This is a genomic window from Mesorhizobium sp. B1-1-6 (assembly GCF_006443035.1).
Taxonomy (GTDB): Bacteria; Pseudomonadota; Alphaproteobacteria; order Rhizobiales; family Rhizobiaceae; genus Mesorhizobium.
In genome coordinates, this window is sequence record NZ_VFWR01000002.1 from 278,570 (window position 1) to 333,628 (window position 55,059).

The 55,059-nt window shown below is 64.6% G+C and carries 60 protein-coding genes (2 of these 60 only partly in view); 39 read left to right on the forward strand and 21 right to left on the reverse strand.

All coding sequences use genetic code 11. From position 1 onward, the window contains the following. Positions 1–442: the 3' portion of a ribosome maturation factor RimM gene (gene rimM, locus FJ979_RS04960; protein WP_140492758.1), read on the forward strand. It extends 158 nt beyond the left edge of the window; the window shows 442 of its 600 coding nt (coding positions 159–600); its start codon lies off the left edge, out of view; it ends in the stop codon at positions 440–442. Beyond that, a complete protein-coding gene (gene trmD / locus FJ979_RS04965; RefSeq protein WP_140492755.1) occupies positions 439–1,140 on the forward strand; it encodes a tRNA (guanosine(37)-N1)-methyltransferase TrmD in 702 nt (233 codons plus the stop codon). The genes rimM and trmD overlap by 4 nt, the downstream gene beginning before the upstream one ends. Here trmD and FJ979_RS04970 read toward each other — a convergent pair. After that, positions 1,122–1,874 carry a sulfite exporter TauE/SafE family protein gene (locus tag FJ979_RS04970; protein ID WP_140518089.1) on the reverse strand — a complete coding sequence of 251 codons (753 nt, stop codon included), beginning with the start codon at positions 1,872–1,874 and terminating at the stop codon, positions 1,122–1,124. The two genes, trmD and FJ979_RS04970, sit on opposite strands and share 19 nt — an antisense overlap. A 305-nt stretch (positions 1,875–2,179) precedes the next feature. Here FJ979_RS04970 and rplS point away from each other — a divergent pair, with 305 nt between their 5' ends. The 7 genes from rplS (at position 2,180) to leuC (ending at position 8,261) form a co-directional block, all read left to right on the forward strand. Further along, positions 2,180–2,719 (forward strand): 50S ribosomal protein L19, encoded by a 540-nt coding sequence (gene rplS / locus FJ979_RS04975; RefSeq protein WP_140518090.1) that lies wholly within the window; start codon positions 2,180–2,182, stop codon positions 2,717–2,719. 152 nt (positions 2,720–2,871) lie between these two features. Beyond that, positions 2,872–3,291 (forward strand): organic hydroperoxide resistance protein, encoded by a 420-nt coding sequence (locus FJ979_RS04980; protein ID WP_140492746.1) that lies wholly within the window; start codon positions 2,872–2,874, stop codon positions 3,289–3,291. Continuing rightward, complete coding sequence (locus tag FJ979_RS04985; RefSeq protein ID WP_140518092.1) at positions 3,288–3,797, forward strand: MarR family transcriptional regulator; 510 nt, start codon at positions 3,288–3,290, stop codon at positions 3,795–3,797. The genes FJ979_RS04980 and FJ979_RS04985 overlap by 4 nt, the downstream gene beginning before the upstream one ends. Positions 3,798–3,974: 177 nt before the next feature. Beyond that, a complete protein-coding gene (locus FJ979_RS04990; protein ID WP_140492740.1) occupies positions 3,975–4,772 on the forward strand; it encodes a transporter substrate-binding domain-containing protein in 798 nt (265 codons plus the stop codon). Between the two features lie 260 nt (positions 4,773–5,032). Then, entirely contained in the window at positions 5,033–5,845 is an 813-nt protein-coding gene (locus tag FJ979_RS05000) for an amino acid ABC transporter permease (RefSeq protein WP_140492737.1), read from the forward strand. 56 nt (positions 5,846–5,901) lie between these two features. Then, positions 5,902–6,537, forward strand: a complete 636-nt coding sequence (locus FJ979_RS05005) for a class I SAM-dependent methyltransferase (protein ID WP_140518095.1) — start codon at positions 5,902–5,904, stop codon at positions 6,535–6,537. 314 nt (positions 6,538–6,851) lie between these two features. Further along, positions 6,852–8,261 (forward strand): 3-isopropylmalate dehydratase large subunit, encoded by a 1,410-nt coding sequence (gene leuC, locus FJ979_RS05015; RefSeq protein WP_140518096.1) that lies wholly within the window; start codon positions 6,852–6,854, stop codon positions 8,259–8,261. Positions 8,262–8,348: 87 nt separating this feature from the next. Here the strand turns inward: leuC and FJ979_RS05020 are convergent, their stop codons facing one another. Continuing rightward, positions 8,349–8,663 carry a hypothetical protein gene (locus tag FJ979_RS05020; RefSeq protein WP_140492726.1) on the reverse strand — a complete coding sequence of 105 codons (315 nt, stop codon included), beginning with the start codon at positions 8,661–8,663 and terminating at the stop codon, positions 8,349–8,351. A 160-nt stretch (positions 8,664–8,823) separates the two neighbouring features. Here FJ979_RS05020 and FJ979_RS05025 point away from each other — a divergent pair, with 160 nt between their 5' ends. Beyond that, positions 8,824–10,020 (forward strand): GGDEF domain-containing protein, encoded by a 1,197-nt coding sequence (locus FJ979_RS05025; RefSeq protein ID WP_140518097.1) that lies wholly within the window; start codon positions 8,824–8,826, stop codon positions 10,018–10,020. Between the two features lie 187 nt (positions 10,021–10,207). Then, positions 10,208–11,410, forward strand: a complete 1,203-nt coding sequence (locus FJ979_RS05030; RefSeq protein WP_140518098.1) for a GGDEF domain-containing protein — start codon at positions 10,208–10,210, stop codon at positions 11,408–11,410. Here FJ979_RS05030 and FJ979_RS05035 read toward each other — a convergent pair. After that, entirely contained in the window at positions 11,394–11,756 is a 363-nt protein-coding gene (locus FJ979_RS05035) for a hypothetical protein (protein ID WP_140580167.1), read from the reverse strand. The two genes, FJ979_RS05030 and FJ979_RS05035, sit on opposite strands and share 17 nt — an antisense overlap. A 442-nt stretch (positions 11,757–12,198) precedes the next feature. Here FJ979_RS05035 and sdhC point away from each other — a divergent pair, with 442 nt between their 5' ends. The 5 genes from sdhC (at position 12,199) to FJ979_RS05060 (ending at position 16,407) form a co-directional block, all read left to right on the forward strand. Next, the gene (gene sdhC, locus FJ979_RS05040) at positions 12,199–12,618 is read left to right on the forward strand and encodes a succinate dehydrogenase, cytochrome b556 subunit (RefSeq protein ID WP_140580168.1); all 420 of its coding nucleotides are present in this window, start codon (positions 12,199–12,201) and stop codon (positions 12,616–12,618) included. Positions 12,619–12,620: 2 nt separating this feature from the next. Further along, positions 12,621–13,016, forward strand: coding sequence for a succinate dehydrogenase, hydrophobic membrane anchor protein (gene sdhD / locus FJ979_RS05045; protein WP_140518101.1), 396 nt, complete (start codon positions 12,621–12,623; stop codon positions 13,014–13,016). Positions 13,017–13,020: 4 nt separating this feature from the next. Further along, positions 13,021–14,856 (forward strand): succinate dehydrogenase flavoprotein subunit, encoded by a 1,836-nt coding sequence (gene sdhA, locus FJ979_RS05050; RefSeq protein WP_140524668.1) that lies wholly within the window; start codon positions 13,021–13,023, stop codon positions 14,854–14,856. A 39-nt stretch (positions 14,857–14,895) separates the two neighbouring features. Continuing rightward, a complete protein-coding gene (locus FJ979_RS05055) occupies positions 14,896–15,675 on the forward strand; it encodes a succinate dehydrogenase iron-sulfur subunit (protein ID WP_140518103.1) in 780 nt (259 codons plus the stop codon). Between the two features lie 105 nt (positions 15,676–15,780). Continuing rightward, positions 15,781–16,407 (forward strand): DUF480 domain-containing protein, encoded by a 627-nt coding sequence (locus FJ979_RS05060; RefSeq protein WP_140559263.1) that lies wholly within the window; start codon positions 15,781–15,783, stop codon positions 16,405–16,407. A 48-nt stretch (positions 16,408–16,455) separates the two neighbouring features. Here the strand turns inward: FJ979_RS05060 and FJ979_RS05065 are convergent, their stop codons facing one another. After that, positions 16,456–16,881 carry an OsmC family protein gene (locus FJ979_RS05065; protein ID WP_140492697.1) on the reverse strand — a complete coding sequence of 142 codons (426 nt, stop codon included), beginning with the start codon at positions 16,879–16,881 and terminating at the stop codon, positions 16,456–16,458. A 213-nt stretch (positions 16,882–17,094) separates the two neighbouring features. Here FJ979_RS05065 and FJ979_RS05070 point away from each other — a divergent pair, with 213 nt between their 5' ends. Further along, positions 17,095–17,322 carry a hypothetical protein gene (locus tag FJ979_RS05070; RefSeq protein ID WP_140492694.1) on the forward strand — a complete coding sequence of 76 codons (228 nt, stop codon included), beginning with the start codon at positions 17,095–17,097 and terminating at the stop codon, positions 17,320–17,322. After that, positions 17,319–17,675, forward strand: coding sequence for a YciI family protein (locus FJ979_RS05075; RefSeq protein ID WP_140492691.1), 357 nt, complete (start codon positions 17,319–17,321; stop codon positions 17,673–17,675). The genes FJ979_RS05070 and FJ979_RS05075 overlap by 4 nt, the downstream gene beginning before the upstream one ends. Before the next feature lie 13 nt (positions 17,676–17,688). Here the strand turns inward: FJ979_RS05075 and FJ979_RS05080 are convergent, their stop codons facing one another. Then, positions 17,689–18,948, reverse strand: coding sequence for a ubiquinone biosynthesis hydroxylase (locus tag FJ979_RS05080; protein WP_140580169.1), 1,260 nt, complete (start codon positions 18,946–18,948; stop codon positions 17,689–17,691). 99 nt (positions 18,949–19,047) lie between these two features. Between FJ979_RS05080 and tesB the strand changes: the two genes are divergently transcribed. The 7 genes from tesB to FJ979_RS05115 all read left to right on the forward strand — a co-directional run bounded on the left by tesB (position 19,048) and on the right by FJ979_RS05115 (position 27,094). Further along, positions 19,048–19,908 carry an acyl-CoA thioesterase II gene (tesB, locus tag FJ979_RS05085; protein ID WP_140524665.1) on the forward strand — a complete coding sequence of 287 codons (861 nt, stop codon included), beginning with the start codon at positions 19,048–19,050 and terminating at the stop codon, positions 19,906–19,908. A gap of 249 nt (positions 19,909–20,157) precedes the next feature. After that, positions 20,158–20,496, forward strand: coding sequence for a P-II family nitrogen regulator (locus FJ979_RS05090; RefSeq protein ID WP_013528889.1), 339 nt, complete (start codon positions 20,158–20,160; stop codon positions 20,494–20,496). Between the two features lie 32 nt (positions 20,497–20,528). Continuing rightward, on the forward strand, positions 20,529–21,881 hold the full coding sequence (locus FJ979_RS05095) for an ammonium transporter (protein WP_140492683.1): 1,353 nt from the start codon (positions 20,529–20,531) through the stop codon (positions 21,879–21,881). Positions 21,882–22,185: 304 nt separating this feature from the next. Continuing rightward, positions 22,186–22,461, forward strand: a complete 276-nt coding sequence (locus FJ979_RS05100) for a hypothetical protein (RefSeq protein ID WP_140492681.1) — start codon at positions 22,186–22,188, stop codon at positions 22,459–22,461. 213 nt (positions 22,462–22,674) lie between these two features. Then, the gene (locus FJ979_RS05105; RefSeq protein WP_140580170.1) at positions 22,675–25,341 is read left to right on the forward strand and encodes a DNA translocase FtsK; all 2,667 of its coding nucleotides are present in this window, start codon (positions 22,675–22,677) and stop codon (positions 25,339–25,341) included. 135 nt (positions 25,342–25,476) lie between these two features. Continuing rightward, positions 25,477–26,157, forward strand: coding sequence for an outer membrane lipoprotein carrier protein LolA (locus tag FJ979_RS05110; protein ID WP_140513951.1), 681 nt, complete (start codon positions 25,477–25,479; stop codon positions 26,155–26,157). 130 nt (positions 26,158–26,287) lie between these two features. Continuing rightward, positions 26,288–27,094: an exodeoxyribonuclease III gene (locus tag FJ979_RS05115; protein ID WP_140492674.1), complete on the forward strand. Its 807-nt coding sequence runs from the start codon at positions 26,288–26,290 to the stop codon at positions 27,092–27,094. Positions 27,095–27,216: 122 nt separating this feature from the next. Here the strand turns inward: FJ979_RS05115 and FJ979_RS05125 are convergent, their stop codons facing one another. Both FJ979_RS05125 and FJ979_RS05130 read right to left on the reverse strand, forming a co-directional pair. Further along, positions 27,217–27,672, reverse strand: coding sequence for a cyclic nucleotide-binding domain-containing protein (locus FJ979_RS05125; protein ID WP_140492671.1), 456 nt, complete (start codon positions 27,670–27,672; stop codon positions 27,217–27,219). A gap of 121 nt (positions 27,673–27,793) precedes the next feature. After that, a complete protein-coding gene (locus FJ979_RS05130) occupies positions 27,794–28,477 on the reverse strand; it encodes a response regulator transcription factor (RefSeq protein WP_091576052.1) in 684 nt (227 codons plus the stop codon). Positions 28,478–28,642: 165 nt separating this feature from the next. Here FJ979_RS05130 and FJ979_RS05135 point away from each other — a divergent pair, with 165 nt between their 5' ends. Next, positions 28,643–29,158: a L,D-transpeptidase gene (locus tag FJ979_RS05135; protein ID WP_224656206.1), complete on the forward strand. Its 516-nt coding sequence runs from the start codon at positions 28,643–28,645 to the stop codon at positions 29,156–29,158. A gap of 94 nt (positions 29,159–29,252) precedes the next feature. Here the strand turns inward: FJ979_RS05135 and FJ979_RS05140 are convergent, their stop codons facing one another. Next, entirely contained in the window at positions 29,253–29,489 is a 237-nt protein-coding gene (locus tag FJ979_RS05140) for a hypothetical protein (RefSeq protein ID WP_140563946.1), read from the reverse strand. A 165-nt stretch (positions 29,490–29,654) separates the two neighbouring features. On the opposite strand from FJ979_RS05140, the gene gcvA reads away from it, so the two are divergent. Further along, a complete protein-coding gene (gene gcvA / locus FJ979_RS05145; RefSeq protein ID WP_140492662.1) occupies positions 29,655–30,587 on the forward strand; it encodes a transcriptional regulator GcvA in 933 nt (310 codons plus the stop codon). A gap of 9 nt (positions 30,588–30,596) precedes the next feature. Here the strand turns inward: gcvA and FJ979_RS05150 are convergent, their stop codons facing one another. The 6 genes from FJ979_RS05150 to tsaD are packed head-to-tail and all read right to left on the reverse strand — an operon-like array spanning position 30,597 to position 34,626. After that, positions 30,597–31,013: a DUF1761 domain-containing protein gene (locus tag FJ979_RS05150; RefSeq protein ID WP_140580171.1), complete on the reverse strand. Its 417-nt coding sequence runs from the start codon at positions 31,011–31,013 to the stop codon at positions 30,597–30,599. Between the two features lie 51 nt (positions 31,014–31,064). Continuing rightward, entirely contained in the window at positions 31,065–31,736 is a 672-nt protein-coding gene (locus FJ979_RS05155) for a methyltransferase (protein ID WP_140524658.1), read from the reverse strand. After that, on the reverse strand, positions 31,733–32,158 hold the full coding sequence (locus FJ979_RS05160; protein WP_140492656.1) for an EVE domain-containing protein: 426 nt from the start codon (positions 32,156–32,158) through the stop codon (positions 31,733–31,735). Before FJ979_RS05160 ends, FJ979_RS05155 begins: the two co-directional genes overlap by 4 nt. Before the next feature lie 28 nt (positions 32,159–32,186). After that, the gene (locus FJ979_RS05165) at positions 32,187–32,483 is read right to left on the reverse strand and encodes a YciI-like protein (RefSeq protein WP_140492651.1); all 297 of its coding nucleotides are present in this window, start codon (positions 32,481–32,483) and stop codon (positions 32,187–32,189) included. Between the two features lie 23 nt (positions 32,484–32,506). Next, positions 32,507–33,544, reverse strand: coding sequence for an NAD(P)H-dependent glycerol-3-phosphate dehydrogenase (locus FJ979_RS05170; RefSeq protein ID WP_224680341.1), 1,038 nt, complete (start codon positions 33,542–33,544; stop codon positions 32,507–32,509). Then, positions 33,541–34,626, reverse strand: a complete 1,086-nt coding sequence (gene tsaD, locus FJ979_RS05175; protein ID WP_181167607.1) for a tRNA (adenosine(37)-N6)-threonylcarbamoyltransferase complex transferase subunit TsaD — start codon at positions 34,624–34,626, stop codon at positions 33,541–33,543. Before tsaD ends, FJ979_RS05170 begins: the two co-directional genes overlap by 4 nt. Positions 34,627–34,730: 104 nt before the next feature. Here tsaD and hemC point away from each other — a divergent pair, with 104 nt between their 5' ends. From hemC to FJ979_RS05205, 6 genes are all read left to right on the forward strand, one after another. Continuing rightward, the gene (hemC, locus tag FJ979_RS05180; RefSeq protein ID WP_140580172.1) at positions 34,731–35,657 is read left to right on the forward strand and encodes a hydroxymethylbilane synthase; all 927 of its coding nucleotides are present in this window, start codon (positions 34,731–34,733) and stop codon (positions 35,655–35,657) included. Between the two features lie 2 nt (positions 35,658–35,659). After that, entirely contained in the window at positions 35,660–36,376 is a 717-nt protein-coding gene (locus FJ979_RS05185) for a uroporphyrinogen-III synthase (RefSeq protein ID WP_140547247.1), read from the forward strand. An 89-nt stretch (positions 36,377–36,465) separates the two neighbouring features. Further along, positions 36,466–37,947 (forward strand): mitofilin family membrane protein, encoded by a 1,482-nt coding sequence (locus FJ979_RS05190; RefSeq protein ID WP_140563942.1) that lies wholly within the window; start codon positions 36,466–36,468, stop codon positions 37,945–37,947. 10 nt (positions 37,948–37,957) lie between these two features. Next, complete coding sequence (locus FJ979_RS05195; protein WP_140580173.1) at positions 37,958–39,559, forward strand: heme biosynthesis protein HemY; 1,602 nt, start codon at positions 37,958–37,960, stop codon at positions 39,557–39,559. Between the two features lie 36 nt (positions 39,560–39,595). Beyond that, positions 39,596–40,075: a TerB family tellurite resistance protein gene (locus FJ979_RS05200; RefSeq protein ID WP_140563940.1), complete on the forward strand. Its 480-nt coding sequence runs from the start codon at positions 39,596–39,598 to the stop codon at positions 40,073–40,075. A gap of 21 nt (positions 40,076–40,096) precedes the next feature. Then, entirely contained in the window at positions 40,097–40,825 is a 729-nt protein-coding gene (locus FJ979_RS05205; RefSeq protein WP_140563939.1) for a glutamine amidotransferase, read from the forward strand. A 21-nt stretch (positions 40,826–40,846) separates the two neighbouring features. Here FJ979_RS05205 and FJ979_RS05210 read toward each other — a convergent pair whose 3' ends face one another. Together FJ979_RS05210 and FJ979_RS05215 are read right to left on the reverse strand one after the other, a co-directional pair. Beyond that, entirely contained in the window at positions 40,847–41,077 is a 231-nt protein-coding gene (locus FJ979_RS05210) for a hypothetical protein (RefSeq protein ID WP_140492627.1), read from the reverse strand. A gap of 85 nt (positions 41,078–41,162) precedes the next feature. Then, positions 41,163–42,401, reverse strand: coding sequence for an MFS transporter (locus FJ979_RS05215; RefSeq protein WP_140580174.1), 1,239 nt, complete (start codon positions 42,399–42,401; stop codon positions 41,163–41,165). An 893-nt stretch (positions 42,402–43,294) separates the two neighbouring features. On the opposite strand from FJ979_RS05215, the gene FJ979_RS05220 reads away from it, so the two are divergent. Together FJ979_RS05220 and FJ979_RS05225 are read left to right on the forward strand one after the other, a co-directional pair. Then, positions 43,295–43,720: a hypothetical protein gene (locus tag FJ979_RS05220; RefSeq protein ID WP_140554826.1), complete on the forward strand. Its 426-nt coding sequence runs from the start codon at positions 43,295–43,297 to the stop codon at positions 43,718–43,720. Positions 43,721–43,754: 34 nt separating this feature from the next. Continuing rightward, a complete protein-coding gene (locus FJ979_RS05225; RefSeq protein WP_140492618.1) occupies positions 43,755–44,162 on the forward strand; it encodes a lysozyme inhibitor LprI family protein in 408 nt (135 codons plus the stop codon). 179 nt (positions 44,163–44,341) lie between these two features. Here FJ979_RS05225 and FJ979_RS05230 read toward each other — a convergent pair whose 3' ends face one another. From FJ979_RS05230 to FJ979_RS05250, 5 genes are all read right to left on the reverse strand, one after another. Then, on the reverse strand, positions 44,342–44,803 hold the full coding sequence (locus tag FJ979_RS05230; RefSeq protein WP_140492615.1) for a MucR family transcriptional regulator: 462 nt from the start codon (positions 44,801–44,803) through the stop codon (positions 44,342–44,344). Between the two features lie 216 nt (positions 44,804–45,019). Next, positions 45,020–45,724, reverse strand: coding sequence for an ROK family protein (locus FJ979_RS05235; RefSeq protein ID WP_140580175.1), 705 nt, complete (start codon positions 45,722–45,724; stop codon positions 45,020–45,022). A gap of 16 nt (positions 45,725–45,740) precedes the next feature. Further along, positions 45,741–47,117, reverse strand: a complete 1,377-nt coding sequence (gene zwf / locus FJ979_RS05240; RefSeq protein ID WP_140580176.1) for a glucose-6-phosphate dehydrogenase — start codon at positions 47,115–47,117, stop codon at positions 45,741–45,743. Positions 47,118–47,139: 22 nt separating this feature from the next. Beyond that, complete coding sequence (gnd, locus tag FJ979_RS05245; protein WP_140580177.1) at positions 47,140–48,156, reverse strand: phosphogluconate dehydrogenase (NAD(+)-dependent, decarboxylating); 1,017 nt, start codon at positions 48,154–48,156, stop codon at positions 47,140–47,142. Positions 48,157–48,198: 42 nt separating this feature from the next. Beyond that, on the reverse strand, positions 48,199–50,616 hold the full coding sequence (locus tag FJ979_RS05250; RefSeq protein ID WP_140580178.1) for a glucan 1,4-alpha-glucosidase: 2,418 nt from the start codon (positions 50,614–50,616) through the stop codon (positions 48,199–48,201). A gap of 208 nt (positions 50,617–50,824) precedes the next feature. On the opposite strand from FJ979_RS05250, the gene FJ979_RS05255 reads away from it, so the two are divergent. The 4 genes in view from FJ979_RS05255 to FJ979_RS05270 are tightly spaced (at most 49 nt apart) and all read left to right on the forward strand, a layout consistent with a single transcriptional unit that may run on beyond the window. Further along, positions 50,825–51,838, forward strand: coding sequence for an ABC transporter substrate-binding protein (locus tag FJ979_RS05255; protein WP_140492600.1), 1,014 nt, complete (start codon positions 50,825–50,827; stop codon positions 51,836–51,838). Between the two features lie 49 nt (positions 51,839–51,887). Continuing rightward, on the forward strand, positions 51,888–53,351 hold the full coding sequence (locus FJ979_RS05260; protein WP_140580179.1) for a sugar ABC transporter ATP-binding protein: 1,464 nt from the start codon (positions 51,888–51,890) through the stop codon (positions 53,349–53,351). 1 nt (position 53,352) lies between these two features. Continuing rightward, the gene (locus tag FJ979_RS05265; protein WP_140580180.1) at positions 53,353–54,327 is read left to right on the forward strand and encodes an ABC transporter permease; all 975 of its coding nucleotides are present in this window, start codon (positions 53,353–53,355) and stop codon (positions 54,325–54,327) included. Positions 54,328–54,330: 3 nt separating this feature from the next. Further along, on the forward strand, positions 54,331–55,059 hold the 5' portion of the coding sequence (locus FJ979_RS05270) for an ABC transporter permease (protein ID WP_140580181.1). Its footprint extends 219 nt past the window's final position; 729 of the gene's 948 nt are visible here — the first part of the coding sequence; the start codon lies at positions 54,331–54,333; its stop codon lies off the right edge, out of view.

Consider the following 55,059-nt stretch of genomic DNA (forward strand, 5'->3'; position numbering starts at 1 on the left):
CATAAGGCCCGCCAACACCGTGGTCGTGGTGCGCTTCAAGGGTGTCAGTGACCGCAACGCGGCCGAGGCGCTGGCGGGCACGGAGCTGTTCGTCGATCGCTCCATGCTGCCCGATGACGGCGAGGAGGACGAATTCTATCATGCCGACCTGATCGGTCTGGAGGTTCGGGACGATACGGGAGCCGTCCTTGGCAAGGTCGTCGCCGTGCACAATTTCGGCGGCGGCGACATCCTCGATGTGACGCTGGCCGGACGCAAGGGCGTGTTGATCCCGTTCACGCAGGCCGCTGTGCCCGAAGTGTCCATCGCCGAGGGTTTTGTGCGCGTCAACCAGGCGGCGGCCGGACTGGTCGAGGACGAGGACGGCGAAGCGCCGCGCGAGGAAGGCTTCGACCCGAAGGGCAGGCCGCGCGGCCCGAGGGACGCCGGGGGCAACCGGTGAGCTTCTCCGCCTCCGTGCTTACGCTCTACCCGGAAATGTTTCCGGGTCTGCTTGGCCTGTCGCTGGCCGGGCGGGCGCTGGAGGCGGGTACATGGTCGCTGCAAGCAATCCAGATCCGCGACTTTGCAACCGACCGCCACCGCACTGTCGACGACACGCCGGCCGGCGGCGGCGCCGGCATGGTGATGCGCGCCGATGTCTTGGCCAGGGCGATCGACCATGCCTCGCCCGAAGGCGATTTGCGGCCACGGCTGCTGATGAGCCCGCGTGGAAAGCCGCTGACGCAGGCGCGCGTGCGCGAACTGGCCGCCGGGCCGGGCGCCGTCATCCTGTGCGGCCGCTTCGAAGGCATCGACCAGCGGGTGATCGACGCGCGAGGATTGGAGGAAGTCTCGGTCGGAGACTTCATTCTGTCCGGTGGCGAGCCGGCGGCGCTTGTGCTGCTCGACGCGGTCGTGCGGCTGCTGCCCGGCGTTATGGGCAATGCGGTGTCGGGTGAAGAAGAGAGCTTTGAAAACGGCCTGCTCGAACACCCGCACTACACGCGGCCGCAGGATTTCGAGGGCCGGCCTATTCCCGAGGTGCTGACCTCGGGCAACCACGGCAAGATCGCGGCGTGGCGGCGGGCACAGTCGGAGAAGCTGACGCGGGAACGGCGGCCGGACTTGCTCGGCTCTCCTCAGCCCTTGGCGAAATAGTAGAAAGCCAGGAACAGCCCGACCGCGACGACGAAGCCACGCACCACGTTCTGCGGCACGCGCTTGGCGATCCACACGCCGGCATAGCCGCCCAACGCGCCGCCGGGGATCATGATGATCGCTTGCGGCCAGGCGACGACGCCACCCGAGACGAAGACGACGATGGCGACCGCTGCGATGACCATGGCCAGCATGTTTTTCAGCGCGTTCAGGCGGTGGTAGTCGCCGGCCTGGGTCAGGCCGAGCGTCGCCAGCATCATCACGCCCATGCCGGCCCCGAAGAAGCCGCCATAGATGGCCGTGACGAACTGCGCCAGCGAGCCGGCCAACGAGCCCACAGAAGCCTCATGCCCCGGCTTGGGTGCGGGCTTCAGCCACGGCCCGGCGGCGAACAGCGCCGTCGCGGCCAGCAGCAGCCACGGCACCAGGACGCGAAATGACGGATTGTCCAGCGCCAGCAGGATGAGTGCGCCGGCCAGTGCGCCGAGCGCCGATATCAGGCAGAGCAGCAGGGCGCCACGCCAGAAATGGCGGATGTCGTCCCGGTAGGCCAGCGTCGAGGTGATGTAGCCGGGGAATTGCGTCACCGAGGAGGTCGCGTTGGCGACGATCGGCGGCAGGCCGACCAAGGTCATGGCACCGAAGGTGATGAAGGTGCCGCCGCCCGCGACCGCATTGGCGGCGCCGGAAAGAAAACCCGCCATGAATAGCAGGACCGCGTCGAAAAAGGACATGAGGATGCCGCCGGAGAACTATGGTTGCCCCGCCTTAGGCAGCTTGAAGGGCCCTTGCAACCCGGTAGTGGACAGATACGATGGTGCACGCGAGCAAAAAAGACGCGGCCAAGACGTGACAAAGCGTCGAAATAGCTGTATGTGCCCGCCGAACCGGGAGAAATCTGCCGGACCCGTCAACAATGGCGGTGTAGTCGCCCCTGCCCGATGTTTTCGAACAAAGGGCATAGCCGAGCGGTCATTGGAACTGCAAGGCGAGCGCCGGGCGCTCTGACTGTCGGAAGAACAAGAAGTGGATTATTGAGATGGATCTCATCCGTCAGATCGAGGCCGAACAGGCCGCCAAGATCGAAGCAAAGCGCAAGCTTCCCGAATTCCAGCCCGGCGACACCGTGCGCGTCCAGGTCCGCGTGACCGAAGGCACCCGCACCCGCGTCCAGGCATATGAAGGCGTCGTCATCGCCCGTGCCGGTTCGGGCTTCCAGGAAAATTTCACCGTCCGCAAGATCTCCTACGGCGAAGGCGTCGAGCGCGTGTTCCCGGTGTTTTCGCCAATGGTCGAAGGCGTCGAGATCGTGCGTCGCGGCAAGGTGCGTCGTGCCAAGCTCTATTACCTGCGCGACCGTCGCGGCAAGTCGGCCCGTATTTCGGAGAACACCGGCGTGCGCGCCCGCAAGCTCAACGATGAGGAGCGCGATGCGCTGAACGCCGAGAAGGCGCGCATCGAGGCCGAGAAGGTTGCCGCCGCGCAGGCGCTGGCCGCCGAGACGGCCGCCAAGGAAGCCGCCGAGAAGAAGGCCGCCGACGAAGCCGCCAAGGCTGCGGAAGCCGCTGCCGCCGAATAAGGCTTTCGACAGACATTTCTGAAAGGCGGCTTCGGCCGCCTTTTTTCGTTTCGGAGCCCGCCCTTTGCCACATGCGGGCTTCCAAAGCGGGATTGACTTCTATAGTACGGTACACTAATTAATCGTGTACAAACTAATTTTGGAGACTTGATATGACCGCCCTCTATTCGACCCAGGCTCGTGCCGTCGGCGGCCGCGCCGGCCACGTCCAGACCGATGACGGCCTGCTCAGCCTCGACCTCGCAATGCCGAAGGAGCTTGGCGGCAAGGGTGGTGCCACCAATCCCGAACAGCTTTTCGCCGCCGGCTATGCCGCTTGCTTCGAAAGCGCCATGCGGTTTCTCGCCGGCAAGCAGAAACTCCCGCTGCGCGATGCCTCGGTGACGGCCACTGTCAGCCTCCATCCCAACGGCCAGGGCGGTTTCCTGCTCGGCGTTTCCCTGGCGGCCGAGACGAAAGGTCTTGATCAGGCGGCCGCCGAAGCGCTTGTATCGGCAGCGCACCAGATCTGCCCCTACTCCAACGCAACCAGGGGCAATATCGAGGTGGCGATTTCGGCAAAGGCGACATGACGGCGAAAACCAAAGACACGGCCAACCAGGTCCCGGCGGGTGATGCTGGGACAAGCGCGGTCCCAAGGCTCAGCGACCAGCTCTGCTTCGCGCTCTATTCGGCGAGCGGATTGATGACGAAGCTCTACCGGCCGTTGCTCGATCCGCTTGGCCTGACCTATCCGCAATATCTGGCCATGCTGGCGCTGTGGGAGCGCGCGCCGAGCACGGTGGGCGAGCTCGGCGAGGCGCTGGGCCTCGATTCGGCGACGCTGACGCCGCTGCTCAAGCGGCTCGAGGCCGGCGGCCTGGTTACGCGCCGGCGCGATCCTGCCGACGAGCGCCGCGTGCTGGTCGAGCCGACAGCCAAGGGCCAAGCCTTGCGCGAGCGCGCCAGGGACATCCCCGCCGCCATGCTCTGCAGCATGCCGCTCGACCCAGCCGAGTTGAAGTCGCTGCATGGCACGCTGACCCGCTTCGTCGCCGGGCTGCGCGAGGCCGATGCCGGAGCGCCGCAGCGCGGCTGATCGGCCACGGCAAGGATCGTTCCCCAGAATCCCGGCCGAAAGTATCTATTTGCGTTTTTCGCCGGCCGTGGCGCAGCGGAGCGTCTTGCATGGCGCTTGCGGAGAGCTAAAGTCGGCGCCGGATTCCTTTGCAAGCCCGGCCCGTGTCCGGGCGCTTTCACTTCCGGGGAGTGTGTCATGACAAAATCGAAACTGCTGCTGGCCGGCCTGCTTGCCGTCATGCTTGCGCCCGTTGCCGCCTTCGCCCAGGCGCTGCCCGATCTCGGCGGCAAGAAAGTGGTGGTGGTGACGGAAAACGCCTATCCGCCGCTACAGTTCATCGATGCCAAGACCGGAAAACAGATCGGCTGGGAATATGACGCGATGAACGAGATCGCCAAGCGGCTGAATTTCACCGTCGAGTACCAGAACACGTCCTGGGACGCGATGATCCAGGCGGTTTCCGACAACCAGTACAACATCGGCATGACCGGCATCACCATCAAGGACGACCGCAAGCAGAAGGTGGATTTCTCCGACCCCTATATGCGCTCGGAACAGTTCATGTTGGTGCGCGGCGACGAGAGCCGCTTCACCGACGCCAAGACCTTCGGCGCCTTCAAGGACGGGCTGATCGGCGCGCAGGCCGGCACGACACCCTTCTACACCGCTGTCTACAGCGTGCTGGACGGCAATGAGCAGAACCCGCGCATAAAGCTGTTCGAGACGTTCGGTGCCACCGTGCAGGCGCTGAAGACTGGCGACGTCGATGTGGTGCTCACGGACGGCACTGCGGGCAAGGGCTATGTCGACGCTTCCGAGGGCAAGCTGAAGCTGATCGGCGGCCCGCTCGGCACCGAGGATTTCGGCTTCATCTTTCCCAAGGGCTCCGACCTGGTGAAGCCTGTCAACGCCGCGATCGCCGCGCTCAAGGCCGACGGCACGTTCGATGCGCTGAACAAGAAATGGTTTCTTGATTACAAGATGGGGCAGTAGTTCGTCTTGATGCGGGCGGTGCGCGTGCGGGAACTCGCGCTGAGTTTGCGCTTGAACGCCCCCCTCTGCCCTGCCGGGCATCTCCCCCTCAAGGGGGGAGATTGGCAGCTTGGCCTTCGTCCCACATGCAGCATCGATGAAGATTGGCGAAGGTCGATGAGACATCTGATCTCCCCCCTTGAGGGGGAGATGTCCGGCAGGACAGAGGGGGGCGCCTTGGCGCCTGCCTTGCGCACTATGCACCTCGCCGGCCACGCCTGATGGCCCCCCCACCATCCTCCGTCAAACCTGAATTCCCCTGGTGGCTGGCCGCCGCCCTTGTCCTTGCCTTGGCCGCCGCGCTCGCCATCGCCGCCAGCGATCTTTATGCCCAGGTCTTCGCCACTGTCGCCAAGGGCATCGGCGTCACCGTCTTCGTCACCATTGTCGCCTTCGCGCTGGCCTCGATCATCGGCCTCGGCATCGCGCTGATGGGATTGTCGGGTTCGCAGTGGCTGCGGCAGATCGCGCGTTTCTATGTCGAGATCATCCGTGGCGTACCGATCCTGGTGCTTTTGTTCTGGATCGCGTTTGCCGGCGCACCGGCTTTCGTCGCAGCCTGGAACGCGCTGACCGCGCCGCTGCAGAGCACCGGCTATCTCGGCGAGTTGCAGGTGCGCGACGTCTCGCTCTTGTGGCGCGCCGTCATGGCGCTGACCATCGGCTATTCCGCCTTCATCTCCGAAGTGTTCCGGGCCGGCATCCAGGCGGTCGAGAAGGGCCAGATCGAAGCGGCCAAGGCGCTCGGGCTCACGCGGGCGCAACGTTTCCGGCTCATCGTCTTTCCGCAGGCGATCCGTACCATCCTGCCGCCGCTCGGCAATGACTTCGTCGCCCTGGTCAAGGATTCCTCGCTGGTCTCGGTGCTCGGTGTCGCCGACATCACGCAGATGGGCAAGGTCTATGCCGCCGGTTCCTTCCGCTTCTTCGAGACCTATTCGATAACAGCCTACATCTATCTCATCCTGACCGTCGGCTTGTCTTTGGCGCTCCGGGCGCTGGAACGGCGGCTGCGCCGCCAGCATCAGGAATAGTCTTTCGGCAAGGACGGCGTTACGCTCCGGTTGCGCACTGGAGGAGGAGCATGCCCATGAACGTCGACAAGGCCAATGCAGCGCTGGACTCGGTCTATACGGCCGATACGCCCGAAACCCTGGCGCAGGCCTATGCCGCATGGGCCGCGACCTATGACAGCGAGACCGCCTCGCTCGGTTATCTCCTGCCGTTCCTCATTGCCGCCTGGGTGGCGCGCCATGTGCCTGCGGGCGAAGGGCCGCTGCTCGACGCGGGCTGCGGCACCGGCCTGTCGGGGCCGTCGCTGAAGGCGCTGGGCTACGGCGATATCGCCGGGCTCGACCTGTCGGACGACATGCTGAAGATCGCCGGCAGCCGCAACGCCTATGGCGAGCTGAAGCAGGCAATGCTGGGCGGCCCGCTGCCCTGGCCCGACGGCCATTTCCGCGCCTTCTTCTCGACCGGCGTGTTCACCATCAGCCATGCGCCGGCTTCCGGCCTGCACGAACTGGTGCGCATCACGAAGAAAGGCGGCCACGCCATCTTCACCGTACGCGACCAGGTGTTCGAGAGCGGTGGTTTCCAGGCCGTCTTCGACGAGCTGGAACGGACAGGAAAATGGCGGCTGGTCGAGCAAAGCCCGTGGTTCCGCTGCTATGCGATTGCCGAGCCGGATGCGCTGGTGAAGACGTTTGTCTTCGAGGTGCTTTGAACCGCGGGTCCGCCAAGCTTGGTGCGCATCCCCCGGAGGCGTGGACGCGAGGACGAGGAACCCAGGTCCCGCGCAGCCACCGCCAATTGCCGAAAAGCCAAAACATTGCTATCTACCCCGCCATGGAAGAGCTTTTTGGCGATCCGGCCTACAAGGGGTTCGTGCTGCAGGACAGAAAACGCCTGCCGTCGCGCTTCTCCGCGCGCGTCTGTGGCGCGCCGACCAGCCGACTTACGCGGGCCGACTGATCAACTCGTTTCGCCTGACATCTTGGCGTCTGCCCTTCCCTTTCTCATATCGACGGATTTACGCACATGAGCGCACCGCGCACCCTCTATGACAAGATTTTCGACGACCACGTCGTCGACCGCCAGGACGACGGCACCTGTCTGCTCTATATCGACCGCCACCTCGTCCATGAGGTGACCAGCCCGCAGGCCTTCGAGGGCCTGCGCATGAGTGGTCGCAAAGTCCGTCATCCCGAAAAGACGCTGGCCGTGGTCGACCACAACGTCTCGACCTCGCCCGAGCGCAAGTTCGGCATCAAGAACGAGGAAAGCCGCATCCAGGTCGAGGCTCTGGCCAAGAACGCCAAGGATTTCGGCGTCGAATATTATTCGGAGAATGACATCCGCCAGGGCATCGTCCACATCATCGGGCCGGAACAGGGTTTCACCTTGCCCGGCATGACCATCGTCTGCGGCGACAGCCACACCTCCACCCACGGCGCCTTCGGCGCGCTGGCGCACGGCATCGGCACGTCGGAGGTCGAGCACGTGCTGGCGACGCAGACGCTGATCCAGCGCAAGGCCAAGAATATGCTGGTGCGCGTCGACGGCCAGTTGCCGGAAGGCGTCACCGCCAAGGACATCATCCTCGCCATCATCGGCGAGATCGGCACCGCCGGAGGCACCGGCTATGTCATCGAATATGCCGGCGAGGCGATCCGCTCGCTGTCGATGGAAGGCCGCATGACGATCTGCAACATGTCGATCGAGGGCGGCGCGCGCGCCGGCCTGATCGCACCCGACGAGACGACCTTCGCCTATGTCAAGGACAAGCCGCGCGCGCCCAAGGGCGCCGCCTGGGACGCCGCGCTCGCCTACTGGAAGACGCTGCAATCCGACGAAGGCGCGCATTTCGACAAGGTGATCGTGCTCGATGCGGCCAAACTGCCGCCGATCGTCTCCTGGGGCTCTTCCCCGGAGGATGTTGTCTCGGTGCAAGGGATTGTGCCGAACCCGGAAGACATCACCGACGAAAACAAGCGCACCTCAAAGCAGCGCGCGCTCGACTATATGGGCCTGACGCCGGGAACGAAGATCACCGACATCGCCCTCGACCGTGTCTTCATCGGCTCCTGCACCAACGGCCGCATCGAGGATCTGCGCGCCGCCGCCAAGGTGGTCGAGGGCAGAAAAGTCAATCCGCGCGTCAACGCCATGATCGTGCCGGGCTCCGGCCTGGTCAAGGAACAGGCCGAGGCCGAAGGGCTGGACAAGATCTTCCTCGCCGCCGGCTTCGACTGGCGCGAGCCGGGTTGCTCGATGTGCCTTGCCATGAACGACGACCGGCTGAAGCCGCATGAGCGCTGCGCCTCGACCTCGAACCGCAATTTCGAGGGCCGGCAAGGCTTCAAGGGGCGCACCCATCTGGTGTCGCCGGCCATGGCTGCGGCGGCGGCGATCGCCGGCCACTTCGTCGATATTCGCGACTGGAAGTAAATCGCGGCTGGTTCGATCGAAACGCAAGGGCCCGGACCGCGATGCGATCCGGGCCTTCTGCTTGAGCGTCCAGAGCATGTTGGAGCTTCACCGGTCGTCGCGGCGGATGATCTCGTGGAACTGCTCGCGGCGCCCTGGTTCTTCGGCGGCAACCACCAGGGCCAGCCCGCGTTCATCGAAGAGTTTGAACCATTCGTCCCACTCGACCAACTCATAACCTCCGGCATTGATCGGGCGCTCCGGCTGGTCTTCGTCCTCATAGGCGTGCTGGCCGAACACCAGCCGCAGCATCGCCTGCGTGCCGGCCTCGGGCGACACGTCGACAATGGCCGGAAAGCCGGCGCGTGAAGCGGCCCATGAACGGATTGCCTCGTGATCGGTCAGGGTGATTGTATCGGCCATTATCGGTTCCTCTTCTGCGCTGGACAAACGCAGGTCCGGCGCGCCGGTTCCACGTCACGCTCCGCACCAGCGTGACGCATATTCGCTTTCGCTTAACCGCTTGTTTGGGCTTGCAGCCTAAGGTCTTTCCCGACGTCAAGCGAGGGGAAGTCACGGTCCTTTGGACACCGGCCTGCTGATAGCGTTGCTAAACCCGACGATCGCGCTGGCCCTCGGCGCGGCGTTCCTCGTGCTTTGGTTCTATCAGCGCCACCGTCCCTATCTGGCCGTGCTGGCGGTAAGCTATTCGCTTGCGGCGGCCGGGTTCCTGTTCCAGCATTTCACGCTGCCCGTTGGCCTGGCACCGTCGAAGCTGCTCTCCAACCTATGCTTCTGCGTTGCCGGATCCTGCCTGGCCGGCGCGATCGTGGCGCGGCATGGCCAGCGAGTGCCCTATGCCGGGCTTTGCGTCTTGGCGAGCGGCGGCATGGCCGCCTTTTGCTGGTTCCTGTTCGTCCAGCCGGACCTGACATGGCGGGTCCTCGTCATCAATTTCGCGCTCGGCGGCATCAGCCTGGTGGCGGCCGCCGAATTGCGCAAGGTGCGTGGCAATGGCCCGACGGAAAAGATCCTGTTCGTCCTGGCGTTGCTCGCGGGGCTGAATTTCTTCGTGCGCACGCTTGCCGTCATCGTCGCGCACGGGCCTTTCGCGACTTATGACGAGCTCTATACATCATCCTATTGGACGACGGCGTTGCTGTCGCATGCGCTGCTGTCGCTGCTGATCGCGCTTTGCCTGTTCTCCGCCGCCGCGCTCGACGTGATGAAGGCGTTGAAGGTCGAAACCTACACCGATCCGCTGTCTCGCCTGCTCAACCGGCGCGGCTTCGAGCAACGGGCGGCCCTGCTCTTGCAACGCTGCGCGGCGGCGAAATTGCCGGTGGCCCTTGTGCTGGCCGATCTCGACCACTTCAAGGCGCTCAACGACCTGCATGGGCATGCCGCGGGCGACCGGGTGATCGCTGACTTCGCCGCCAGGCTTCGCGCGGCCGCCGGTGCGCGCGGTGAGGCTGGACGTATCGGCGGCGAGGAATTCGCGGTGCTCCTGCCCTTGACCGATCTTGCCGCCGCGCGGCTGTTCGCAGAGGCCGTGCGCGTGGCCTACTCGGCCGGCGGCGTCGACGGACTTCCGCCCGGCACCAAGGTCACCGCCAGTTTCGGCGTGGCGGCGCGCAGCGGCGACGAAGCGCTGGAGCCGTTGATGCGCCGCGCCGACGAGGCCCTCTACAAGGCCAAGAAAAACGGCCGTGACAGCGTGCGCCTGTCCTATGAGCGGCCGGAAACGCTGTTCGTGCCGGAGCCGCTCAAAGCCGGCTGAAGGCGATCGGCCTGACGCCTTCATCATCCAGGACCCGCGCCGCACCGCTTCGTTCCTTGCTTCCCTGAAAGGCGATGGCAAACATCGTTCGGCCAATGTCCGAGGCGTGCGCGAGCCTCGATATGACCTCACGTTAACTTCTTTTTCGCCCGTCGATGGTTTGCTGCCGTCAGGGGCTTGGGAAATCATGGGCGGCGCGGACTTCATCCTTGTCATCAATCTGTTCGTTGCCGGGCTGCTGGCGGCGGCCTTCATGGCGATCGCCGTCTATGACATCGGACGCGTCTCGGCACGCTGGCTGGCGTTCGGCTATGTGCTGGGCATGGCCTATTTCGTCGTTGAGTTCAGCATTCCCGCCTTCGACAATGCGCGGCTGGTGGTCGTCGCAGCCTTTGCCGTTTTCCTTGGCGCCACCATCGCCTTCAACGGCGGGCTTGCGCATAGATACGGCGTGACGCCGCCCTGGTCGGCGATGCTCCTGATCCTGGCCGTTGCGTCTGTCGCGGTCTATTTCGCCCAGGATCTGCCGCGCCAGTCCCTAGTCAGCAAGATGGCCTACCAACTGCCCTACGCCGTCATGCAGCTTACCGGGTTCGGCATTGTCTGGTCGTCCAGGCAAAGGCGTGGCCGGCTCGATCGGATGCTGATGGCGGTGCTGGCGGCCAGCGCCATGCAGTTCGCCAGCAAGCCATTCATCGCCGATGCGCTTGGCGGCCGCGGCGCCGCCCCACAATCCTATCTGCAGACCAGCTATGCCCTGGTATCGCAATCGCTCGGCACCGTGTTCGGCGTGGCGCTGGCCTTGCTGGCGCTGGCCATACTGGTGCGCGACGTGCTCGCCGAGGCGACGTCGAAATCGGAAACGGACACGCTGTCGCGGCTCCTCAACCGCGGCGGCTTCGAGCATCACGCCGAGAGGGCGCTGGGGGAAGCGGCGCGCCGGGGCGTCCCAGTCGCGCTGGTCATCGCCGATCTCGACCACTTCAAGTCCATCAACGACAATTACGGCCATGCCTCGGGCGACCGGGTCATCGAGGCCTTTGCCCGCTTCCTGCGCGAGGCCGCGGCCGACCACCATGTCGCCGGTCGTATAGGCGGCGAGGAGTTCGCCATCATCCTGCCAGGCACCAACCTTGCCGCCGCGCGGCTGTTCGCCGAAGGCGCGCGCAGCGCCTTCGGGACGCTGCCCATCGACGGGCTCCCCGCCGACAATCGCTGCACGGCAAGCTTCGGCGTCGCCGAGCTTCATGCCGGCGAGCATTTTTCCGATCTGATGCGGCGTGCCGATGAAGCGCTCTATCAGGCCAAGGATGCCGGGCGCGACTGCGTGCGCGTTTCCGCCGGGCCAGCCAGGCCAGAGGCCGTGGCGCTGTTCAGCGGCAGGGGCTGAGCTCGGGCATTTCGCCGTCGGAGAGGCCATACATATAACTGCGCCCCTTCACGAACACCGGCGGCCGATAGCAGTCGCCATAGCCCGACATCTCGTCAGCCCCGTTCTCGTAGATCACCTTGGGCTGGCCGGCGCTGGTATAGTCGGACAGCTGCTTGGCGAGCTTGCCTTCGCCGACGAGGATGCGCTTGTAGCCGGCGGCACTGTCGATGACGAGATTGCCGAAGGAATCGGCGTAGACCCGATCCTGGTGGCGTCCGTCCGCCAGCGCCGGCGCGGCGAAGCCGACGGCCAATACCGCCACTGTGAGCGCCGCAAGGCGCGATCTGCCCGAATTCGAACGCATGGCGTCCTCCATATTGGAGACAAAGCCTCCTCGATTCGGAAATTAACCTTTTCTTAACCTTTGTTAAGAGGCTGGCGCGGTTCTCACCCATGTCTTGATAAACATGGTTAACGAGGCACATGACGCGATCGTGATCGACGGTCGCGAGGCGCTGGTGATGAAAGCGGGCTCGCGCCGCTGACCTGCACCCGCTGAGCCGAAGCCCGCGCCCGCCACATATATGCTGCACCGCAGCGAGAACGGGCCGGCTTGGCATCGTCGACGCCTAATCGATTGAAGCCCGGACCTGCCTTTTAATCAGACTAAATTACGTTTTCGAAACGGTTTTCTGGCTTTGACGCGGTGCAAAAAGAGCATTAGAAACCGGCTGTCCGAAGTCGCAACCGGAAGCGGCAATGCCGCATTCCACCTGAGGCTCCAGGAACGCCGAACTGGGGGAGCCATGAGCAAATCACCAGCCACCCGCGAATTCGCCAGACGTGAACGGCCGCTTTCGCCGCACCTCAGCGTGTACCGGCCGCCGATCACCATGACGATGTCGATCATCCATCGCATCACCGGCGGCGCGCTCTATTTCGGCACGCTCCTGGTCGCGATATGGCTGATGGCGGCGGCGAGCTCGCAAGCCACTTTCGATTGGGTGAGCTGGGCCTTCGGAACCTGGCTCGGACGGCTGATCCTGTTCGGCTACACCTGGGCGCTCATGCACCACATGCTGGGCGGCGTGCGCCACCTGATCTGGGATACCGGCGCCGGTCTCGAAAAGCATACCGCCTCCAGGATCGCCTGGGCGACCCTGGCCGGCTCGGTCCTGCTCACGCTGCTGATCTGGATCGCCGGCTATATGGCGCGAGGAGCCTGACCATGAGCACTGGAAAGACCGACATGCGCACGCCGCTGGCGAAAGTCCGCGGCCTGGGGTCCGCCCGCGAAGGCACCGGGCATTTCTGGCGCCAGCGCCTCACGGCAATCGCCAACATCCCGCTGATCCTGTTCTTCACCGGGTTCCTGGTCGCGCTCAACGGCGCCGGTTATGCGGAGGTGCGGGCAGCGCTCGCCAACCCGCTCGTGGCGCTGATGATGGCCCTTGTGCTCATCTCGCCGCTTTATCACATGCGGATCGGCATGCAGGTGATCATCGAGGATTACGTGCATGGCGAAGGCATGAAGCTGGCGCTGATCGCCCTCAACACTTTCTTCACCGTAGCGGTCGGCGTGGCTTCGCTCTTCGCCCTGCTCAAACTGGCATTCGGAGGCTGACGTTTTGGCCAAGGACGCGAAAGAAGCCAATACGGCAGGCTATACCTATGTCGACCACAAATTCGACGTCGTGGTCGTCGGTGCCGGGGGCGCGGGACTGCGCGCTACGCTGGGCATGGCCGAACAGGGCCTGCGCACCGCCTGCATCACCAAGGTTTTCCCGACCCGCTCGCACACGGTGGCGGCGCAGGGCGGCATTGCCGCTTCGCTTTCCAACATGGGCCCGGACTCCTGGCAGTGGCACATGTACGACACCGTCAAGGGTTCGGACTGGCTGGGCGATGTCGACGCCATGGAATATCTGGTGCGTGAAGCGCCGGCCGCCGTCTACGAACTCGAGCATTACGGCGTGCCGTTCTCGCGCACGGAAGAGGGCAAGATCTACCAGCGGCCGTTCGGCGGCCACATGATGAATTACGGCGATGGCCCGCCGGTGCAGCGCACCTGCGCGGCCGCCGACCGCACCGGCCACGCCATCCTGCACACGCTCTACGGCCAGTCGCTGAAGAACAACGCGCAGTTCTTCATCGAGTATTTCGCGCTCGACCTGATCACGGAGCCGGACGGCACATGCACCGGCGTCGTCGCCTGGAACCTCGACGACGGCACCATCCACCGCTTCTCGGCCAAGATGGTTGTGCTGGCGACAGGCGGCTATGGCCGCGCTTATTTCTCGGCCACATCGGCCCACACCTGCACCGGCGACGGCGGCGGCATGGCCGCGCGGGCGGGGTTTCCCTTACAGGACATGGAGTTCGTGCAGTTCCACCCGACCGGCATCTACGGCGCCGGCTGCCTGATCACGGAAGGCGCGCGCGGCGAGGGCGGCTATCTCGTCAACTCCGAGGGCGAGCGGTTCATGGAGCGCTACGCGCCGTCGGCCAAGGACCTTGCCTCGCGCGATGTCGTCTCGCGCTGCATGACGCTGGAAATCCGCGAAGGCCGCGGCGTCGGCAAGAACAAGGACCATATCTTCCTGCACCTCGATCATCTCGATCCGGCGGTGCTGCACGAGCGGCTGCCCGGCATCTCGGAATCGGCAAAGATCTTCGCCGGCGTCGACCTCACCAAGGAGCCGATTCCGGTGCTGCCGACGGTGCACTACAATATGGGCGGCGTGCCGACCAATTACTGGGGCGAGGTGCTCAACCCGACGATCCTTAATCCCGATCGGGTCTCGCCCGGCTTGATGGCGGTAGGCGAGGCCGGCTGCGCCTCGGTGCACGGCGCCAACCGGCTGGGATCGAACTCGCTGATCGACCTGGTCGTGTTCGGCCGCGCGGCGGCGATCCGTGCCGGCCAGGTCATCGACCGCAAATCGGCAATCCCGTCGCCCAACCAGGCCTCGGTCGACAAGATCATGGACCGCTTCGACCGGCTGCGCCACGCCAACGGCTCGACGCCGACGGCGGTTCTGCGCGAAAAGATGCAGCGCGCCATGCAGGAAGACGCGGCGGTGTTCCGCACGCAGGAATCGCTGGAGAACGGTTGCAAGCGCATTTCGCAGATCTGGGGCGAGCTCAAGGACATAAAGGTTTTCGACCGCTCGATGATCTGGAACTCCGACCTGGTGGAGACGCTGGAGCTGGAAAACCTGATGGCCAACGCCATCACCACGGTCTACGGCGCCGAGGCCCGCAAGGAGAGCCGTGGCGCGCACGCGCGGGAGGATTTCTCGGCCCGTGACGACGCCAACTGGCGCAAGCACACGCTCGCCCATCTGAGCGAGACCGGTGAGGTGACGCTCTCCTATCGTCCGGTGCACACCGAACCGCTGCTGGCCGAAAAGGACGGCGGCATCAGTCTCGCCAAGATCGCGCCCAAGGCCAGGGTGTATTGAAATGACGTCCAGCCGCGTCATCCGAAAGGACCTGAGGTAATGGTCGAACTCACGCTCCCCAAGAACTCGAAGATCCAGCAGGGCAAGACCTGGCCGAAGCCGGAAGGCGCGACCAATCTCAGGGAATATCGCATCTACCGCTGGTCGCCGGATGATGACGAGAACCCGCGCATGGACACATATTTCGTCGACATGGACGATTGCGGGCCGATGGTGCTGGATGCGCTGCTCTGGATCAAGAACAAGATCGACCCGACGCTGACCTTGCGCCGCTCCTGCCGGGAAGGCATCTGCGGCTCCTGCGCCATGAATATCGACGGCTCCAACACGCTCGCCTGCACCAAGGGCTGCGACGACATATCGGGTGCCGTCAAGATCTACCCGCTGCCGCATATGCCCGTCATCAAGGACCTGGTGCCCGACCTCACCAATTTCTACGCCCAGCACGCCTCGATCGAACCGTGGCTGAAGACGGTCTCGCCGCAGCCCGCCAAGGAATGGCTGCAGAGCCATGAGGAGCGTGAGAAGCTCGACGGGCTCTACGAATGCATATTGTGCGCCTGCTGCTCGACCTCTTGCCCGAGCTATTGGTGGAACGGCGACCGTTATCTCGGCCCGGCAACCCTGCTGCAGGCGTATCGCTGGCTGATCGACAGCCGCGACGAGGCCACGGGCGAGCGGCTCGACAATCTCGAGGACCCCTTCCGGCTCTATCGCTGCCACACCATCATGAACTGCGCGCAGACCTGCCCCAAGGGCTTGAATCCGGCCAAGGCGATCGCGGAAATCAAGAAGATGATGGTGGAGAGAAGGGTTTAGGCGCTCGCTCGCGGCAATCTTGAACGCAGCGATCCTTCGCGCCCCCTTTCTCCGGCAGGACAAAAGGGGCGCTGTCTTGCCAGCTTCAAAAAGGATTGCAATCCAATGACGGACCTCCCCATCCTGTCTCCTCCCGAAGCGCGTGTGCTCGGCTGCCTCATCGAGAAGAAGGAGCTGACGCCGGACGTCTATCCGTTGACCCTCAACGCAGCGCTTGCCGCCGCCAACCAGAAGACGGCGCGCGAGCCCGTCATGGCGCTGGAGCAGACAGAGGTGCACCGGGCGCTGAAGCTGCTCGAGCAGAAGGGGCTGGTGCGGCAGATGTTCGGCTCCCGCGTCGAGCGCTACGAGCACCAGATGGCGCAGCGCTTCTCGCTGACCACGCCTCAGACCGCCTTGGTCGGTCTGCTTTTGCTGCGCGGGCCGCAGACGGCGCATGAATTGTTGGCACGCAGCGAGCGCATGGCAAGGTTTTCATCGATCGAGGATTTGCGCGGTGAACTCGATATGCTGATCGGCCGTCGACCGCCGCTCGTTCAGGAAATCCCGCGCGGTCCAGGCCAACGCGAGGACCGCTATGTGCATCTCCTCGCCGGGCCGGTTGACGTTGCCGCCCTGTCGGCGCAGCGCACTGCATCGGCCGTGCCCGCTTCCGACCTCGAAGCGAGAGTGGAGGCGCTGGAGCAGGAAGTCGCAGCCCTTCGCGCCCGGCTCGACGCGCTGGGCGCCTGAGCGGTCGGGCGTGTCCGGCGCGACCATGCGCGCCGGGATGCCGTGGTCTCAGCCGAGCCTGGCGTCGAGCGATACGTTGATGGCGCCCAGCGCTTTGGAAACAGGGCATTCGGCCTTGGCCTTCTCGGCCAATTCCTTGAACTTCGCGGCGTCGATGCCGGGCACCTTGCCGACAAGGGTGATCGCGCTGCCCGTGATGCCGGTGCCGGGAACCAGCGTCACCACGGCCTTGGCGTCGAGCTCGGCCGCCGGGGTGCCGTTCTCGGCTAGGAAATGCGACAGCTGCATGGCGTAGCAGCCGGCGTGCGCGGCCGCGATCAGCTCTTCCGGATTGGTGCCGGATTTGCCGCTCTCGTCCTCGAAGCGTGCCTTGAACGAATAGGGCGTGCCGTTCAGGGTCCCGCTCTGGCTGTCGAGCGTGCCTTTGCCGTCCTTCAGATTGCCCTTCCAGACGGCGGTTGCGGTGCGGTCCATGAATTCCTCCTTGGTTGTCGTGAACTTGTCCAGGTGAGCCCAGCGTCCGGCCAACTATAACGCGGGCGTGCGCGAAGACCACTGCGCTGTTTGGACCACGGCGTGATGACGGTTCATTCCTTTCGAAAAAAATCCGCGTGCAAAAATGTCGGCTTCCATTCGGCCCGACCGTCCTGCGGGCGACCACGGGATTGTGGCCGGATGGAGGTTCACATGGACAATCTGTTTTTCGCAATATGGAAGACCCCGGGCCGCAAGGCTCAACGACGGCAGGACTTCTGGCTGGAGCCGCCGCCGTCCGGTGTCCGCAGGCTGCTGGCGGCTGTCGCCATCGTCGCGGTCGCGGCATGCCTTCTCGACCATGCGGCAGCGGTCGAAGGCAAGGCTGACACGCTCGTCGCCGCATCCTATGATTCATCGCAGCAAGGGAGCGCGAAATGAAATATGTCTGCCTGGTCTATGGTGAGGAGAAAGACCTCTACGCGCTCACTCCGGAAGGATCGGCCAAGCTCGACGCCGATTCGCTGGCCTATGACCGGTCCTTGGACCAACAAGGCAAGCTCATCGTCGCGCAGGCGCTGCAATCAGTGAAGACCTCGAAGACCGTGCGCCGTCGCAAGGGCAAGCGGCTGGTCACCGACGGCCCGTTCGCCGAAACCAAGGAGCAGTTGCTCGGCTTCGTCATGATCGAGGCGAAGGACCTCCAGGAGGCGCTGGACATCGCCGGCGGCATTCCGCTGGCCGAACTCGGCACGATCGAGGTCCGGGCGATCTATGACGTGCCCGGGTCATAGATGGCGCGGCGGGTCAGATCGCCTCGCCCTTCAAAAGGCGCGGCGTGCCGGCCGAAAGCCCCGACGCCTGGCGGATGAAGAATTCCTTCAGCCGCGGCATGCGTTCGACCAGGCCGAGGCCGATGTCGCGCACCGCGCGCAGCGGGCCGATATCGTTGGAAAACAGCCGGTTCAGCACATCTGTCGTGACGCCCATCTGCACCGTGTCGAAACGGCGCCATTGCTGGTAACGCTCGAGCACGTCGAGCGCGCCGATATCCTGGCCCAGCCGGTCGGCTTCTACGATCACCTCGGCCAGGGCGGCGACATCCTTGAAGCCGAGATTGAGGCCCTGGCCGGCGATCGGGTGGATGCCGTGGGCGGCATCGCCGGCAAGCGCCACGCGCGGCGCGACGAAGGCGCGCGCGATGGTAAGACCCAGCGGCCAGGCGCGCGGCTTGTCGGCGACGCGGATCTCGCCAAGCTTGAGGCCGAAACGCTGTTCCAGTTCGTGCTCGAAGAGGAGGTCGTCGCCGGCGACCAGCGTTTGAGCATCTTCCGACCGCTCGACCCAGACGATCGACGAGCGGTTGGAGCCGTCCTCGCCCGGCTTCAGCGGCAGCGTGGCGAAGGGTCCGGCGGGCAGGAAATGCTCTTCGGCACGACCGTTGTGGGGCCGTTCATGTGCCACGGTGCAGACGATGCCGGACTGGCCGTATTCCCATTTCACCGTCTTGATGCCGGCCATGTCACGCAGCTTCGAGTTGACGCCGTCGGCGGCGACCAGCAGCCGCGCCTTCAGCGTCGCGCCGTCGGCCAGATGCACGGTGATGCCCGCACCATTGGTTTCGAACCCTTGCACGGCAACGCCTTCGATGATGTCGACGCCGAGCTTTTCGGCGCTGCGGCGCAAGGCGCCGTTCAGCACCCGGTTGGCCACCATATGTGCGAAGGGCTCGCCCGGCGCCACCTCGCCGTCGAAAGTGAGGAAGACCGGGCGCACAGGATCGGCGGCACGCGAATCGGTGATGATCATCTCGGTGATTGCCTGCGCTTCCGGCGCGATCTCGGCCCAGACGCCGAGCCGCTCGAGCATGCGGCAGGCGGCCGCCGCAACGGCCGAGGCGCGCCCGTCCCTTTGCCAGGAGCCGGGGAGTGCGGCATCGACCAGGGCCACGGCAAGCTCCGGTTGCGCCTGTTTCAGCGACACGGCGGCAGCCAAGCCGACATAGCCGGCGCCGGCGACCAGAACATCGAGCCCGGACCTGGTTTTCGCCTCTGCCTTGCCTTCCATGGTCTTCGCTCCTTGCAAGCCAGCCTGCCATCCGCCCTTGACGGCCCGTCCTTCCTGTCGGAAACCCGCCGAGGAAATCTTGAGGCGAGGTCACGACACATGACGGCGGCCATGGACGAGCTTCTGCGCATTCTCGACCTCGAGAGGCTGGAACACAATCTGTATCGTGGTCGCAGCCCCCAGGTGGAGTGGCAGCGCGTGTTCGGCGGCCAGACCATCGCCCAGGCGCTGGTGGCGGCGCAGCGGACCGTCGAGCCCGACCGCTACGTGCATTCGCTGCACGGCTATTTTATGCGGCCGGGCGACATCAAGGTGCCGATCATCTACGAGGTCGACCGCATCCGCGACGGCGGCTCCTTCACCACCCGCCGGGTGCTGGCGATCCAGCACGGGAACGCGATCTTCTCGCTGGAAGCCTCGTTCCAGGTCGATGAGAAGGGGCTGGAGCACCAGTTCGCTTTGCCCGACGACGTGCCGCCGCCGGAAGGGCTGAAGACGCAGCGCCAACTGCTCGAAAAGGCCGACCGGGTGCCGGAAGCGGTGCGACGCTTCTGGGCGCGCGAGCGACCGCTGGAGCTCAGGCCGGTCAATCTCCAGCACTATGAAAGCCGTGACAAGCTGCCGCCCCGGCAGAATGTCTGGATCCGCCTCGCCGGTCCCGTCCCAGACGACCGCGCGCTGCAATCGGTGTTGCTCGCCTATCTCTCCGACATGACGCTGCTCGACACCTCGACCTTCGCGCATGGGCGCGGGCTGTTCGATCCCGACATCCAGGCGGCCAGCCTCGACCATTCGATGTGGTTCCACCGCCCGCATTCGCTCGACGGCTGGCTGCTCTACGCGCAGGACAGCCCCTCGAGCTCGGGATCGCGCGGATTCAGCCGCGGCACGCTTTATGCCCGCGACGGCACGCTGATCGCCTCGATGGCCCAGGAAGGCTTGATCCGGCTCAAGCGTTGAGCAGTCCTTTCGACCAAAGCCCGCCAAATAGGCGTTTTCTGAAAACTGCTTAATTATTGAGCAGAAGCTGTGCCGCGCTCATCGGTACGGTGCGATCGCCGGTGCGTCAATTCCTTTGTTTACAACCAGTTAACACGCTGCTTCGGCAATTGGCACGGAGCTTGAATCCTCGTCGGCACTCTCCGGCTCCTCGGGATCGGTGAAGGTGTGCAAACGCGGGGGACCGCAACAGCAAAAGGGTGAAACCTTATGAAAATCGTGATGGCAATCATCAAGCCGTTCAAGCTCGACGAGGTACGCGAAGCGCTTACCGCCGTCGGCATCCAGGGCCTGACCGTCACCGAAGTCAAAGGCTACGGGCGTCAGAAGGGGCACACGGAAATCTATCGCGGGGCGGAATACGCGGTCAGTTTCCTGCCGAAGATCAAGATCGAGGTCGCGGTCAGCGCCGACATGGTCGACAAGGCCGTGGAGGCCATCACCGCAGCCGCCAAGACCGGTCAGATCGGCGACGGCAAGATCTTCGTTTTCGGCATCGACCAGGCGGTGCGCATCCGCACCGGCGAAACAGACACCGACGCGCTCTGAAGCGGCGAACACGTATTCCAATGGAGAGTTCAATGAATATTCCTTCCACCTTGAAGAAGACGGGACGCGCCGCCCTTTTTGGCTCGCTCGCTCTCGCAGCGTTGGGCAGCGTCGCCGCCCTCGCGCAGGAAGCGGCTCCGGCCGCGGCTGCCGCCGCCCCGGCCGCTCCCACCCCGGTGCTCGACACCGGCAACACCGCCTGGATGCTGACTTCGACGGCGCTGGTGCTGATGATGACCATCCCCGGCCTGGCACTGTTCTACGGCGGCATGGTGCGCAAGAAGAACGTGCTTGCCACCGTCATGCAGAGCTTCGCCATCACCTGCCTGGTGACGGTGCTGTGGTTCATGTTCGGCTATTCGCTGGCCTTTTCCGACGGCGGCGGCATGAATGCCTATCTCGGGGGCTTCTCGAAGTTCTTCCATCACGGCATCACCACCTCGACGCTGTGGGCGCCGGGCGTGGCTAACATTCCTGAATTCGTCTTTTCGATGTTCCAGATGACCTTCGCCATCATCACCCCGGCCCTGATCGCCGGCGCCTTTGCCGAGCGCATGAAGTTCTCGGCCCTGCTGATCTTCATGGCGCTGTGGCTGCTGGTCGTCTATGCGCCGATCGCGCATTGGGTCTGGGGCGGCGGCTTCCTCGGCGCTGCCGGCGTGCTCGACTTCGCCGGCGGCACGGTCGTCCATATCAATGCCGGTGTCGCGGGTCTCGTCTGCGCCCTGGTCCTGGGCAAGCGCGAAGGCTACGGCACCACCAACATGGCGCCGCATAACCTGGTCTATTCCGTGATCGGCGCTTCGCTGCTGTGGGTCGGCTGGTTCGGCTTCAACGCCGGTTCGGAACTCGCCGCCGACGGCCTCGCCGGTGCCGCGATGCTCAACACCCAGGTTGCCACCGCGGCAGCGGCGCTGGCCTGGATGTTCGCCGAATGGATCGTCGCCAAGAAGCCCTCGGTGCTCGGCATCATCTCCGGCGCCGTCGCCGGCCTTGTCGCGGTGACGCCGGCTTCCGGCTTCGTCAACCCGACGGGCGCCTTCATCGTCGGCATCGTCGCCGGCGTCGTCTGCTACATCTCGGCGGTCAAGGTAAAGCACATGTTCGGCTATGACGACTCGCTCGATGCCTTCGGTGTCCATGGCGTCGGCGGCGTGGTCGGCGCATTGCTGACCGGCGTGCTCGCCGACCCGGCAATCAACAGCCTGTCCTCGGGCGCGTCGATCGGCAAGCAGCTCTACGGCATCGTCTTCACCATCCTGTGGACGGCAATCGCCACCTTCGTCATCCTCTACATCGTCAAGGCGCTCGTCGGCCTGCGTCCATCGACCCAGGAAGAGGTCGAGGGTCTCGACATCAGCCAGCACGGCGAAGTGGTGCCGTAAGGCCTCTTTGCCATGGGACCGGCGGACCTCCTCCCGCCGGTCCCATCTCTTTCTGTAATCGCGTACGGAAAACCGCTGCACGTCTTCTGGAACTTGAAATCCCGTCGTGACGCTCCGCAAGGTGCTCACGCCTTGAGGCCCGGATCGCTCCGGGCCTCTTTTTTGGAGCCCGTTTGATTGAACGAGCGCAATCACGTTCGCGTGATTGAGATTTTCGAGGAAACATCGGACGTCTTGGCATCGAACTCCCGGGCACGACCACTGTTCGGCGGTCGTTGCAAACAATAGGGAAGGAAACTATCCAATGAACGTCAAGAATATCTGTCTCGGCGCGCTCGCTCTTTCCATGGTCAGCGGCATGGCATTTGCCGGGGCTCTCGACGAACCCGACAATATGGCCCCGTTCTTCACCGATTCCAGCATGAAAACCATGAAGCCAATGGCGGAATTCAAGACCGCTTTCATGGCCATGCCAATGGAAAAACAGGATACGATGAAGAAGGAATGCCAGGACGCGGCGATGAGCAAGCCGCACGCCGAGTTCTGCGCCAACGTCCAGGCGCTCGGCGGAGCCAACTGAGACCGCAGCGGATCAGGCCCACCGAGCCTGATCACCCTGCCGTTGCCGATGCAGAAATGGCGGGCCGTGAGGCTCGCCATTGTTATTTGCGGCAGGCGGGTGGGGCCCTTGCCATGGTTAATGCGGCCTTAACCTTCCCACGCATAGTCTGGCAGCCAAATCTGCCGAAGTGCGTCACGCGCTCGGGCCAGGCAATCACTGACGGGGAAGAGCATGCGTTCAGGGGCTTCAGCACCGCTCGCGCTGACCGATACGGGGCACGGCATCCAGGCATTCGCGCGACGCCAGGTCGGCCGGCTTGTCGGCGCCGGCATGTTCGCGTTCACCGCTTTCGGCGTCGCCAGCCTGGCCACCTGGAATGTCGCCGACCCGAGCTTCTCGCACGCCACAGCCAACACCGTCACCAATGCCATGGGCTATGCGGGTGCTGTCTTCTCCGACATCGCCATGCAGTTCTTCGGCCTTGCCGCCGTGGCGGCGCTGGTTCCGGCCGTGATCTGGGGATATCTCCTGTTTTCGGCGCGTGGCGTCGACAGGCTGCCCAGGCGCGGTCTGTTCTGGTTCGGCTTTGCCCTGCTGGCCGCCGCGATCGCCGGCTGCGTGGTGCCGCCCAAGACCTGGCCGCTGCCGACCGGGCTCGGCGGCGTGTTCGGCGACATGGTACTGAAGATTCCGGGCGTCGTCATCGGTGGCTATCCGACCGGGCTGGTGGCCAGCGTGCTCGCCATTCTGATGGCCGGGCCGGCGCTATGGCTGTTCGCCTACGGTTCGGCGCTGATCGCACGCAAGAACGGTTTCGCCGTCATGGAGGAACCGGCCGCCGCCGATCCGCGTGAGGATGAGCTGCTGTTCGACAATGACGAGGATGAAGGCGACGAAGGCATACTGGCGCTCGGCGCAATGACCCATTGGTGGCTTTCGTTCCGCGCCTGGATGCACCGCCGCGCCGTGCGCCGCAGGCAGCGGCGGGACGAATTCGAGCCGGGAATGGAGCCGCGCGCCAGCGCCTGGCGGCGTGCCGCCGAACGGGTCGAATCGGCCGAGTTCGCCGAGCAGCGGATGAGCCCGGATGGCCGTGCCCGCGTCGAACCGGAATTCTTCGCCGCCATGGTCAACGACCGCAGCGTTTCCGTCGATCCGGACGATGACGTCTTCGACGGTCGCTTCGACACCGGCGATGACGATGTCGATTTCGACGATGAACCCCTCGTCCAGCGTCGCGCGGCTCCCACCGCCAAGGTCCAGCCGTTCCGCTCGGATGCCGCCACGCGCGTTGAAGCGCCGGCGCCGCGCCCGGCCCCGGGTGCGCGCGTCCAGCGCGAGGCGCAGACCTCGCTGATCGGCTCGGAAAAATTCGAGATGCCGTCGCTGCATTTCCTGTCCGAACCGAAGAACGTCGCGCGCGACCCGAGCCTCTCGAAGGACGCGCTGGAACAGAACGCCCGCCTGCTCGAAGGCGTGCTGGAGGATTTCGGCGTCAAGGGCGAGATCATCCATGTCCGCCCCGGCCCCGTCGTCACGCTCTATGAGCTGGAGCCGGCGCCGGGCATCAAATCATCGCGCGTCATCGGCCTCTCCGACGACATCGCCCGCTCGATGAGCGCCATCGCCTGCCGCGTCGCCGTGGTGCCGGGCCGCAACGCCATCGGCATCGAATTGCCGAACGCCAAGCGCGAGACGGTGTATCTCAGGGAAATCATGGCCAGCCGCGATTTCGAGACCACCAAGGCCAAGCTGGCGCTGGCGCTGGGCAAGACCATCAACGGCGAGGCGGTCATCGTCGATATCGCCAAGATGCCGCACGTCTTGGTCGCCGGCACCACCGGCTCGGGCAAGTCGGTCGCCATCAACACCATGATCCTGTCGCTGCTCTACCGGCTGACGCCGCAGGAATGCCGGCTGATCATGATCGATCCCAAGATGCTGGAGCTCTCGGTCTATGACGGCATCCCGCACCTTTTGACGCCTGTCGTCACCGACCCGAAGAAGGCGGTGGTTGCGCTGAAATGGACCGTGCGGGAGATGGAAGACCGCTACCGCAAGATGTCGAAGGTCGGCGTGCGCAATATCGACGGTTTCAACGCACGCGTCCAACAGGCGGAGAAGAAGGGCGAAAAGATCTCGCGCACGGTGCAGACCGGCTTCGACCGCCAGACCGGCGAGGCGATCTACGAGACCGAGAATCTCGACCTCGAGCCGATGCCCTACATCGTCGTCATCATCGACGAAATGGCCGATCTGATGATGGTTGCCGGCAAGGACATCGAGGGTGCCGTCCAGCGCCTGGCGCAGATGGCTCGCGCCGCCGGCATCCACGTGATCATGGCGACGCAACGTCCGTCCGTCGACGTGATCACCGGTACCATCAAGGCCAACTTCCCCACCCGCATCTCCTTCCAGGTAACGTCGAAGATCGACAGCCGCACCATCTTGGGCGAGCAAGGCGCCGAGCAGCTGCTCGGCATGGGCGACATGCTCTACATGGCCGGCGGCGGCCGCATCCAGCGCGTGCACGGCCCGTTCGTCTCCGACGACGAGGTGGAGAAGATCGTCGCGCATCTGAAGCTGCAGGGCGTGCCGGAATATCTCGACGCCATCACCGAGGACGATGATGAGGACGAGGACGAGCCCTCCGGCAAGGGCAGCTCGGGCGGCGGCGGCGGCAATTTCGAGGATTCCGACGACCCTTACGACCAGGCGGTGTCCGTGGTGTTGCGCGACGGCAAGGCCTCGACCAGCTATATCCAGCGGCGTCTGGGCATCGGCTACAACCGCGCCGCTTCGATCATCGAGAAGATGGAAAAAGAAGGCATTGTCGGCCCCGCCAATCATGCCGGAAAACGCGAGATCCTGGTGCCGACCGAAGAGGACAAATTCTGATCGCGAAAGATACCGGCGGCAACTTTGAACCTTCTGGCGCGTTCAAGCGGTAAGCAGCGTTCGCGCCGTCAAACTTCAGCCCAACTGGGGGTTCAGGACAACAACAAATCAGGACTCAAGATGAGAGTGACCGACATGAAAAACGATCTTTCCGCGCTCGGCGATCTTGCCCCGACGCGCCGTCAGCTGCTTGGCCTCGGCCTGGTGCTCGCGGGCGCTGCCGCCCTCAACGTGGTGCCCGGATTCGAGCTGCTGGCATCCGCGCAGGCGGCCGTGCCGGCGGCCGCGCAGAAGATCGCCGATCATTTTTCCTCGGTTAAGTCGATGAGCGGCGAATTCGTGCAGTTCGGCCCCAAGGGCGAACAGACCGGCGGCAAGTTCTTCCTGGAAAGACCGGGCAAGATCCGCTTCAACTATGACGGATCCTCGAATTTCCGGGTGATTTCGGACGGCAAGTCGGTGGTCATCCTCAACAAGAAACTGAACACGTCCGATCTCTATCCCTTGTCGAAGACGCCGCTGAAACTGCTGCTCGACGACCGGATCGATCTCTCCGGAAACCGCGTCAAGAGCGTCAAGGAAGAGGACGATCTCACCACCATCCAGCTCTCGGACAAGTCGGTGTTCGGCAATGCGCGGATCACCATGATGTTCGATCCGAAGACCTATGATCTGCGCCAGTGGACGATCACCGATGCGCAGGGCAAGGACACCACGGTGATGATCTTCAACACCAAGGAAGGCGTCAGCTTCGCTCCCGACACGTTTGCCATCGACTATACGGCCAATCGCGAGCTGAATACGAAAACCAGATAGCTTTCCTCGCGCTGGCGAAGCCTTTCGTGCAGTTTCGGCGGCGCGGCGCCGACCTCCGCAACTGCTGCAATGCTTGTCTTTATGGCGCGGGGCTGGCAGTAGTTCGGCGATCTTTCGCCGGACCCGCCAAATGCCCTTTTCCATCGCCACCTGGAACATAAATTCCGTTCGCCTGCGCATGCCGATCATCGAGCGCCTGCTCGATGAATACGCACCCGATGTGCTTTGCCTGCAGGAAACAAAAGTTCCCGACGAGCTGTTCCCCGAAAAGGCCTTCCGCAGGCTCGGCTACGGGCACATCGCCTTTCACGGTCAGAAGGGCTATCACGGCGTGGCGACGGTCGCGCGCCGGCCGATCGCGGTGGTCGAGAAGCGCCGCTTCTGCGACATCGACGACAGCCGGCATTTGTCGGTGACCGTGCGGGCCGGCGGCAAGACGATCCTGCTGCACAATTTCTACGTTCCGGCGGGCGGTGACGAACCGGACCCGGAAGTCAACCGCAAATTCAGGCACAAGCTCGATTTCGTCGCCGAGATGAACGCAATCCGCGCCGAACACAGCGAAGTGTCCGCCTCGGTCCTGGTCGGCGACCTCAACATCGCGCCGCTCGAACACGATGTCTGGTCGCATAAGCAACTGCTCAACGTGGTCAGCCATACGCCGGTCGAGACGGAGAGTTTCGAGGCCATGCGGCTGGCCGGCGACTGGGTCGACCTGATGCGGCTCAACGTGCCATCAGAACAGAAGCTCTACACCTGGTGGAGCTACCGCGCGCAGGACTGGGAGGCATCCAACCGCGGCCGGCGGCTTGACCATGTCTGGTCGTCACCGAACCTGGTGCCTGATTTCACCGGCTACGAAATCCTGCGGGCGGCGCGTGGCTGGGAACGTCCCTCGGACCATGTTCCGGTCATCGCGCGGTTCAACCTGGACTGATCAGCCGGGCCGGCGCTTTTCCCACTCCGGCGACAATTGCGTCAAGCCGCTCGGTCGCCATGATGAAGGGCAGGTCATTTTCGGTGGCGCGAACCAGCCGGAACTCCACCTGTCTCTCCCGTTCACTCGGAAAAGCGCGGCGCCAGCTTCTCGATGCGGTGGATCATTGCCTGAAAGTCTTCCAGGATGCGCTGGTGGAGCTGTGCCGCCAAATCCGGATATTCCTCCAGGATGCGGCGGAACATCTTTCGGCTGAGCCGGATCACCTCCGAATCGACCGCGGCCGATGCACTGGTCAGCCGGTTGGTGTCGGCGATCAGCGCCAGTTCGCTCAGCATGGTGCCGGGGCCGGCCGTGCCGATAGGGATGCGTTCGCCTGTCTGCTCGCGGTAGAGCACGATCTCTCCGCTGACCACGATATAGGCCGAATCAGCCATATCGTCCTCGCGATAGAGCTTGTGGTCTGCCTGCAGCAGCATGGTCTCGGCGCCGAAGGCGAGCAGGCGCAATTGTTCCTGCGTGAAGCCCTCGAAAAGCCTCACGGCTGACAGGATGCGGATGTCGTCATCCAGCGCCATCTAGCTGTGTCCCCGAACGGTCAGTCCAATCCCTCCTCTGCGGTGCGATCCAGAATCCCGCTCCAACAGGATCGCACCCAAAAGCAGCCCCGCCCAGACCGCTTATTGGATAATAAAATGTTTAAGGAACCAGCTTGTAGCCACCGCTTTCTGTCACAAGAATTTCCGCATTGGAAGGATCGCGCTCGATCTTCTGGCGCAGGCGATACACATGGGTTTCCAGCGTGTGCGTGGTAACGCCGGAATTGTAGCCCCACACCTCCTCGAGCAGCACGTCGCGCGTCACCACCTTCTGGTCGGCGCGGTAGAGATATTTGATGATCGAGGCCTCCTTCTCCGTCAGCCGCACCTTTGCGCCGCGCGGGTCGATCAGCAGCTTCTGGCTTGGCTTGAAGGTGTAGGGGCCGACCGAGAAGGTGGCGTCCTCGCTTTGCTCGTGCTGGCGCAGCTGCGCGCGGATGCGCGCCAAAAGCACCGCGAAGCGGAACGGCTTCGTCACGTAGTCGTTGGCGCCGGCTTCGAGGCCAAGGATCGTGTCCGAATCGGTGTCGTGGCCGGTCAGCATGATGATGGGCGCCTTGTAGCCGCCCTTGCGCAGGATCTTCACCGCTTCGCGGCCGTCCATGTCGGGCAGGCCGACATCCATGATCAGCAGGTCGATGAGGCCGCCACGCGCCGCGGCGACGCCTTTTGCCGCAGTGGACTCCTGCAGCACGTCGAATTCCTCATAAAGGGACAATTGCTCGACCAACGTGCCGCGCAGGTCGTCATCGTCGTCGACGATCAGGATGGTTCGTGAAGTCATGGATCAATCCGTTGTTTTGAAAAGAAAATTCAGTTGACCGCTGCCTGTTTATGCGGAAGCTGACCGGCACAACAGCCGATCACAGTGATTTGTTCCGTGGCACGATCATACAAGAAAAAACACGATCGCAATGCAGCCGGCGCAATTTTGCGAAAAGGACTGCGGGTGCTGACCGTGCGGGCAAGGCCCGGCCGTCCCAGCCAGGGGCTGCTGCAGGCGGGCAGAACGGTGTTTGCCTGCGCGCTGGGGCGTGGCGGCATCTCGGCGGGCAAGCGCGAAGGCGACGGCGCCACGCCGCTTGGCCAAATGCGGATCCTGTCGGGTTATTTCCGGGGAGACCACTTCTCCAGCGGCCGCATCACCCGGCTGGCGATGACGCCGATCGGGCCTGATCTCGGCTGGTGCGAAGTGCCCGACGACCGAAACTATAACAGGCCAGTCAAGATCCCCTACGGCGCCAGCCACGAACGCATGCGGCGCGACGACAGGCTCTATGATGCCTGCCTTGTGCTCGACTGGAATATAACGCCGCGCCGCCGCGGACGCGGCAGCGCCATCTTCTTCCACCTGGCGCGCCCGGGCTTCACGCCCACGCAAGGCTGCGTCGCGGTGACCGCACGCACGATGGCGCGCCTTTTGCCGCTGCTGTCGGACCGGACGGTGGTGAGGGTGGTAAGGTAGGGAGTAGGGAGTAGGGAGTAGGGAGTAGGGAGTAGGGAGTAGGGAAATAGGCAGTCGGGCTCTTCCTAATCTCTAATCCCTACTGCCTACCTCCTTACCTCCGTGGCTGCTGCCAACCGATGTCGAGCAGGCCCAGCCGGCCGCGTTCGCGGTCCATGGCACGGGAGACGTCTTTGCGCGTGGCGCCGACATCGCGCAACTGGCGGTCCGACAGATCCTCGACATCGTCCTGCGGCAGGCTTGCCGCGACCTTGGCCTGGCGGAGCCAGTCGAACGCGGCGGTCAGCCAGTTCAACCGGCTCGCGGGAGCTCTCAAAGCTATGTGAGACATGATGCGGTTCCTTCCATCCGGACATAAAATCCGGTTTGATATTGGTTCGATGGTTGCATCATGCCCGATTGAAAGATTGGAGAGAAACGAGTAGTTCTTTCCGGATTATCAAGTTTTCTTTGAGGATCAGGGCGCCATGACCGCGTCTGTTCTGGGGCCGCGCTGATGGCCCGCCTGGTGCCGGGAACCCGGGCGCTGAGGACGCTGGAGGCAGCGGCCCGGCATCTCAATTTCACCCGGGCCGCCGACGAACTCGGCCTGACGCCAGCCGCCGTCAGCCACCAGATCAAGGAGATCGAAGACCAGCTCGGCATCGTCCTGTTCACGCGTTCCAGCCGCAGCATCCGGCTGACGGAGGCCGGAACGGTGCTGTTCGAGGCCTCTGCCGATGCGCTCGACCTGCTTGGCAAGGCCGTCTCGCGGGCGCAGAAGATGACGCGCGGCACGACGCTGCTGAAAGTAACGCTCGACGCCCAATTCGCGACGAAATGGCTGATGCGGCGGGTCGAGGATTTCCGAAAAAAACATGAAGGCATCGAACTCAGGTTCGACATCGCCTACGGATTGCGGGATTTCGACCTCGACGATGTCGATGTCGGCATCCGCTTCGGCGCCGGCAGATATCCGGGACTTTGCGCGCACCGGCTGTTCGACAACGTCATCATTCCGGTGTGCAGCCCGAGCCTGCTGGCATCAGGTCCGCCGCTGCGCGAACCGCGCGATCTCTTCCATCACACGCTTGCCCATATCGAATGGGCGCGGCAGGGCGTGACCTGGCCGAACTGGCGCATGTGGATGGCGGCAGCCGGCGTCGACGATTTCGACGACAGCCGCACCATCGTTTTCGGCACCTCGGCCGACGCGGTCCAGGCGGCGATGGAGGGCAGCGCCGTGGCGCTCGCCGATTTCGCCATGGTGGCCAACGACCTTTCCGAAGGTAGGTTGGTGCGGCCTTTCGAACTCGGCATCAAGGTCGCGCCGGAATTCGCCTATTTCCTGGTCTATCCCAAGGAACTGGTGAACGATCCGCGCATCGTTGCCTTTCGCACGTGGATTCTGGAGGAAATGGCAAAATCCCAAACCGCGGACCGGGTGTAGCGGAGGCCTTCAACTCGCTGCGGCGCCGAACCAGCCGACCACGGCGCCGACGATCAACAGCACGCCAAGCCAGTGGCCGCCGTCGATGATGGTCAGGTTCCAGCCGAAATTCTCGTAGCGATGATTGACCGACAGCGTGGTTGCGACGAAGCCGAGCCAAAGCACGAAACCGAAGACCAGTCCCGCCAGCAATGTCGGCTCGCCGCCAGTCACCGCGCCGACGACCAGGGCCATCACAAGCGCCATGACCAACTCGGCGATGAAAGAGATGAGAAACGGCAGCAACGATTTCTTCATGGTCGCCGGATCGAGTTTTGCAGCCTTCAGCCATGGCTTACTCAAACCGGTGTACCAGCCGGCGCCGAACAGCCACGCCAGGATTGCGGCGACGATCACCGCCAGCCAGTTAACCGCTGAAAAATCCATGATATTCCCCTCTGATACGGAGCTCATGGAAACGCCTATTCAGTGGCGGCGTCAAGCCGGGCGCTCGGTGCTCCACCGCCAGACGGTGGTGCGTTTTATTTCGGCATCCTCGAGCGCCCGCGTCACCGGCACCTGGTAGACGCCAAGCGGTTCCAGCCCCGACCGCGGCAGATAGGAGCGGCCGGGATCGCCGATCAGGATATCGGCGCCGCGCCGCTTCAGAGCCGCGAACCAGGGCGTCAGCCGGTCTGCGAACGGCTTGTCGTAGAAGACATCGCCGGCAAGAACCACGTCCCAGTCCGCATCCGTTCCGACGCAGTCATCCTGGACGAATTCGACGGCGACGCCATTGGCTTGCGCATTGAGGCGGACCGCCGTGGCGCAGAACGGGTCGATGTCGGCGGCGGTCACCCCTGCCGCGCCGGCTTTGGCCGCGGCGATGGCGACGAGACCGGAGCCGGAGGCGAAGTCGAGCACGCGCTTGCCCCGCACCATGGCCGGGTTGTCGATGATATGGCGGGCAAGCCCCTGGCCGCCGGCCCAGGCAAAGGCCCAGAAAGGCGGCGGCAGCCCGATCTCGACCAGCTCGTCCTCCGTCCGCTGCCACAGATCATGCGCCTCGTCGGCAAGATACAGCGCAATCTCCGGCACATGCGGCGGCGCCATCAGCGCCGTATTGTCGAGGATGAAGCGTTCCGCGCTATGGCTCGTGAGAACCGTCACGGAGCCGGCGTCAGGCCACCCATGCGGCAGACTTCCTTCCATTCGGCCGGCGTCACCGGCTGCACGGAAAGCCGTCCGAGCCGCACCAGCGCCATGTCGGCGAGCTTGGGATTGGCCTTGACCTGCTCCAGCGTCGGCGGGTTCGGCACATCCTTGAAGGCGCGGATGTCGACGCATTCCCAGCGCGGATCGTCCGATGTGGTGTCGGGATGAGCCAGTGCGCACACTTCGGCGATGCCGACCACGTTCAGCCCCTCGTTGGAGTGGTAGAAGAAGCCGAGATCACCGATCTGCATGGCCTTCATGTTGTTGCGCGCCGCATAGTTGCGCACGCCGTCCCATTGCGTGCCTGCCTTCCCCTTGGCCTTCAACGCCTCGAAGGAGAACACCGAGGGTTCGGATTTGAACAACCAGTAGTTCATTCGTATTGCTCCTCCAGCCTTGTGCCGATTAATTAGCCGCCGGCTTGTTGAAGGTCCAGTTCCACTGGCGGACCTCGACGCTTTCGAACAGTCCCGCCTTGGCATAGGGATCGGCGGCCGACAGCGCCTGCGCGCCTGCCATGTCAGGCGCTTCGACGACGACGAGGCTGCCGTTGGACTTGCCGTCGGCGTCGAGGAACGGACCGGCGAAGGCCAGCTTCTTGTCGCTGTTCAGCCCTTCGAGAAAAGCGAGGTGCTCCGGCCGCGTATCGATGCGCACTTGCGTGCTTCCGGGCTTGTCCTTGCAAATCAACGCGAACAACATGTCTCTGTCTCCTGATGCTGGAATCAATCGTCGGTTTCGGTCTTCAGCGGCCGGGTCATCAAGGCCGCCACAGCCTGCCGGATGGTGATGGTGCCGTCCAGTATGGCGGCGACGGCGGCGATGATAGGCGCGTCGATGCCGCGCTCGGTGGCGATGCGGGCGGCGATCGCCGCCGTCGGCACGCCTTCCGCCAGCGGCAGCCCGCCAAGCGGCTTGCCCTGGCCGAGCGCCAGTCCGTAGGCGAAGTTGCGCGATTGCGTGGACGAGCAGGTGAGCAGCAGGTCGCCAAGGCCGGAAAGCCCCATCAACGTCTCGGGTCTGGCGCCGAAGGCGGCACCGATGCGGCGCAGTTCGACGAAGCCGCGCGTCACCATGGCGGCCTGGGCACTGGCGCCAAGCCCGGCGCCGGTGACGGCACCCGCGGCGATGGCGAAGACGTTCTTCAAGGCGCCGCCGATCTCGACGCCGATCAAATCATCATTCGAATAGCAACGCAGATTTTCCGCCGAGAAGCGCGCGGCAAGCTTGGCCGCCAGCGCCTCGTCGCGGGCGGCAACCACCACCGCTGTCGGCAAGCCCCGGGCAACGTCCGTGGCGAAGCTCGGGCCGGACAGAGCGGCGACCGGATTCCCAGGCAGGATCTCCCCGACGATCGCCGAAAGCAAGTCGCCGGTGTCGCGTTCGATGCCCTTCGCGCAAAGGACAAGCGGAACGCCGGAAGGCATATGCGGCTTGGTGGCTGTCAGCATCGCCCGCAGCGATTGCGCAGGCGCCACTGCCAGCACGCAATCGGCACCGTCGAGCGCGGCTTGGATGTTGCTCGTCGCTACGATGCCGGCCTGGAGCGCGATGCCAGGCAGATAGCGTCGATTTTCGCCGTGGTCGATTGCGGCGACGGTCTCCGGGTCGCGCGCATAAAGGCGGACGAAATGGCCGGCGCGCAGCATGGCCAGCGCCAAAGCGGTACCCCAGGCCCCGCCACCGAGCACGGCAACGCGCCAGCCGGTTGGCGCGGCCTCGATGCCGCTCATGCCTTCCTCGCTCATGCCCTCCTTGCTCATGCTTTGGCCCCGCGCCGGCCCGAGCCGATCATCGGCGCGGAGATGCTGTCCAGCGGCCAGCGCGAGCGCGGCACGAAGTCGAAGCCGTTTTCCTGGGCCAGGCCTTCGCGCATCCGCTCGATGCCGGCCCAGGCGATCATTGCCGCATTGTCGGTGCAAAGTTTCAGGGGTGGCGCGACGAAGGCGAAGCTCGCCTCGGCGCACAGCCGTTCCAGCGTCGCCTTGATCGTGTGGTTGGCGGCGACTCCTCCGGCGACGACCAGCGCCGGCGCTGCCGTGCCGGGGAATTCCCGGCGGAACCGGGCGAGCGCGCGCGAGACACGGTCGCCCAGCGCGTCGGCCACCGCCGCCTGGAACGACGCGCAGATGTCGGCGACGTCCCGGTCGCTCAAGGGCTCGATCGCGCTCGCTGCCTGGCGCACAGCGGTCTTCAGGCCGGAGAACGAAAAATCGGGCTGCGCCGATCCCTTCATCGGACGCGGGAAGGCAAAACGACCCGCATCGCCCGATGCCGCCGCCTTCTCGACATTGGGACCGCCGGGATAGGGTAGGCCAAGCATCTTGGCCGTCTTGTCGAATGCTTCGCCGAGCGCGTCGTCGATGGTCGTCGCCCAGCGCTGGTAGTCGCCGACGCCGCGCACGGCCAGGATCTGTGTGTGGCCGCCGGAGACCAGCAGCAGGAGATAGGGAAAGTCGAGCCCATCGGTCAGCCGCGCCGTCAAGGCATGGCCTTCGAGATGGTTGACGGCGATCAGCGGCTTGCCGGTTGCGGCCGCGATCGCCTTGGCCGTCATCAACCCGACGATGAGGCCGCCGACGAGGCCCGGACCTGCGGTCGCGGCGATGGCATCGATGTCGGCCAGCGCCACGCCCGAATCGGCAAGGGCTGCCTCGACAATGCCGTCCAGCGCCTCGACATGAGCGCGCGCGGCGATCTCCGGCACAACCCCGCCGAAGGCGGCATGCTCCTCGATCTGCGACAGCACGATATTGGACAGGATTTTGGGCGCGGCATTGCCTTCCAGCGCCACGACGCTGGCGGCGGTCTCGTCACAACTCGTTTCAATGCCCAGAACGCGGATCAATTGGTCGCTGTCCCCAAGGATTGTGTATCGGGGCATTCCCCGGTAGGAGACGCCCGGAAAAGGCGACTTCGCCTGCCGGGGGTTATCACGGACCGCGCGCCATGCAAACAATCTTGAAGATCGGAACACGCGGCAGCCCGCTGGCGCTGGCGCAGGCGCAGGAAACCCAGGCGCGGCTTATGGCGGCGCATGGTTTGCCGCAAGAAGTGTTCGAAATCGTCGTCATCTCGACCAGCGGCGACCGCATCCAGGACCGGCCGCTGTCGGAAGCTGGCGGCAAGGGCCTGTTCACCAAGGAGATCGAGGAGGCGCTGCTCGCCCGCGCGATCGACATTGCCGTGCATTCCTCGAAGGACATGCCGACGCAGTTGCCCGATGGGCTGGAGCTGTCTGCTTTCCTGCCGCGCGAGGACGCGCGCGATGCTTTCGTCGGCAAGGCGGCTAAGACGATTGCAGACCTGCCGCGTGGCGCCAAAGTCGGCTCGTCGTCGCTCAGGCGGCAGGCGCTGATCCGCCGCATGCGGCCGGATCTCGACGTGGTGATGTTTCGTGGCAATGTGCAGACGCGGCTGCGCAAGCTCGAGGAAGGCGTCGCCGCCGGCACCATCCTCGCCCATGCCGGGCTGAAGCGGCTCGGGCTCGGCCATGTGGTCACCGATCTGATCCCGCTCGACATCTTTCCGCCGGCGCCGGGCCAAGGCGCGATCGGCATCGAAACCCGCATAGGCGATGGCGACGTCGAACAGATGCTGGCGGCCATCCACGACCTGCCGACCGGACAGGCGCTGGCTTGCGAGCGCGCTTTCCTGGCGGCCCTCGACGGCTCTTGCCGCACGCCGATTGCCGGTCATGCCGTGATAGACGGCGCGGACCTTTCTTTCGCGGGATTGATCATCTCGCCTGATGGCACGCAGTCGCACATGGTCGAGATGAAAGGCCCGGCGCTGGATGCCGCCCGCATCGGTGAAGAGGCGGCAAGGACGGTGCGGGCCAGGGCCGGCGAGACATTCTTCGACGGCTGGGCCTGATGGTGCAGCGCGTTCTGGTGACGCGGCCTCAACCGGGCGCCTCCCGCACCGCGCGACTGCTCAAGGACATGGGGTTTCTACCGCTGCTTTTGCCGCTGACCGAGACGGTGACCTTGCCGATCGATACGGACCTCGTCATCGGCAATGCCGTGGCCGTTGCGGTGACCAGCGCCAATGGCGTGCGCTTTGCGCCTAAGGAGGTCGTCGCCCGGCTTTCGGACTTGCCTTGCCATGCCGTCGGCAAGAGGACCGCGCAAGCCGCGCGTGAAGCAGGATTTTTGTCCGTCAGCGAAGGTCCCGGCAATGCCGAAGGTCTTGCCGGCAGTCTTGCCGGCGAATTCCAGGGCAAGACCATTGTCTATCTCTGCGGACGCGTGCGCTTCCCGGCATTCGAGCAGCGGCTGCAAGCTGCCGACGTCGGGGTCCGCCCCGTCGAGACATACGACACGCTCGCCGTGACCTATTCGGACGAGGCCGTGCTTGCCCGTCTGTCGGGGCAAACCGCGGATGCGGTGCTGCTCTATTCCGCCAGGGCGGCTACCGCGCTGCAGGCCCTGGTCAGGCGGCCTGCGCTGCATGAAGCCTTTGACAAGACGCGGGTTTTTGCCCTGTCGCATCGCATCGCCGCCGTCCTTGGCGACGTCGCTGGCGACCGTATCCACATAGCCGCGCGGCCCGACGAGGGTGCGCTGCTTTCGCTTTTGCGGCCCGGGTCCTGAGCCGCGTCATCACACCGCCCCTTTTCACCGCTTGGTGATGTGCTAGACCCTCTTTGAACCATCCCCAAGCGAATTTGCGGAGCCCAAGCATGGTGAAGACGCCGAAGATGCGACATTCGAAAAGCCGCCGCGAGCCGGTGACCATCGAACTTGAGCCCGGCGCCGTTTCCCGCATCGCCGACGAGAATGCCGCCAGGGCCGGGGCGCAAACCGATGAGGCCAAGGCGGAGGAAGCCGCGAACGCCTCGCAGCCGGAGGCGCCCGAAGAGCCTGTGCACGCCGACCAGACCGATCTAGAACCCTGGGAGCACGCCGAGGCGACAGCGCCCCGATCGGAACGATCCGCGGAAAGCGCCGCCAAGGCGGACGAACCGGCGGCAGCCTACCCCGGTTCCCCGGAGGACGCCGCTGGCAAGGCCGGCGCCTTCGACTACAGTTTCGAGGACGCTTCGGCGAAGCGCGCCGAACCTGAACCGGCCGGGCGGGTGACCGGCGCCTCGGCGGGGAACGGGAAAACCGCATCCGCACCGCCACCGCCGAAGCGGGTCAACGGCATCGCGGCCGGCATCATCGGCGGTGTCATCGCACTGGTCGGCGCCGGCGGATTGCAGTTCGCCGGCCTGCTCGGCGCGCCGGGGTCCGCTCCCAGCGTCTCGCTCGAAGGCGTCAACGGCGAAATCGGCGCGCTCAGAACCGAGATCGCGGATCTGAGGCAAGCCGGCGACGGCGGTGCGTCGGCCAAGGTCGACGGGTTGTCCGCGGCGTTGGATCAGGTCAGGACGGATGTCGCAGCGCTCAAATCGGCGGTCGAGCAAGGCGGAGCGGGCGACAATGCCGGGCTGGCCGCGCTTGGCGACAAGGTCAGGCAGATCGAGACGGCGGTTGCGGCGCTAGGCAAGGCCGGCAACCCGGCTCCAGTCGATCTCGGCCCGCTCAATGAAAGGCTGGCTGGCCTCGATGCGCTGGTCAAATCGGCCGGCGAGGCGGCGGCGAAGCAGGACGGCCGGCTCACCGCGCTGGAGCAGTCGGTGGCGCAGCTTTCCGGCAAGGTCGAGGCGCAGGCCGGACAGCCGAAGGTCGCGCTCGCCATCGCCGCTTCGGCACTGAAGGCGGCGCTCGACCGTGGCGCGCCGTTCGGTGCCGAACTCGAGACCTTCGCCGCGATCGCGCCGGACGCGCCGCAGCTTGCGGCTCTGCGCGCCTACGCGCAAAAGGGCGTCCAGACCCGCACCGAGATCGCATCGCAGATGGATGCCGCCGCCAACGCCATGGTCGCGGCGGCCACGCCGGTCGACGAAAATGCCGGGCTGCTGCAGAACCTTCTGTCGAGCGCCGAATCGCTGGTCAAGGTCCGGCCGATCGGCGCTGTCCAGGGCGCTGGCGCGCCGGAAACCATTGCGCGCATGGAGGTGGCGGTCAATCAGGGCGACTATGCCAAGGCGCTCACAGAATATGAGACGCTGCCCGCGCCTGCAAAGGCGGCCGGCGCCGATTTTGCCGGCAAGCTGAAGGCACGCATCGAGGTCGAGACGCTGATCGATGCGCTGATATCAGGCGCGATGAAGGCGTGAGGAACTGGCGATGATCCGAATCCTGCTCTTCCTCGCCGTCGTCTTCGCGCTGGGCCTAGGCTTTGCCTGGCTGGCGGACCGGCCGGGCGACATGGTCATCACCTTCAACGGCTACCAGTATCAGGTCAGCCTGATGGTGGCGGCGGTGGCGGTGGTCGCCGTCGTCGCGGCGGTGATGATCCTGTGGTGGCTGATCAAGTCGGTCTGGAACAGCCCCTACACCATTTCGCGCTATTTCCGGGTGCGGCGCCGCGACCGCGGCTATCAGGCGCTGTCGACCGGCATGATCGCCGCCGGCGCCGGCGACGGCGCGCTGGCCCGCAAGAAGACCAAGGAAGCGGCCAAGCTGATCCGCTCCGACCAGGAGCCATTGATCCATCTGCTCGAGGCCCAGGCTTCGCTGCTCGAAGGCGACCACGAAGGCGCGCGCCAGAAATTCGAGAGCATGCTCGACGATCCCGAAATGCGGCTGCTCGGCCTGCGCGGGCTTTATCTCGAAGCCGAGCGCCTGGGGGACCGCAATGCCGCCAGGCACTATGCTGGGCGCGCCGCCGGCATGGCGCCGCAACTGGCCTGGGCGGCCGAATCGACGCTTGAAGAGCTGACCGGGCGCGGCGACTGGGACGGCGCGCTGAAGCTGGTCGAGGCGCAGAAGGCGACCCGCCAGATCGAACGTGACGCCGCCAACCGCCGACGCGCCGTGCTGTTGACCGCCAAGGCGCAGTCACTCGCCGACAGCGATCCCGCAGCTGCCCGCACGGCGGCGATAGAGGCCAATCGGCTGCAGCCGGAGTTCGCGCCGGCCGCGGTCGCGGCTGCGACGCTGCTGTTTCGCCAGAACGACGTGCGCAAGGGCTCGAAGATCCTCGAGACAGCCTGGAGGGCCGAACCGCATCCGGAGATAGCGGAGCTCTATACCCATGCCAGGCCGGGTGACGCCGTGCTCGATCGCCTCAACCGGGCGAGGAAATTGCAGGAGATGAAGAAGAACCACGCCGAATCCTCGATGACGGTGGCGCGCGCCGCGCTCGATGCACAGGATTTTGCGACTGCCCGCCGCGAAGCCGAGGCGGCGATCCGGATGGACCGCCGCGAGGGCGCCTATCTGCTTTTGGCCGACATCGAAGAAGCCGAGACGGGCGACCAAGGCAAGGTGCGACAGCTCTTGTCCAAGGCGGTGCGGGCGCCGCGCGACCCGGCCTGGGTCGCCGACGGCGTCGTCTCGGAGCGCTGGGCGCCGGTATCGCCGGTCACCGGCCGGCTTGACGCCTTCGAGTGGCGCGCCCCGATGGAGCGTCTCGGCCAGCTGATCGACAGCCGTGACGATGCGCCGGACGCCCCGGCGGTGGCGATCGAGGCGCCGGGCAGGCCGGCGCAGGAAGAGTCGGTCGAGGTGATCGATCACGCTGGCCCGGGCGGCGAGACGGCCGGCAAGCAGGCCGAGAACGATCAGGACCACGTCAGGCCGGTGACGGCGCAGGCTTTCGCCGCGGCGCCCGCCGATGCCGAGGCCGTCGAACCGGCGCAGGAACTGGCACGCCTGCCGGACGATCCCGGCGTCGATCCGGACGATGCGGCGGAAAAGTCGCCGCGCCGGTTCCGGTTGTTTTGAGTTGGCTGGGTGGCCCGGCCGTTTGGGAATGGATCGATGTTCGAACGCGTCCTGTCGTTTCTGAGGGATTTGCCGACCGGCGCCGGCGCCCGCGCCAGCGCCGATGACCCGCGCGTGGCGGCGTCGGCGCTGCTCTACCACGTGATGAGCGCCGACGGCGTGCGCCAGGACGTCGAGTGGGAGCGGTTCAAGGCAGTGTTGGCGCAGGCCTATTCGGTCAGCGGCAACGAGCTCGACGCGCTGGCCGCCGCCGGCGAGCGCGCCGACAACGAGGCGATCGACCTCTATGCCTTCACCAGCGTTCTGAAGCGCCACCTCGATGCCGAAGGCCGCAAGGCTTTCATCGGCTTGATGTGGGAGATCGTCTATGCCGATGGCGAGCTGCACGAATTGGAAGACAACACGGTGTGGCGCGTTGCCGAGCTGATCGGCGTCGAACGCCAGGACCGCATCGAGGCGCGCCGCAAGGCGGCGGCCGATGCGCCGGGCGCCCGTGGAACGTCGAGCGACGAATAGGTCCATCCGCCGATGCCGCCGATGCCCCCGCGTTCGAAGCCGAGAATTCTGATCGTGCTGCATCAGGAGAATTCGAGCCCCGGGCGCGTCGGCCACATGCTTCTCGAAGAGGGCTTCGATCTCGACATCCGCCGCCCGCCGCTTGGCGATGCCTTGCCAGAGACGCTCGACGGCCATGCCGGGGCCGTGGTGTTCGGCGGGCCGATGAGCGCCAATGACGAGGACGAGTTCGTCCGCCGCGAGACCGACTGGCTTGAGGTTCCGCTGCGTGAGAACCGACCGCTGCTGGGTATCTGTCTTGGTGCGCAGATGCTGGCCAACCATCTCGGCGGCAAGGTCGAGGGCCATGGCGAAGGTCTGGTCGAGATCGGCTGGTATCCGTTGAAGGCGACCGAAGCCGGCAGAAAGCTGATGCACTGGCCCGAAATGGTCTATCAGTTCCACCGCGAAGGTTTTTCGCTGCCCAGCGACGCGACACTGCTGGCTACGAACGAGACCTATCCCAACCAGGCCTTTCGCTACGGCGAAAATGCCTGGGGCATCCAGTTCCATGGCGAACTGACCCGAGTGATGATGCAGCGCTGGGTGGTGCGAGGCGCGCACCGCTTCGAATTGCCGGGCGCCCAGCCCGGCCGCGACCATCTCGGCGGCAGGCTGATCTGGGACATGCACCTCAAGCGCTGGCTGGACGAGTTCCTGGTGCTGATTTTCGGCGGCCGACGGCGCGGTCGCGGCACAACCATCCCCTGATGGCGGGTTGTTTAACGCCTGCTAGTTCGAAAACGTCACGCTCACGCCGCGCTGACGAAAATAAGCCTGCATCAATTTGCGGCCCGAGCGGTTGTTCTGCGCCAGTTTGGTGGGATCGAACACCGCCTGCTTCATCCCCTCTCGTGCCAGCGCTGCCTTAAGCGTCGCGATATGGGCGTCGAGATCGGCATTGTCGGCCCGCAGCGACACATAGATACTCTCGGTTGCCTCAGCCACGGTCGGTTCGCTCACAGTTATCGTCCTTTGGTTGGTCGGGCGGCGGCTTAGCACGGATTCGCAGCCCGCCGATACCGGTGGACCTGAATTCGATGCCCCGTCAGTTTCGTCCATTGAGGTGCCGCACCCTTCGGAGCGCCGGGAACAGGTAGGCCCACAGGCCGGCAACGGCGATGGCGCCGACGCCGCCGATGACGACGGCCGGCACCGTGCCGATCAGCGCCGCCATGGTGCCGGCGCGGAATTCGCCGAGCTCGTTGGAGGCGCCGACGAAGACCTGATTGACGGCGTTGACGCGGCCGCGGACATGATCGGGGGTCCAGAGCTGGATCAAGGTTTCCCTGATGTAGACGCTGAACATGTCGGTGGCGCCGAGGAAGGCCAATGCCAGGATCGACAGCCAGGCGATGGTCGACAGGCCGAACAGCACCGTAAAGGCGCCGAACGCGGCCACGAAGCCGAGCATGATCAGGCCCGCGTGGTTTCGGATAGGATGACCAGCGAGCCAGATGGCGACACAGATGGCACCCACCCCTGGCGCCGAGCGCAGCAAACCAAGTCCCCAGGGACCGAGTTGCAATATGTCGCGGGCATAGATCGGCAGCAGCGCCGAGGCGCCGGACAGGAGCACGGCGAAGAGATCGAGCGAGATGGCGCCAAGCACGATCTTCTCGCCCCAGATGTAACCGAAGCCGGCGAACAGGGTCTGCATGGTCGGCTTGTCGGTCTCGCTGCGTTGCGCTGGCCTCGGTATGGTGAAGATCAGCAGCCCGGCGACGAGCATCAGCGCCGTGGCCGTGCCATAGGCCACCTCGGCCGATACGCCGTAGAGCAGGCCGCCGGCGACCGGCCCGACGATGGTCGCCGTCTGCCAGGCCGACGAGTTCCAGGCGATGGCGTTGGCGAAATCCCGGGGCGGCACCAGATTGGCGAACAGCGACGACGAGGCCGGTCCGAAGAAGGCGCGGGCAATGCCGAACATGGCGAGCACGATGAAGATTGGCAGCGGGCCGCTGATGCCGCGCAGGGTCAGGATGAGCAGCGCGAGCGCGCAGATCGCCTCGAGCAGCACCGCCAGCGCCATGATCAGCCGGCGGCCGAAACGGTCGGCAACGACCCCCGTGACCAGCACCAGGAGCAGCGCAGGCAGGAACTGGACGATGCCGACAAGCCCGAGATCGAGCGGGTCGCGGGTCAGGTCGTACATCTGCCAGCCGACCGCGACGGACACGATCATGGTGGCGAATGTGGTGAGGAAGCGCGCCGCCCAATAGCTCAGGAAGGAGCGATGGCGGAACGCGGCATAGCGCTGGTCCGGTGATATCTGTTCGGAGGTCATGGAACGAGGCCCCGTTAGAAGGATGGAGGCCGGCGGGGCACTTCCACGAAGGACGCTGGTCCGGCCGGGGAACCCTTTAGCCCAGTTCGACGTATGACGCGCGCAAAAAACAGGTTCTGGATCAAGGATTTTCTGACGTGTTCCATCGAACGCACACGAAACTCACCCGCCAAGGCCCGGCGGGACAGGAAAGCCTATCGGGTGTCTCGAAGACCGCATGTCTCCCCATCGTGCACGCGATAGCCTTGAAAGCCGATCGATGAGCAGCATTCTTTCGGCCTGCCCACTGGCATGGCCGAAACCTACCGATACATTGGGTTTTGGCGATAATGTCGAGCGTAACTTCACCCTTATATATCGTCGTTCCTTGTGAATTGGAACAATAGACCATTCCATGTTGGAATAATGCGAAAAGCGTACGCGTAATCAGCAATCTTTTTGCTGGCGCCTTTCTGTCATTGCATTTAAGTACTTGCTAAATCAAGCAGGGTGCTTACTGGATTATTAAGCATTTTCAAAACAGAACTCAAGATCGGGCAATTTTTCCTTGCTAGCCGGGGACATCGGTTACAACCTATGGATACATCAACCGCGCCGGCGGATCGTTGGCATGCTTGGGCGGATGGGCGCTAGGCATGGAGAGGGAAATGGACATTCGCCAAGGCGGCTCCCGCTGGGAGCGCTCCCCTCGATTTGAGGAATTGCGACGGCCGGCCGCAAAGTCGTCGAATGCATGGGCCACAGCCCGGCAATCCAAGCTTCGATACGCAGGGCAACTATCAGGGGTGCAATGGCATCGGCTGCCAGGTCGATGCGCCTGACGATGACAATTCATCGGGTGACGACGATTCCGACTGACAGCCACACTCCGCAAAGGAAGAGGAAAACCACCTATGTCTGAATTCGGCGACTTGGTTCGACGGCACGCCAAAATCGTCATGATCGGGCTGGCGGGGTTGATACCGACATCTGCTTTCGCGAACGATGCCTGCGACGGCGTCAAGGTCGAAGTGACGAAGGCGCGCAAACAGGAATATGCACCGCTCGTCGCTTCGGCGATGGACAATAAGTTCAAGCCCGCCCGCGCCAAGTTCATCACCATCTTGGAAAGCGGCAACTGGAGCGCCGCTTATGTCTCCACGCCTGTGAGCGATGACGGCGTGATGTTCTTCCAGACCGTCGACGGAAAGAAGCAGTTTCGTGACGTCTGGGGCGGCTATGCCGATCCATCGGAAAAGCCTGGACTGGTATCCTGGGCGAAGAAGCTCGGAGCGCCGGAAAAGCTGGCCAGGTGCTTCGCCGAAACCGTTACGGAATGACGATGCCGCTCACCTGCAAAGAGGACGAGAACCAATGAAAACCGCAATTCTGACCACCGCCGTAGTTCTGGCCATGCCGGCTTTCGCTTTTGCCAAGGACAAGTGCGCCGACGCCAAGGATCAGGCCACCATGAACCAATGCGCCGATGCTTCGTTCAGGAAATCCGACAAGAAGCTCAACGAACTTTACAAGCAGATCGAAACCCGCCTGAAGGACGACGCGGATACCAAGAAGCTTCTTGTCCAAGCGCAGCAGAATTGGATCAAGTTCCGCGACGCCGAGTGCAATTTCCAGATCGCGGGAGCGGCCGGAGGCAGCGTGGTCCCCATGCTCCTCTCGATGTGCATGGATGGCCTGACGCAATCCCGGGTCAAGGATTTCGAGGGTTACCTGAATTGCAAGGAAGGCGATCTGAGCTGTTCCGTTCCGGCAGCGAACTGAGGTTTCCTGCCAGTCTGCAGACGGGGTGGAAAATCATTCCCTCAGCGCGCCGGAGATGGCATCGAGCCCGCCCTGCAATTGCGCGCTCGCCATGGAAGAGCGTAAGATCGGGCAGCCTGCCAAGACGGAACCGCCGGCAGGCCTCAATCAAACCATTGGCTCAGCGCCGGAATGCGCGCTCAGGCCGAGACCTTGGCTTTCCTGCCCCTGGCCGGCGCTTTCGGAGCGACGGCCTTGCGGCCGAGACCGATCGACTTCGCCAGTTCCGAACGCGAGGCCGCGTAATTGGGAGCGACCATCGGATAGTCCGACGGCAAGCCCCATTTGGCGCGGTAGGCGTCCGGCGTCAGGCCGAAATGCACGCCCAGATGACGCTTCAGCGATTTGAACTTCTTGCCGTCCTCCAGGCAGATGATGAAATCCGGCGTCACCGACTTCTTGGGATTGACCGCCGGCACGAGCGGCGCCGCCACGGGTACGGCCGGCTGGCCGAGCCCGCTGATCGAAGCGCTGACGCTGGCGATGAGGTCGGCCAGGCCGGAGGCGGGCAGGCGGTTCTTCTCGACGTAAGCCGACACGATATGGGCGGTCAGCTCGAGAAGGTCGATATCCTTGCGAGCGTCGTTGCTGTCGTCGGTCAATCTATTTTCCTCCGTCTATGGCGTATGGGGCCCGAAATCGGCACAGTTTCGGATGGGATGATGCGCAAAGTTAAAGTGCGGCGGCGTCTTTGCACGTCCCTCGCGGTTCGTCGCGATGTAGTGCGCCGGAATTCCTAGTCGGCAAATCTGCGCAATGCAACGACTTGGCCCCGCGTCACACATTATTTTGAATAACTATACTGAACTGTAATACTATCAGACGATCAGGGCCTTGTCTCGCCACAGACGAAATCCGCCTTCGAAGGCGCGTGTGTTGTCGCCACGCCTGCTGTCGGCGGGCATATCGCCAAGCTTGTCGACATTGCCGCCGCCGATGACGACATAATCGGGCTGCATGGCGGCGCGCAGCCGGTCGACGACGTCGAAGACGGATTTGCGCCACTTCTTCTTGCCGCGTTTTACCAGGCCGCGCTCACCGACATAGTCCTCGAAGCTCTTGCCCTTCTTGTAGGGAAGATGGGCGAGTTCCATCGGTTGGGCGACGTTGTCGACGACCATCGCCGCAGCCAGGCCGGTTCCCAGCCCCAGGAACAGCATGCGGCCGCCTTCATAGCTGCCGATGGCCTGCATCAGCGCGTCGTTGACCACCTTGACCGGCTTGCCGAACTGCGCGGCGAAGTCGAAGCCGGCCCAGCCTCTGCCGAGATTGGCGGGATCGAGCAAGGGCCTGTTGTGATGCACCGGGCCGGGATAGCCCATCGAGACGACGTCGTAGGACAGCCCGTCGGCCAGCGCCGTCACGGCATCGATCATCTGCTGGGGCATCAGATCCGGCCCGGAATCGGCGCGGCGCTCAGCACCGCCTGAGCTGGTGAGTATCTTGACGTGCGAGCCGCCGATGTCGATCGACAGCACGATCGGATCGCCGCTCGCCGCTTTCGGCCTTGCCGCCCTGGCCATGCTGCCCTCTCCCAGCCTATTTCGATGGATTGATCCAGCCGTTCGGCGGCCCGAAGCCGTTCATGGCGGCTGCCGGCCCCCAGGTCTTCGGTTCATAAAGATGCGGCGGCGTGGTGTCGCCGAGGACCGGCCCGACGATGCGCCAGGCAAGTTCGCTGGCGTCCTGGCGGGTAAAAAGCTGGCCATTGCCGTTCATGGCATCGCCGATCAGCCGTTCATAGGGCGGCATATCGCCCTTGCTGTCGTCGAGCGCCGTCAGTTCGACCTGTTCGCCGACCATGTCGTCGCCCGCTGCCTTGCGCTGGGCGCCGATCGAGATCGCCACCTGCGGGTCGATGCGGAAGCGCACATAATTGGCGTCGTTCGGCTTGATCGGGTCGAAGACATCGAGCGGCGGCCGCTTCAGCCGCACGATCACCTCCGTGGCATGCACCGGCATGTTCTTGCCGGCGCGGATGAAGAACGGCACGTCGCGCCAGCGCCAGGTGTCGACGAAGAAGCGCACCGCCGCGAAAGTTTCGACCGGCGAGTTGGGCGCCACGCCGGGCTCGGCGAGATAGCCGTCGAATTGGCCACGCACGATATCGTCCTTGGTCAAGGTGCGGATCGCGCGCAGCACCTGCACCTTCTCGTCGATCAGGTCGTCGGCGGAACGGCCGACCGGCGGTTCCATCGCCAGCAGCAGGAGGATGTTGAGCAGATGGTTCTCGATCACGTCCCTGACGCAGCCGACCTCGTCATAGAACCGGCCGCGCCCATCGATGCCGAAATCCTCGGCCATGGTGATCTGCACGCTCTCGACGAAATTGCGGTTCCAGATCGGTTCCAGGAAGGAATTGGCGAAGCGGAAATAGAGCAGGTTCTGGATCGCCTCCTTGCCGAGATAGTGATCGATGCGGAAGATCGACTGTTCGTCGAACACCAGATGCAGCACCCGGTTCAGCCAGCGCGCCGATTGCAGGTCATGGCCGAAGGGCTTTTCCACCATCAGCCGCGCGCCGCGCGCCGTGCCCGATTGCTCCAGGCCTTGGACCACCGTCTCGAACATGGTCGGCGGCACCGCCATATAGTGCAGCGGCCGCTGGGCGGTGCCCAGCGCGCTCTTCAGTTTCTCGAACGTGGCCGGGTCGCGATAGTCGCCGTTGACATAGCGCAGCAGCGAAGCGAGCTTGGCGAACACCTTCTCGTCGATCTTGCCGAGCGTATTGACGATGCCGTCGCGCGCGCGGTCCTGCAATTTCCTCAAATCCCAGGCGTCGAAGGCGACGCCGATCACCGGTTCGGTAAGCGTTCCCTTGGCGACCATGGCATAGAGGGAAGGAAATATCTTCTTGTGGGCGAGGTCGCCGGTCGCCCCGAAGAGCACCAGCGTATCGGACCGTTCCGGGCTCATGAGCGCGTCTCCCCTGCCGCCGTCACTTGCCGGCCTTCGGTTTTTCGACATGGCCGCCGAATGCATAGCGCATGGCCGACAAGAGCTTGTCGGCGAATTCGGATTCGCCTTGCGAGGAGAAGCGGTCGAACAGGGCCGAGGACAGCACCGGCGCAGGCACGCCGGTGTCGATGGCCGCTTTCAGGGTCCAGCGGCCTTCGCCGGAATCGGACACCCGTCCGCCAAACTGGGTCAGGCCGGGATCGCTCTTCAACGCGCCGGCGGTGAGATCAAGCAGCCACGAGCCGATGACGCTGCCATGCCGCCAGACCTCGGCCACCTCGGCAAGGTCGATGTCGAACTGGTAGTATTCGGGGTTCTGCAACGGGCTGGTCTCGGCATCGGCCTCGCGCTTGACCTTGCCGGCATTGCCGGCCTTGAGAATATTCATGCCTTCGGCATAGGCGGCCATGACGCCGTACTCGATGCCGTTATGGACCATCTTGACGAAGTGGCCGGCGCCACTCGGGCCACAATGCAGATAGCCGAAGGGCGCCGTGCCGGCCGTCTTGTCGGGAGCGGGCGCACCGGCATCCGCGCCGGGCGCCAGCGTGGCGAAGACCGAATCGAGATGCCGGACCGCGTCATCGGGCCCGCCGATCATCAGGCAGTAGCCGCGATCCAGGCCCCAGATGCCGCCGCTGGTGCCGACATCGACATAGTTGAGGCCCTTGGCGGCGAGCTTGGCGGCCCGGTCGACGTCGTCGTGATAGTAGGAATTGCCGCCGTCGATGATGATGTCGCCGGGTTCCATCAGCGCCGCCACCTGATCGACGATCTTGCCGGTGATGGCCGCAGGCAGCATCAGCCACACGCAGCGCGGCTTGGCGAGCTTGCCGACGAATTCCGCCATCGATGCAGCCCCCGAGGCGCCGTCGCCGACCAGGGCCGCGACGCTTGCCGGGTTGATGTCGTAGACGACGCATTCGTGGCCGTCACGCATCAGGCGCCGGACCATGTTGGCGCCCATTCGGCCCAGTCCCATCATTCCGATCTGCATGGTCTCATCCTTGTGTCTTGAAGAGGATCTGCCGGGAAGGATCTACAGTCTGTCCTGTTCACCAATGATGACGGAGAAGTCGACATTCTCCCAATCGCCGCTGCCGGGCCAGAAAAAAGTGAAGATCAGCGTGCTCCCCTCGGGCAGGCCGGCGACCGGCAGATCAGCAACATGGACGCCGAAGGCATTCTCGCTGGTCGCGCTGTCATGCACGGTCGCCCAATTGTCGACGCTCCAATGAACGGTTGCCTTCGCCAAAAGCTCGACGCGCATTGTCTTGCCGGCCGGCATGGAACGGATCTTGTTGTTGAAGCGCCATGTCCGGAACGGCGAGACGGTCCTATTGTCGATATAGCGTTCGACGCCTTGCGGCGGCATGTCGAACACCGCGCCGTCGCGCAGCGAGCGCAGCAGCTTGATATGTTCGGAATGCGCCCAGACCAGCGGCATGGCGCTGCCCGAGGGCTTGCCATGCAGCAGTTCGCGCTCGGGGAGGTCGGCGCCGTCCCAGATCTGCTCCGGCAACAGGCCGCCCGGTCCGGACGAGCCCTCCATTGCCGCCAGCAGCGAGGTCGCCTTGTCCTTGCGTCCGGCCGCCAGCTCGTAATGGGCCCGTTCGCCGGCGAGCAACGGCCAGGGGCGGCCCTGGCCGGTGCCGTCGAATGGCGCGCCGTCCTCGTGCTCGCCATAGCCGTCGCCGGTGTAGCGATACCAGAGCGGCCCCTGCGGCAGTTGCCGGCGCAGCTGCGCGTCGATGACCTTGACCGTGTCGACGATGCGCGGATCGTCGGCTGCCCTGAGGCCAAAGCGCACCAGGGCAAATGCGTCCGGGCTGACGATTTCCTGCGCCGGCCGGTCGGCATCGCCAGGCGGGCGGTTTTTGATCGGCACATAGCCGTCCTTCGGCGAACCGGCCTCGGCGCTGTCGGGCGGTGCGATGCGGACATAGTAACCCGCGACGCCGGTCGCCTCGCAGCTTGCCGTGCCGGTGACATAGGTCCAGCGCTCGACCTGGTCGTTCCAGCCGTCGGCGGTCTCGCGCAGATAGCTTGCTGCGTCCTGCTTGCCGCAGGCCTCCAGCATATCCGCGGCGGCAAGCAGCGCCGCGATCTCAACGGCGAGCGTGAACGGGCTGTAACCGGAATCCTCCTCCCAACGGTCCTCGCCGGTGACGGGTCCATTGCGCACGACATAGGCTGCGGCGCGCTCGATCATTGGCAGGAAGGCCAAAAGCCTGGCGCGCGGCAAATGGCCCTGGCGCCGCAGCGCATCCGCCAGCAGCAGCGGAAAGGCGCATTCGTCCATCTGGATGCCCGGCCAATAAGCTGTCCCATCGAGCCAGGCGTTCTGCGGCCAGTGGCCATCCGGCTGCTGGATGGAGCAGAGATAGTCGAGGGTTTGCAGGGCCGAAGCGGCATCGCCGGCGGCGAGAAAGCCGCCCGCCGTCTCGACCAGATCGCGCGGCCAGACCAGATGGTAGCCGCCGAGATCGTCGTCGCCCTTGTCGAAGCCCCATGGGATAGACAGGCTGGCGACCGCCGCGCCCGGCATGAGCGATGACCGGTGCGTCGCCAGGACGGCGGTGGAGATCCTGTAGCTGTTCACTCCGGACGCGCCACGGCGGTCCAGCCGCAGCAGGCCAGCCTGCCATTCGCGCCATTGTTCGGCGTAGGAAGTCGCCGCCGCAGCGAAACCCTGCCTGAGGCTGGCGAAGGCATTTCGAGCGGCCTCTTCGGACGTCGCCCCGAAGCCCAGCGCCAGTACCGTTTTGGTGCTGTTGGCGGAAAACCCGATTTCGCCGGTCAGCGCTACATTGCCGTCCTCGGCTTGCTGAAAGGCTGGATCGAGCCGACCGGTGTTGCGCAGTTGCTGCCAGCCGTCGGAGACGCCGACATATCCGGCCGAGCCGTTCCGCCAGGGCAGCGATGAGGCCAGCGCAAGGCAAGTGCCGCGGCCCGAGGCGAACAGCACAGGCTCTCCCTCATGGTCGCCGACCCAGGCGGTGTTGCCCATGCCGGCATTGACCAGATGCGGCGCCAGCAAGGCGTGGACGCGGTAGTCGCCCGGCGCGCCCTTGAGCGGCGTGAAGGTGATCTCCTGCAGCAAGGTGGGTCGTGCAGGGTCGGCCAGGATACGCTTCTCGATCCGGTAGGCGCCGTCATCAGCGGTGTTGACCAGCCTGTAGGCTGGCACGCCTTCTTCGAACGGTTCGATGCCATGCGCGGCATCACGTTTTTCTTCCGAGAAATATCCGTTCGGGCCGGTGACAATCAGGCCGAGGTCGCGGGTGCAGGCACTGTCGACACCGGGATAGTAGATCTCGTTCAGGATGCCATGGCTGAGCGTGAACCAGACGCGGCTCGACGGCGAAAGCGCCGCGCCGACGCCGCTTTTGGCGCTTGACGTCCAGCGCGCCGGAATTCCCGGAGCCCCCGGGGGAACGATCGGCGTCACTGCCATGCGTCTGCGGCCTCCTGCCCGCATGCCTAGCCCATCCACCGAAGCCTTTTCAATCGTCGCACCGCAATGTGATCAGCGGCATCTTATGGATTGCAGTTGACAGCTCGCCGGCCTTCTGCACTTTTGTCTGACAATAGATAAAAAACAGGTACGCAAGCGCGATAGTCACCAGCAGCCATCAAGACCAGCAACTCGGGAGGAGTATGACATGAAGAAACTGTTCGTCCTGGGCACCCTTGCAGCGGTGCTCGCAGCCGGTACGGCGTTTGCCGACACCAGCGGCAAGAAGATCGCTTTCTCCAACAATTACGCCGGCAATTCGTGGCGGCAGGCGATGCTCGACAGCTACAACGCCGTCACCAAGAAGGCGGTGGCCGACAAGGTGGTCGGGGCCGCCGATGTCTTCACGACGGCCGACAAGGAAGTGCCGACCCAGGCAGCCCAGGTGCAAAACCTGATTCTACAGGGCTATGACGCCATCGTCATCAACGCCGCCTCGCCCGACGCGCTGAACGGTGCCATCAAGCAGGCCTGCGACGCCGGCATCGTGGTCGTTTCCTTCGACGGCATCGTCACCGAACCCTGCGCCTACCGCGTCGTCGTCGACTATAAGGACATGGGCAAGCAGGAAGTCGAGCATATGGCCAAGTTCCAGCCCAAGGGCGGCAACCTGCTCGAGATCCGTGGCCTCGCCGGCACCTCGATCGACGACGCCATCCATGCCGGCATCCTCGAAGGCGTGGCCGCCCATCCCGAGTTCAAGATCGTCGGCTCGGTGACCGGCGACTGGGACCAGACGACGGCGCAGAAGGCGGTGGCGACCATCCTGCCCTCGCTGCCCGAAATCGTCGGCATCGTCGACCAGGGCGGTGACGGCTATGGCGCCGCGCAAGCCTTCGCCGCCGCCGGCAAGCCGCGCCCGACCATCATCATGGGCAACCGCCAGGACGAGCTGAAATGGTGGAAGGAACAGAAGGAAAAGGACGGCTACCAGACCTGGTCGGCCTCGATCGCGCCCGGTGTCTCGACGCTCGCCTTCTGGGTGGCGCAGCAAGTGCTCGATGGCCGCAAGGACATTCCGCACGACCTGCTGGTGCCGTATCTCGCCTTCACTCAGGACGATTTCGAGGCCGCTCTGCCGAAGATCAAGGAGGGCGGTGTCGCCACGCACGAATACACACAGGAAGATGCCATCGCGGCCATCAAAGCCAATATCAAGTGAATGTCGCACACGCGTTGCCGTGCACATCGCCGACCGGATATCGTTGAGCATGCCTGAAGGGAACGCGGACATCATCAGACTGAGCGGCGCCGAAAAACACTTCGGCGCCGTTCGCGCGCTTGGCGGCGTCGACTTCACTGTCGGGCCCGGCGAGTGCGTCGGCCTCGTCGGCCACAACGGCGCCGGCAAATCGACGCTCATGCACATGGTGGCGGGCACGCTGACACCCGACAGCGGAACGATCGGCGTGCATGGTGAGGCCGAGGAGAACTACTCGGTGTCGCGGGCACAGCAGCTCGGCATACGCTGCGTGTTCCAGGAATTGTCGCTGTGCCCCAATCTCAGCGTCGCCGAGAACACGCGCATCAACCACGCCTCGCTCACCGGCTTCGGCTGGCGGCGCAAGGCGGCCGAGCTGATCACGGCCAAGCTGGACGAAATCTTTCCCGACCATGGCATCTCGGCGGCCGACATCGCCGGTGACCTTTCCATTGGACGGCGACAGATGGTGGAGGTGGCGCGCGCGTTCACGCTGACCCGCGAGCCGCTGCACCTGGTTATCCTCGACGAGCCGACGTCCTCGCTCGACGCGCACACGGCGGGTCAGCTGCTTGCCTTCGTGCGCCGCTTCGTCGCGTCGGGCGGCAGCTGCATTCTCATCTCGCATGTGCTGGGCGAAGTGCTGCAGAACGCCGATCGCATCGTCGTGATGCGCGACGGCAAGGTTGTCGGCGCCGACGCGGCGAACGCTTTCGACCGCGATAGGCTGGTCGCCACCATGGGCGGCGCCGAAGGACATCGGAGGACCGCCACCGAAATCCGGAAAGCCGAGGCCGGCCCGTTGCGCGTGCGCGCCCGGCCGGCGCGGCAGCAGGACGGCAAGGAGCTGGTGGCCCGCGCCGGCGAGATCATCGGACTTGCCGGCCTGGCCGGCCATGGCCAGACCGACCTGCTGCTGGCGATCTTCGCCGCGGCATCGCGCGCCAGGGCCGGCGTCGAGGTCACCGCACCGGTGGCGCTTGTGGCCGGCGACCGCCAGGCGGACGGCATCTTTCCGCAGTGGTCGATCGCTGAAAATATCGGCATCCGCTCGCTGGCTCGGCTGCGCAACGGGCTGCTGATCTCGCCGCGGCGCGAGGCCGAACTGGCCGGGTTCTGGCAAAAGAAGATCGGCATCCGCACGCCGGATATGAACAACAACATCTTTTCGCTGTCGGGCGGCAACCAGCAGAAGGCTTTGTTCGCCCGGGCTCTCGGCTCCGACGCCGGGATCGTGCTGATGGACGACCCGATGCGCGGCGTCGACATCGGCACCAAGCTCGAGGTCTACGATCTCGTGCGCGAGGAGGCCGGCAAAGGCCGCACCTTCCTCTGGTACACCACGGAAACGGAAGAACTCGACAATTGCGACCATGTCTATGTCTTCAAGAACGGCCGCATCGTCGCCAATCTGACGCGCGACGAGCTGACGGAAGAAAAGATCATCCAGTCCTCCTTCGGCGACGCGGCCTGAGATGACGGCCGTCTCTGTTCAAAACGGTTCGAAGACCTTTGGGAGCGGAGCGGCACGCGCCCGCCTACTGCGTGGGCTGCTGCCGGCGCTGTCGCTGGTGCTGGTGCTGCTCGCCATCGCCTGGCTCAATCCGCGCGCCATCAGCTATTTCGGCTTCGGCCTGATGCTCAACCTGGCGATCCCGATCGCGCTGGCGACGATCGCGCAGATGTTCGTCATATCGGGCAACGAGCTCGACCTGTCGATCGGCACCTTTGTCGGTTTCGTCGGCTGCGTCACCGCGACCTGGTTGAAGGACGCACCGCTCATTGGGGTTCTCGTCCTGCTCGGATCGATCGGCATCTATGCGCTGCTCGGCGCGCTGATCCATCTGCGCAATTTGCCATCGATCGTGGTGACGCTGGGCATGAGTTTCGTCTGGCAGGGGCTGGCCATCCTGGTGCTGCCCAAGCCCGGCGGCAAGGCGCCGGACTGGCTGCTGGCGATCATGGCGTTCAAGCCGCCCTTTGTGCCCTTCCCGATCATCGCCGCGCTGCTGATTGGCCTCATCGTCCATTTCGGCCTGATGCGCACCTCCTATGGCGTGATCCTGCGCGGCTCGGGCGGCAACCCGGCTGCGCTCAAACGTGCCGGCTGGTCGCTGCTCAAGACCAAGGTCGTGTTGTTCGCGCTGACGGGTCTGTTCGGCGTGCTGTCCGGCATGGCGCTGATCGGCATCACCACTTCGGCCGATGCCAATATCGGCAATGGCTACACGCTGCTTTCGATCGCCGGCGTCATCCTCGGCGGCGGCGAATTCGTCGGCGGACGCGTGTCGCCGATCGGCGCGGTAATCGGCGCGCTGACCTTGGCGCTGGCGGCATCGCCGCTGCTCACCTTCATGCACATCCCGCCCGACTGGCAGGTGGCGGCCAATGGCGCCATCCTGATCATCGTGCTGGCGGCGCGGGTGCTGATCAGCCGCAAGGAGAGGTGAGCGATGACGCTGGTTAGATCGCTGGCTGCCAAACCCTGGATCTGGTCGTTCGTCGGCGCGCTTGTGGTGTGGCTGGCGACCATCGCTTTCACCGGCGGCTATGGCGCCGGCGGCATGGTCACCGCCGCGCTGTCGCTGGCCGTGTTCACCGTCATCGTCGGCGTCGGCCAGATGTTCGTCATCACGCTTGGGCCGGGCAATGTCGACCTGTCGCTGCCGGCCAATATCGGGCTCGCCAGCGCGGTGGCCATGAAGGTGATGGGCGGCAGCGATGCCATGATCGTGGTCGGGCTGCTGGCCGCGCTTGCCTGTGGTGCCGCGATCGGTGCCGTCAACTATCTGCTGATCTGGGCGCTGCGAATACCGCCGATCATCGCCACTTTGTCGGCGAGCTTCATCATCCAGTCGGTCGACATCAGCTATGGGCGCGGATTGCAGATCAAGCCGCCGCCGGGCTTTGCCGATTTCGCCAACCGGCAGGTTCTCGGCATTCCGGTGCTGGCGGTTCTCACCGTGCTGTTTACCATCGGTGCGGCCATCGCCTTGCAGCGCATGATCTATGGCCGCTCGGTGCTGGCGATAGGCCAGAACATCCGCGCCGCCTGGCTCGCCGGCGTCAATGTCGGCCGCGTCCGTTTCCTCACCTACACGCTGTCGGGCGCGCTCGGCGGCATCGACGGCGCGCTGCTCGCCGGTTATTTCCGCGGCGCCAATGTCGATATCGGCAACGAG

Excerpts from the sequence above, each read along its gene's own strand:
- FJ979_RS04970 (WP_140518089.1), bottom strand. The coding sequence starts at position 1,874 with ATGTCCTTTTTCGACGCGGTCCTGCTATTCATGGCGGGTTTTCTTTCC.
- rplS (WP_140518090.1), top strand. The coding sequence starts at position 2,180 with ATGGATCTCATCCGTCAGATCGAGGCCGAACAGGCCGCCAAGATCGAA.
- FJ979_RS04980 (WP_140492746.1), top strand. The coding sequence starts at position 2,872 with ATGACCGCCCTCTATTCGACCCAGGCTCGTGCCGTCGGCGGCCGCGCC.
- FJ979_RS04985 (WP_140518092.1), top strand. The coding sequence starts at position 3,288 with ATGACGGCGAAAACCAAAGACACGGCCAACCAGGTCCCGGCGGGTGAT.
- FJ979_RS04990 (WP_140492740.1), top strand. The coding sequence starts at position 3,975 with ATGACAAAATCGAAACTGCTGCTGGCCGGCCTGCTTGCCGTCATGCTT.
- FJ979_RS05000 (WP_140492737.1), top strand. The coding sequence starts at position 5,033 with ATGGCCCCCCCACCATCCTCCGTCAAACCTGAATTCCCCTGGTGGCTG.
- FJ979_RS05005 (WP_140518095.1), top strand. The coding sequence starts at position 5,902 with ATGAACGTCGACAAGGCCAATGCAGCGCTGGACTCGGTCTATACGGCC.
- leuC (WP_140518096.1), top strand. The coding sequence starts at position 6,852 with ATGAGCGCACCGCGCACCCTCTATGACAAGATTTTCGACGACCACGTC.
- FJ979_RS05020 (WP_140492726.1), bottom strand. The coding sequence starts at position 8,663 with ATGGCCGATACAATCACCCTGACCGATCACGAGGCAATCCGTTCATGG.
- FJ979_RS05030 (WP_140518098.1), top strand. The coding sequence starts at position 10,208 with ATGGGCGGCGCGGACTTCATCCTTGTCATCAATCTGTTCGTTGCCGGG.
- FJ979_RS05035 (WP_140580167.1), bottom strand. The coding sequence starts at position 11,756 with ATGCGTTCGAATTCGGGCAGATCGCGCCTTGCGGCGCTCACAGTGGCG.
- sdhC (WP_140580168.1), top strand. The coding sequence starts at position 12,199 with ATGAGCAAATCACCAGCCACCCGCGAATTCGCCAGACGTGAACGGCCG.
- sdhD (WP_140518101.1), top strand. The coding sequence starts at position 12,621 with ATGAGCACTGGAAAGACCGACATGCGCACGCCGCTGGCGAAAGTCCGC.
- FJ979_RS05055 (WP_140518103.1), top strand. The coding sequence starts at position 14,896 with ATGGTCGAACTCACGCTCCCCAAGAACTCGAAGATCCAGCAGGGCAAG.
- FJ979_RS05060 (WP_140559263.1), top strand. The coding sequence starts at position 15,781 with ATGACGGACCTCCCCATCCTGTCTCCTCCCGAAGCGCGTGTGCTCGGC.
- FJ979_RS05065 (WP_140492697.1), bottom strand. The coding sequence starts at position 16,881 with ATGGACCGCACCGCAACCGCCGTCTGGAAGGGCAATCTGAAGGACGGC.
- FJ979_RS05070 (WP_140492694.1), top strand. The coding sequence starts at position 17,095 with ATGGACAATCTGTTTTTCGCAATATGGAAGACCCCGGGCCGCAAGGCT.
- FJ979_RS05075 (WP_140492691.1), top strand. The coding sequence starts at position 17,319 with ATGAAATATGTCTGCCTGGTCTATGGTGAGGAGAAAGACCTCTACGCG.
- FJ979_RS05080 (WP_140580169.1), bottom strand. The coding sequence starts at position 18,948 with ATGGAAGGCAAGGCAGAGGCGAAAACCAGGTCCGGGCTCGATGTTCTG.
- tesB (WP_140524665.1), top strand. The coding sequence starts at position 19,048 with ATGACGGCGGCCATGGACGAGCTTCTGCGCATTCTCGACCTCGAGAGG.
- FJ979_RS05090 (WP_013528889.1), top strand. The coding sequence starts at position 20,158 with ATGAAAATCGTGATGGCAATCATCAAGCCGTTCAAGCTCGACGAGGTA.
- FJ979_RS05095 (WP_140492683.1), top strand. The coding sequence starts at position 20,529 with ATGAATATTCCTTCCACCTTGAAGAAGACGGGACGCGCCGCCCTTTTT.
- FJ979_RS05100 (WP_140492681.1), top strand. The coding sequence starts at position 22,186 with ATGAACGTCAAGAATATCTGTCTCGGCGCGCTCGCTCTTTCCATGGTC.
- FJ979_RS05105 (WP_140580170.1), top strand. The coding sequence starts at position 22,675 with ATGCGTTCAGGGGCTTCAGCACCGCTCGCGCTGACCGATACGGGGCAC.
- FJ979_RS05110 (WP_140513951.1), top strand. The coding sequence starts at position 25,477 with ATGAAAAACGATCTTTCCGCGCTCGGCGATCTTGCCCCGACGCGCCGT.
- FJ979_RS05115 (WP_140492674.1), top strand. The coding sequence starts at position 26,288 with ATGCCCTTTTCCATCGCCACCTGGAACATAAATTCCGTTCGCCTGCGC.
- FJ979_RS05125 (WP_140492671.1), bottom strand. The coding sequence starts at position 27,672 with ATGGCGCTGGATGACGACATCCGCATCCTGTCAGCCGTGAGGCTTTTC.
- FJ979_RS05130 (WP_091576052.1), bottom strand. The coding sequence starts at position 28,477 with ATGACTTCACGAACCATCCTGATCGTCGACGACGATGACGACCTGCGC.
- FJ979_RS05140 (WP_140563946.1), bottom strand. The coding sequence starts at position 29,489 with ATGTCTCACATAGCTTTGAGAGCTCCCGCGAGCCGGTTGAACTGGCTG.
- gcvA (WP_140492662.1), top strand. The coding sequence starts at position 29,655 with ATGGCCCGCCTGGTGCCGGGAACCCGGGCGCTGAGGACGCTGGAGGCA.
- FJ979_RS05150 (WP_140580171.1), bottom strand. The coding sequence starts at position 31,013 with ATGGATTTTTCAGCGGTTAACTGGCTGGCGGTGATCGTCGCCGCAATC.
- FJ979_RS05160 (WP_140492656.1), bottom strand. The coding sequence starts at position 32,158 with ATGAACTACTGGTTGTTCAAATCCGAACCCTCGGTGTTCTCCTTCGAG.
- FJ979_RS05165 (WP_140492651.1), bottom strand. The coding sequence starts at position 32,483 with ATGTTGTTCGCGTTGATTTGCAAGGACAAGCCCGGAAGCACGCAAGTG.
- FJ979_RS05170 (WP_224680341.1), bottom strand. The coding sequence starts at position 33,544 with ATGAGCAAGGAGGGCATGAGCGAGGAAGGCATGAGCGGCATCGAGGCC.
- hemC (WP_140580172.1), top strand. The coding sequence starts at position 34,731 with ATGCAAACAATCTTGAAGATCGGAACACGCGGCAGCCCGCTGGCGCTG.
- FJ979_RS05190 (WP_140563942.1), top strand. The coding sequence starts at position 36,466 with ATGGTGAAGACGCCGAAGATGCGACATTCGAAAAGCCGCCGCGAGCCG.
- FJ979_RS05195 (WP_140580173.1), top strand. The coding sequence starts at position 37,958 with ATGATCCGAATCCTGCTCTTCCTCGCCGTCGTCTTCGCGCTGGGCCTA.
- FJ979_RS05200 (WP_140563940.1), top strand. The coding sequence starts at position 39,596 with ATGTTCGAACGCGTCCTGTCGTTTCTGAGGGATTTGCCGACCGGCGCC.
- FJ979_RS05205 (WP_140563939.1), top strand. The coding sequence starts at position 40,097 with ATGCCCCCGCGTTCGAAGCCGAGAATTCTGATCGTGCTGCATCAGGAG.
- FJ979_RS05215 (WP_140580174.1), bottom strand. The coding sequence starts at position 42,401 with ATGACCTCCGAACAGATATCACCGGACCAGCGCTATGCCGCGTTCCGC.
- FJ979_RS05220 (WP_140554826.1), top strand. The coding sequence starts at position 43,295 with ATGTCTGAATTCGGCGACTTGGTTCGACGGCACGCCAAAATCGTCATG.
- FJ979_RS05225 (WP_140492618.1), top strand. The coding sequence starts at position 43,755 with ATGAAAACCGCAATTCTGACCACCGCCGTAGTTCTGGCCATGCCGGCT.
- FJ979_RS05235 (WP_140580175.1), bottom strand. The coding sequence starts at position 45,724 with ATGGCCAGGGCGGCAAGGCCGAAAGCGGCGAGCGGCGATCCGATCGTG.
- zwf (WP_140580176.1), bottom strand. The coding sequence starts at position 47,117 with ATGAGCCCGGAACGGTCCGATACGCTGGTGCTCTTCGGGGCGACCGGC.
- gnd (WP_140580177.1), bottom strand. The coding sequence starts at position 48,156 with ATGCAGATCGGAATGATGGGACTGGGCCGAATGGGCGCCAACATGGTC.
- FJ979_RS05250 (WP_140580178.1), bottom strand. The coding sequence starts at position 50,616 with ATGGCAGTGACGCCGATCGTTCCCCCGGGGGCTCCGGGAATTCCGGCG.
- FJ979_RS05255 (WP_140492600.1), top strand. The coding sequence starts at position 50,825 with ATGAAGAAACTGTTCGTCCTGGGCACCCTTGCAGCGGTGCTCGCAGCC.
- FJ979_RS05260 (WP_140580179.1), top strand. The coding sequence starts at position 51,888 with ATGCCTGAAGGGAACGCGGACATCATCAGACTGAGCGGCGCCGAAAAA.
- FJ979_RS05265 (WP_140580180.1), top strand. The coding sequence starts at position 53,353 with ATGACGGCCGTCTCTGTTCAAAACGGTTCGAAGACCTTTGGGAGCGGA.